The organism is Luteibacter sp. P1_D3 (genome assembly GCF_056406135.1).
Map to the genome: position 1 here is coordinate 114,392 of NZ_JBFUAT010000005.1, position 49,375 is coordinate 163,766.

A 49,375-nucleotide genomic window follows, 5' to 3' on the forward strand; every position below is an offset into this window, starting at 1 on the left:
TTCGGCGAGGGAAATCAGGGAGTCCATCAGGTCTGCCGGTAGGGAATCGGGATAACCCCGGAAATGGGGTCGGATAGGGGCAGCTTAAACCCTGGGGCCGGCTTTGGCAGGGGGCGGGCTGGCGGGTAAGCAAATTGCTACGATGGGCCCGAATCCAGACGGACGGACCAGCATGAGCAAGGGAATCAAGAGGGACTTCGCCCGCCGCGTGGTCGCGGCACCGGCCAAGCGCGCCGAAGCGGTCGTCGGCGAGACGCGCGAGTTGCTGCACAAGAGTGGCGAACTCTCGCCAGGCAAGGCGATGGTCAGCACCGCCATCGCGTTATCGCTCGGCTTCCTTTGCCTCCTGGCGGTGATTGCCTTTCACTACCCGCAGTACCTGACCACGCCCGACCTCCGCCATAAGTACTCGGTCGACGTGCTTCGGCAGGCCTTGCTCGGCGCCCTGCTGGTGGCCGGCGGCCTGTCCCTGGCGAACGTGATCCTGGGCCGTAAGCGCAACCTCAACATCGCCGCCTTCGTCATGGTGGTCGCCGCCGTCGCGCTGGGTGGCTCCCGGGTCCCGGTGGGAGCGTTTCCGGATCACACACCGTACATCGGGCTGGACTGGTTCATTCTCGACCTGCTCGGCTCGACCGTGCTCTTCGTCGTCATCGAGAAGCTCTTTCCGCTCTATCGCGGGCAAAGCGTCTTCCGCTTCGAGTGGCAGACCGACATGAAACACTTCGCGGTGAACCACTTCATCGTGGGTCTCGCGTTGCTGATCGTGAACTTCCTGATCCACCATGCGTTCGGCTGGCTGGTCAGCAGTCAGTTCCAGCGCATGATCGCCAGCATCTGGTTCGTCCCACAGCTGCTGCTGTGCGTCCTCGTCGCCGACATGGCCCAGTACTGGACGCACCGGTCGTATCACGAAGTGCCCTTCCTCTGGCGCTTCCACGCTGTGCATCACAGCGTGAAGACGATGGACTGGCTGGCCGGCTCACGCCAGCACATGCTCGAGCTGATCTTTACCCGGGTCTGCGTGCTGGCACCGCTGTATGTGCTGGGTTTCAGCGAAGCGGTGATGAATGCTTACATCATCGTGGTCGGCTTCCAGGCGGTGTTCAATCACGCCAACGTGCATCTGCCCTGGGGCCCGTTGAAGTACGTCATCGTCACGCCGGACTTCCACCACTGGCACCACGCCTCGGATGACGAGGCCATCGACAAGAACTACGCCGCGCATTGGGCCTTCCTGGATTACCTTTTCGGCACGGCCGTGAAGTCGACGAAGACGTTTCCCGAAAAGTACGGGGTTGTAGGCGACTATATGCCGGATGGTTTCGTGCGGCAGCAGTTGTTTCCGTTTCGGCGGCAGAAGCCCTGATCAGCTGCGGGGGCTGCGAGGGCTGCGTTTACCGGACGTCGCCGCACGAGGTGCGGCGGCCTTCGCTGCTGGTGTGACCTTCGACAACTCCGACCAAGGAACGATCGCGGCGAGCGTGTCGGCCATGAGGTCGCGAGTCATTTCTCGGTCGTAACTTGCCTGCAGGCCCGTCCAGAACTCATCGGACATCTCGAAGAAACGAGAGAGCCGCAAACCGGTGTCCGCCGTGACCGCGCGCTTGCCGGCGATTATCTCCCCAATTCTGGGGGCGGGCACGCCGATCGCCTTGGCCAATCTATATTGACTCAGGCCCAAGGGCTTCAGGAACTCTTCGAGAAGGAATTCCCCCGGATGGGGATATGGGACTTCGCGCATTGCCGCGCTCCTCTTAGTGGTAGTCGACGACGGTGACGTTATGGGCGCCATCGTCGCGCCAGACGAAACAGACGCGGAATTGGTCATTGATACGAATGCTGTGTTGACCATCGAGGGCGCCATGCAAGGGCTTCAGCCGGTTGGCAGGTGGCCGGCGGAGGTCGTTCAAGGTTCTGGCTTCGTCGATGGCCATGAGCTTTCTCATCAGAGTTCGCTCGATCTGAATCCAGCGCCGTATCCGCACACCTTCGAAGAACGCCCGTACTTCCAGATCGCCATACGACATGATCATGACTAGTAACGCCGCTCGATAATAACGAATGGCGATACTATCGACAAGGCGCGTTGGCGAATGCCGGTTAGAGGGCCGACTCAGCGTCGGCATACCGCGTGTCTTTTGTAGGAGCCGTCTTCATCGGCGATGAGCGCTTGGCTTCATCGCTTCGTTGGCTTTCGCCGATGAATCGGCTCCTACAAGAAGCGGGGCTAAAGCAAAGGCGCGGTGGAGGCGCTGCCTTTCTCGATCGGGGTGAAGATGGGTTTTTCCCAGGTTCCCGTCACGTGGTAGCGCTTGCGCGCGGCCTGGTTGAGGCCGTGGCCGAGGATGCCCTGCACGGCAAGGCCGGCGGCGGCACCGACGGGGCCGCCGGCGATAGCGCCGACGATCGGCAGGCTGCTGCCGAGGTGGGGCACCACCAGCACCTCCTGGTCGTAGTCGTGGATCTTGAGTCCAGTGCGGCCGGTGATCGTGATCTCGGCGGCAGGGCCCTTGATCTTGAGGTTCTGCGTGCTCGCATCGCCATTGGCAAAGCGGAAGTCGCCGGTGATGGAGTCGAAACCGAAGCCCTTGCCCACGACATCACCGAAGTCGAGCGAGAGGCGACGCGGTAGCTCGGCGACGGAGACCAGGCCAAAAAGCCGGCCGACGCCGGGCTGCACTTCGAGGATGCGACCGTTGGCGATATCGATCTTGAGCGTACCGTCCATGTTCGCCAGCGCGAGCGCTGACGGGCCGCCCGGCCACACCGCGTCGAGTTTCGCCGACGTGCGTCCGCCCTGGAAGATACCGACGAAACCGAGGGCATCGAGCATGCGTGCCACGTCTTCGGAGGCGAAGTCCATGGTGAGATGCGTACGACTGCGCTTTTCGTCGCCAGTCCAGTCGCCGGTGGCTGTGATCTGGACGTTCTTGGACTGTGCGCGCAGCTGATCGATATGCATGCCTTCGTCGGTCGGCCAGGTTTCCAGACGCGCTTCGCCCAGCTTGGCCTTGCCCAGACGCATGTCCGTCACCTGAAGATGCAGTGGCGGCAGACTGGAAGGAGCGACGCCCGCCTCGTTCGCATCGGGCGGCTTCTTTGCCGTCGCGATCGCGGCCGTCGACGACGCGTCGCCCCCCGCCGCACTGGTTGCCGTCGACGCATTAGCGGCTGCGGCGGCTTTGTCTTCAGCCTTCAACGTCGTCGATGCCACGGTCGCCGCGGCACCGGCGGCGGCCTTACCCTTTTTGGACGCATCGGCGGCATCGTCCGCTGCCGGCCACCACAAGCGGTCCATGCGCGCGGTGATGCCACGGCGACGCATGTCTTCGTTGGGTACGGTGAGCTGGCCGGCCATGGCATCGCTGTCGACCCGAAGCGACAGCTCCTTGGGACCGGGCTTTGCCACGATATGCATGTTGGAAAAATGCTGGCCGAACACCTCGCCGTCGTCGGTGACCAGGTCCAGGCCACTCAGGCCGGGACCGCCGCTACCGCTGGTAGACATGCCGACCACGTATTGCACCCAGCCGGACACATCGAGTTTCGACGCGTGCCCGCCGATCAGGTAACCCTGTGCGGGCATGACACCCGGTACCGTGGCGCCGAGATTGAATGCCGCGGCGATCGGCAGTTTGTCGGTGGGCAGGCGTAGCCGCCCACGCACGATGTCGCCGAGTGCGAGATCCAGACGCGCACCGTCCACGGGCAGGCCCACACGCAGGGACAGGGACTGCGCGAGCGGCGCTGGTTTCTTTACCGGCGTCGGCAGCATCAACTCCACGCCGCGAAGATCCGAATCGACGGTCAGGGCCTGTGAGGTCGCATCGCCCTGCCCCGTTTTTGCAAGCACATAGCCGATGCGGAAGTTGCCGCGGCCCTTGGCCGTGTCGCCTAGCCATGCAAGGTTTTCGTAATCGGCGACCATCTCGTTCACCGTGAAGGCCCCCGTAATCGACGCATCGATGACCTTCGCCGGATCGCCGGTCGCGCCGGCGATGGCGAGATTCAGGGCGGCGGGCTGGCCGTGGAACGAGGTCTTCAGGTTGGACGCCGTGAAGCCCCTCGCATCGAAGCTCATCGGCCCGGTGATCTTGTCCAGGCGCAGCTTCCATTCGTTGGCGACGAGGTCGGCGTCTTTCAGCGTGGCCTTGCCATCCAGTGTCACGTCATGCGCGTTGGCCAGCGGCATGAGCAGGTTGAAGCCGAACTCGCCGGTACCGCCCAGCTTCAGCTTGTCGATCGACTCGCGGCTGTTGCTGGCAATGGGGCTGTTCTTGATGAAATCGAGGAAGCTGTTGCCGGTACCCGCGCCACTCACTTTCAGGTCGAGGATGCCCTCGGCAAAATCGGGAATCGCCGCGGTCGCGGCGCTGACGGCATTGCCAAGCGAGTGACCTTCGCTGGCTTCGATATACATGCCGTTGTCGATGAAGCTGGCCACGGCCGACAGTCCTTCGGCGCGCGGCCAACCCGTGCCGTACTCGAGCACCGTGTCGTTGATGACGGCGCGTCCCTCGAAACGGCCTTCCTGGTTACGGAACGGCCAGTCGCGAAGGTTGCCGCGGACCAGGGCCGAACCGCTTTCGATATGGCCCGAGACCAGGCCACGGTTGAGCCAGTTCTGCGATCCCTCGGACATCGAATGCGGCCAGAAGAGCTTGGCCGCCGGCACGTCGCCCGGCCCGAGGGCGACATACATGTCCACGAACGGACCGGTATCCGCGCCGGGAAGTACGAACTCGCCGCGCGCCTGACCACCAAAACCCTCGCCCTGGAAGTCCAGCGGATCGGCGCCGATATGCCAGTCGTCGCCATCCTTGTAGACCGCGACGTCGCCACCCACCATGGACATCACGAAGGGCTTGCGGAACACGCCGGTGAAATCGAGCGTGGTGGCCTGTCGGGGCAGGCTGAGCGCGAGCGACTGGTCATCGCCGAACACTTCGCCATCGAGTTTCGATACGCCAGGCAGTTTGCCGATCGCGTCGATGCCCAGCCCGGCAAAGGTCGCGTGGACGAAGCGGAGTCCCGCCACGGAATCCCAGTCGGCGCGTACGTCGTTGAAGCGTCCGCGCGGTCGCCCGTCCGCGAGCCAGTGGGCCAGCGACGGAGACACCTGCGGTGCGATGCCGACCCAGGGCAACAGTGGTCCGAGATCGATCCTGCGTGCGACGACCGTGCCATCGCTGCGATCGGCCTGCACGTGGGTCACGAACGCGACGTCCCCGCCATCGGCACCTGCCCAATCGATGCGCTGGCCGTCGGCGGTGCGATGCATGTCGACGATACCGTGCAGGCCGGGCGTACTCACGGTGCGTGCCGGACCTCGTACGGCAAGTCCGTCGAACGCGATGCGCGAGGTGGCGCGGACCACGTGGCCATCGCGCCAGTCGAGCCAGGATTCGAAACCGCCTTTGCCGCCCGCCAGCGCATAGCCACCGGCGTTGACGTCGGCCGTGAGCGCGGCGAGATCCAGGTCGGCGCCCTTGACGTAGACACGGCCACTGGAGCCGTCAGCGGCGAAGCGTCCGGCCGCGGTCAGCAGGCCGCTGACGTTTTCGCGCCGCAAGCTACCACCGACCCGAACCGCCTGGCCCTGAAGGCTGATGCGCAGCTGGTCGGCGATAAGGCCATAACTGCGGTGCGTCGTGTCGTCGGCGATATCCAGGTGGAGATTGCTGAGCCACAGATCCGCGGAAAGATTGCCGAACGACACCTTCTGCGTACCGCCGCCGGCACCGAAGCCATCGATGCTCCAGCGTCCGTCGGTCGCACGATGCAGGCCCATGCGCATGTCGCGCAGACGAAGATTGAGCAGGTGGCGCGAGGGCAGCACGAAGGCACCGAAGTCGAGCTTCACCGCCGCCTGGGGCAGGCGCAGCGCGTCACCGCCTTCGGTCGGCGCGATGGTCACGTCGCGCATCACGAACAACGGGCCGGATGGCCGCCAGAAGCCTTCCAGCGAACCGAAGCGCACCGGCTTGCCGAGCTGCTTGCTCAGCAGCGCCGCGACCCGGTCGGGATAGCGCGCGGCCAGCGGCAGCAGCAGCTGACCAACCGCCATCACCAGCGCAAGCGCCACCAGCACGCTTGCGACCAGACCCAGAAGGAAGAACCGCAGGCGTCGTGCGCGATGGCGCCAGCCGGGACTCACCGGCCTACGTTCCGGCGAGCGCCGGCGTCAGAGCAGTACGACATCGAACTGTTCCTGCGAATAATGCTCTTCCGCCTGGAAGCGGATGCTCTTGGCGATGAACTCCTCGAGCTCGGCGACGGCGGCGGACTCTTCCTCAAGAATACGGCCGACGACCTTGGGGCTCGCCATGACCAACAGCTTCTGGGCGTTGAACTGGCGGACGGCACGCGTGATCTCTCGGAAGATCTCGTAAATCACCGTTTCCGCGGTCTTCAGCGCACCGCGGCCGCTGCATGCGGGACACGGTTCGCAGAGCTGGCGCTCCAGGCTCTCCGTCGTGCGTTTACGGGTCATTTCGACCAGGCCCAGCGCCGACATCGGATAGACCGTGGTCTTGGCGTGGTCCTTCAGCAGGCCCTTCTCCAGCATGCGCAGCACCTGCCGCTTGTGCTCGTCATCCACCATGTCGATGAAGTCGATGATGATGATGCCGCCCAGGTTGCGCAGCCGAAGCTGGCGCGCCGCGGACTGTGCCGCCTCCAGGTTGGTGCGGTAGACCGTTTCTTCGAGGTTGCGGCTGCCGAGGTAGCCACCCGTGTTCACATCGACGGTCGTCATCGCTTCGGTCTGGTCGACAATGAGGTAGCCACCGGACTTCAGCGGCACCTCTTTACGGAGAGCGCGCTGGATCTCGTCCTCTACCCCGTAGAGATCGAAGATTGGCCGCTCACCGGCATAGTGTTCGATGCGGTCGGACAGCACCGGCATGAACTTCTGCACGAATTTGACGGTTTTCTCGTAGGTTTCGCGTGAATCGACACGCACTTTCTCGATGCCGTCGTTCAGCGAATCGCGCAGCGAACGCAGCGGCAGCGAGAGTTCTTCGTAAACACGCTCGCCCATCTTCGCTTTCTGGATGTTCTCCTGGACCACGCGCCATACCTTGCTCAGGTAGGTCACGTCGAAAGCGAGCGACTCCTCGGACTGCCCTTCCGCGTTGGTGCGAACGATGTAGCCCAGCGGGTTCTCGCCAATCAGCGGCGTGATGATGTCCTTCAGTCGCTGACGCTCGGCTTCTTCCTCGATACGCACGGATACGCCCAGCGTCCGCGAATGCGGCAGCAGGACGAGATAGCGCGAAGGGATGGACAGATGCGTGGAAAGACGCGCCCCCTTGCTGCCAATGGGATCCTTGACCACCTGGACCACGATTTCCTGGCCTTCGTGGACGAGCTCGCTGATCGGCGGCACGGGACCGTGGCCGTTGGACTTGCCATCCGTGGGCGCATCGGTGGGCGGCAACGGGGCACGAACGATATCCGAGGCATGCAGGAACGCCGCGCGATCGAGACCGATCTCGACGAACACCGCCTGCATGCCGGGCATGACGCGCTGCACGCGACCCTTGTACACGTTGCCGACGTAGCCGCGCTTCGATGCGCGCTCGACGTGGACCTCCTGCAACATGCCATTTTCGACAACGGCCACTCGCGTCTCACGCGGCGTGACATTGATCAGGATTTCCTCGCTCACACCAGCCCCTATCCTTAAGTCATCGCGCTTTATAGCCCGCGCGTCGATAACATGTCACTGACTCCTGAGGAGCCGGGAAGTTTCGTGGAGCGGCAGGCCCATGACGCCCGAATAGCTGCCGGAAAGGTGTTCGATGAAGGCCGCTGCGCGACCCTGGATGGCATAGGCCCCGGCTTTGCCGAAGCATTCGCCGCTGGCGACATAGTCGTCGATCTGGGCCGCGTCGAGGGGGGCGAATCGCACGATCGATTCCGAAAGTGTATGACGCTCTCCTTTTTCATCGATCAGCCAGACCGCTGAAACGACACGGTGCTCGCGACCGGACAGGCGGCACAGCATCGACACGGCGGCCGCTGCGTCGCGAGGCTTGCCGAATACTTCGTCACCCAGGATCACCTCGGTGTCGGCGCCAATCACCCGGGCACCGCTTTCGTTCGAGACCATCGCGTAACCCGCGCGCGCCTTATCCAGCGCCACCCGTGCGACGTAAGCGTCGGGAGCTTCCCCTGGTTGCCGGATCTCTTCGATATCGACGTCGAGCACCCGGGGGCTTTCGCCGATCTGGGCAAGGAGTTCCCGCCGGCGCGGCGATTGCGAAGCCAGGTAGAGCACGGCGTGTCCTTCAGGCGCGGTGGTAAGGATGGCCGGCCACCAGGGTGGTGGCGCGATACAACTGCTCGGCCAGCACGAGACGGACAAGCATGTGCGGTAGGGTCAGCGGGCCAAGCGACCAGCGCTGGTCGGCCCGGGCGAGCACCTCCGGTGCGTGGCCGTCGGGCCCACCGATGAGGAATGCGATATCGCGACCGCCCATTCGCCACTGTTCGAGTTGCTGGGCGAGATCTTCGCTGGACCAGGTCTTGCCGCGTCCATCGAGCGCCACGACGTGGATATCGCGAGGCAGCGCCGCCAGGATGGCCGCGCCTTCGTCGAGCGTGGCGCGTACATCGTCGCGACCCTTGCCCCGCGTGCCAGGCTTGATCTCGATCAGCTCCAGCGGGAGCTCGTGCGAAAGCCGCTTGCGGTACTCGGCGAAGCCTTCAGCCACCCAGGCCGGCATGCGTTCGCCGACGGCGATGAGTCGAGCCCGCACCGCGGGCTCAGTCGTTGGCGGCTTCGAAGCCGTCGTCGCCCACGGTCCACAGGCGCTCGAGGCCGTAGAACTCGCGGATGCGGGGCATCATCACGTGGACGATGATGTCGCCCAGGTCGACCAATACCCATTCGGCTTCGGTCTGGCCTTCGACGCCGAGCGGCATCACGCCCGCCTCTTTGGCGAACTTGATGACTTCGTCGGCAATCGACTTGACGTGACGGGCGGAAGTGCCCGACGCGATGAAAAGAATATCGGCGATGGAGGTCTTGCCACGAACGTCGATTTCGCGAACGTCCTTGGCCTTGAGGTCTTCGAGCGCGGCGACGACGCGCTGGCGCAGGAGCTCGTTGTTGTCGGCAGACTTGCCCTTGGCCTTGCGGGATGCGGTCGAACTCAAGATGCGAAAACCTCATGCGGCGGAATGCCGGCTTCGAGGGCAGTATAACCCCCGCCGCCGCGGGGCGCGTCAAATGCCTGGACAGGTATTTCCGGCCCCCGCCCGGTAGGAGCCGATTTATCGGCGATCAGCGCCCGAGGGCCCGGTAAGGCGCCAGCAAGGCCTCATCCTGGAAACAGGCCGACGGCAGCAGGAACCGTGGTTCATACCCGGCCGCGAACGCTTCACGGATCGCCGTCGCGGCGATATCCAGCGGGGTGATGGCGATGTCGATCACCGTCCCGGCAGGCCCATGGACCCGCTCCGAACGGCGTCCGGCGATGAAATCGGCCAGCTCCGGCGGCGGGACATGGGTCACGCCGGGCCGGTTCAGCACACCGACGTGGGCAAACGCGAAGAGCTCCCGCCACAGGTGCCAGGATGCCAGCCCGGCAAACGCATCGGCTCCGACCAGCAATACCAGCGGCCGCTCCGGCCCGACGTCCGCACGCAGCGATGCCAGGGTGTCGACCGAATAAGAGGGGCCGTCGCGATCCAGCTCACGGGTGTCGATGGTGAGCCGGTCCTGGCCGGCGAGCGCCGCCCGAAGCAGGGCGACACGACCGGCCGCATCGGCGACGGGTGCCGGTCGGTGGGGTGGCGTGCGCGCGGGCACCAGGCGGACCTCGGCGTCGAGCGCCTCGGCGGCCTCCCAGGCGGCACGCAGGTGCCCGTGATGGATCGGATCGAAGGTGCCCCCTAGGATCGCGAGCGGACGCACAGGGCTCATCCGAACGCTACCGCGGCCCGGGGTTCGGCGATGGCGGCGATCAGGCGCTCGGCCTCGAGCCAGGGATTGCCCTGCTCGCGCCCCTTGGCCATGCGATCGATCCGGGCCGCACGCGCCAGGCAGGCCAGCCAGTGTTCACGGGGCGCACGGCGCAGGGCTTTGCGAAACAGCTGCTCGCGCGCCGGCCAGAGCCGCTCCACCTTGGCCTGCGCCGCGAAATCGCGCGCGTTGGCCAGGCGCAGGGCCAGCTGCAATTGATTGACCAGCCAGCCCATCAAGGCGATGAGCTCGTCGCCCTCGGAGCGCAGACCCGCCAGGATACGCAGGGCACGACCACCCTCCCCGGCAAACGCGGCGTCGGTCAGCTTGAACGCGTCGAAGCGAGCACTGTCGGCGACGAGGCCTTCGAGCGTCGCCGCATCCAGACGCTGGTCGCCTGCCAGGACCACGAGCTTGTCGATCTCCTGGGCGGCAGCCAGCAGATTGCCTTCGACCCGCTCGGCCAGCATGGCCACAGCATCGGGACTGGCCTTGACCCCCCGTGAGGTGAGGCGCGCGCCGATCCACTGGCTCCACTCATTCGGACGCGGGGCGTTGAACACGACCTGGATGCCGCCGGCATCGACGTTCCTGGTCCACACCGCCTCGTGCTTGGTGCTCCACTCCGTGGCGGTGATCAGCAGGGTCGTATCGGGTGGCGGATTGGCGACGAATTCGCTGATCGCGCTACTCCCGTCCTTGCCCGCCCGGCCACCGGCCAGACGCAGATCGAGCAGACGCTGGGTGGCGAACAGGGAAAGGCCGGCCGACGACCGGGCGAGATCGTCCCAGTCGAAGCGGCTGTCCGCTTCGAGCACTTCGCGTTCGCTGTACCCCAGTCGGCGCGCCATCGCCCGGACGGCATCCGCCGCTTCGAGCACAAGCAGTTCCTCACCGGCCAACAGATACACCGGCGCCATCCGATCACCGGCGAGATGCTTCTGCCACTGCCCGGGACTCATCGGCACCGTCGGGCTTCCTCAGGTGCCGCTGGGCGCGGGCGCCGGCGTCGCCGCGGCGGCGGGATGCGCGCCGGCGGCCTCGAGACGGAACAGGATCGACTGGACCATGTCGCCGATCAGGCTGCGCTGCAGCTCCTCGGTCTGGCTGGCCGTGCCGATGGTGTTGGTGGCGTCGTAGCTGAATTCACGGGACATATCGACCGACTGCGAGGGCACGATGACCGTGCCATCACCCGCCCGCACGTTGAAATCGACGTGGTAGCGGACCGCGTACTCGGTCACTCGCGCCGTACCGCTCACCGTCAGCGAGTCGGTACGGAACGTGTTCGCCGTGACCGTCAGGTCGGCCGCGTCTACCGAGGCGTGGTCGACGATCTCCGCATTCGAATTCGACAGCGCGCGGCTCAACTCGCGCTGCAGCATCCCACCTGCCGCCACCGTCAGGTGGATTTTCTTCATGCCCGGCGGGAGCGCCGCGRTCTGCCGCAGATGAAAACCGCAGCCACTGACCAGCGCGACGGCGGCGAGGACCAGGGCGGTACGCAGGGAACGGGAGAGGATCGGGCTCATGATTATCCTGCGACGATGTTGACGATCTTGCCGGGCACGACGATCACCTTGCGCACGGTCTGGCCTTCGAGCATGCGCGCCACGGTGGGCTCGGCGCGCGCCATGGCCTCGGCATCTTCCTTCGAAGCCGAGGCGGGCACCTCGATGGTAGCGCGAAGTTTGCCGTTGACCTGCACCGCGTAGGTCAGCGAATCGCGGACCAGGGCCGTCGGGTCCACCACCGGCCAGCCGGCATCCTCGACCAGGGTCTCGCCGTGACCGAGCACCTGCCACAACGCATGAGCGATGTGCGGGGTAAACGGATTGATCAGCTGGACCACGGCGGTGAACGCCTCCTGGCGCAGGGCGGCGCCCTGCGCACTGGCGTCATCGAACTTCGCCAGGGCGTTCAACAGCTCCATCAGCGCGGCGATAGCCGTATTGAACGACTGGCGCCGACCGATATCGTCGGTGACCTTCTGAATGGTCTCGTGCAGCTGGCGGCGAAGCGCCTTGCGCGCGCCGTCCGCGGCGGCATTTTCACCCTGCGCCGTGGCGGCCACCTCGGCATGCGCGGCGACATCGCGCCACAGCCGGCGCAGGAAGCGGGCCATGCCTTCCACACCCGCTTCGTTCCACTCGAGCGACTGGTCCGGCGGCGCAGCGAACATCGAGAACAGGCGCACCGTGTCGGCGCCGTACTTGTCGACCATGGACTGAGGGTCGACGCCGTTGTTCTTGGACTTGGCCATCTTCTCGATGCCACCGATCTCCACCGGCTCGCCATCGCTGCGAAGCACGGCGCCGACGATGCGCGCGCGCTCGTCGCGCTGCACGTCCACGTCGGCCGGATTGAACCAGGTGAGCGAACCATTGGCTTCCTTCCGGAAGTAGGTTTCGGCGATCACCATGCCCTGGCAGAGCAGGTTCGTCGCCGGCTCGTCGCTGTTCACCAGCCCTTCGTCACGCATGAGCTTGTGATAGAAGCGGAAGTAGAGCAGATGCAGGATGGCGTGCTCGATACCACCGATGTACTGGTCGACCGGCGTCCAGTAGTTGGCCCGCTCGTCCACCTGCGCTTTCGCGCCGGGGCTGGTGTAACGCGCGTAGTACCAGCTCGACTCCATGAAGGTGTCGAAGGTATCGGTTTCACGCTCGGCGGGACCGCCACACGACGGGCACGTGGTCTTGCGCCACTCGGGATCGGCCTTGATCGGCGACTGCACGCCGAAGAACGCGACGTCTTCGGGCAGCACGACCGGCAACTGGTCCTCGGGCACCGGCACGGCGTCGCACTTGGGACAGTAGATCACGGGGATCGGGCAGCCCCAGTAGCGCTGGCGGCTCACGCCCCAGTCGCGGATGCGCCAGTTGACCCGACGCTCGCCGCGCCCGGCGGCAATCAGCGCCAGCGAGATCGCGTCGAACGCGGCCTTGAACTCGAGGCCGTCGAACGCACCCGAATTGATCAGCGTGCCGTATTCCGTGTACGCGCCGGCGGTCTGGATGTTCGATTCGAAGGTCTTGATGGTCTCGACCGCCGCGGACGACTGGTAGGCGTCGGAGGAACCGCCTTCCAGGGCGTTCTGCAGCGTGTCACCGCCCTCGGCCGCGAGATCGCGGCGCAGTTCCGCGACGGCATCGACCACACCGCGATCGACGACGACCATCTTGATCGGCAAGGAGTACTTCTGGGCGAATTCCCAGTCGCGCTGGTCGTGACCCGGCACGGCCATGACGGCTCCCGTGCCGTAGCCCATCAGCACGAAGTTGGCGACCCACACGGGCACTTTTTCGCCGGTGAGCGGATGCGTGGCATCGACGCCCGTGTAATAGCCGCGCTTTTCCTGCGTCTCGAGTTCGGCTTCGGACACCCCGCCTGCCTTGCAGCTCTCGATGAACGCGGCAAGGCCCGGATTACCCGCGGCGGCGCGCGTGGCGATGGGATGCTCGGCCGCGACCGCCACGTACGAGACACCCATCAAGGTGTCCGGCCGCGTGGTGAACACGGTCAGCGGCTGGGCTTCACCGTCCACGTCGAACTGGATTTCCAGGCCTTCGGAACGACCCAGCCAGTTGCGCTGCATGGTCTTGACCGCATCGGGCCAGCCGGGAAGCGTATCCAGGCCGTCGAGCAGCTCCTGCGCATAAGCCGTAATCTTGAGGAACCACTGTGGGATCTCGCGCTTTTCGACCAGCGCACCGGAGCGCCAGCCGCGGCCGTCGATCACCTGCTCGTTGGCCAGCACGGTCTGGTCGACCGGATCCCAGTTGACGACACTGTTCTTGCGGTACACCAGGCCCTTCTTCATCAGCCGGGTGAACATCTGCTGTTCCCACTGGTAGTACTCGGGACGGCAGGTGGTGACCTCACGGGTCCAGTCGTAGGCGAAACCCATGCGCTTGAGCTGGTCGCGCATGTGCTCGATGTTCTTGTACGTCCACTTCGCCGGCGCCGTGTTGTTCTTGATCGCGGCGTTTTCGGCGGGCAGGCCGAACGCGTCCCAACCCATCGGCTGCAAGACGTTCTTGCCCTGCTGGCGTTGGAAACGGCTGATTACGTCGCCGATCGTGTAGTTGCGGACGTGCCCCATGTGCAGGGCGCCCGAGGGATACGGCAGCATCGAGAGGCAGTAATACTTCGGCTTGCTCGCGTCCTCGGTCACTTCGAACGCGCGGGTGGCGTTCCAGAAGCGCTGGGCGGCGGTCTCGACGGCGTCGGGGGCGTAACCGCCCTGTTCGCGCGTGCCCTGGTCTTGGGTGTCCTGCATGGTGTTGGGTACCGGTGGGATGCTCACAATCGCGGGAGACTATCCCACGAGAGCGGTTCAGGCAAAGCGAAAGGCCACCAGGCAGGTGGAATGGTTTATTGGCAGGTGGACTGGCCGGCGGCAACGGCGCGGACGGCGGCGGCGACCTGATCGGCGACCTGTCCGATGGCCCGCTGGTGGGCCTCGACCAGGCTGTCGTAGCTCGATCCGGCCGGCTCGCTGGCCCGCGAGGCGCAGGCCGCACCGGCCGTCTCACCGGAGCGGACCGACCAGCTGGCCTCCAGGGTGGCGCTGCCGCCCACTTCGGAGTCGAAACGGCGGACATCGAGCTGCACCCGGACGACCTTGTCGCCCTTGGCGTGCGGCAGGCCGTGCACGTCGTGCGTGCCCAGTCGGGTCGACAGGTCGGCCACGAGCGCACCCCGGATCTCGTCGCCGAGCGGTGAGGCCCAGCGTTCGCCATCCACTACGGAGACGCCGGTGGCGCCGTGGCGCAGCACCAGCGCGGGCTGATCCACCTGCGCCGGCACGCCGACGGCCTGCACGTCGATGACGAAGGGCGCGGCGACGGAGGCCATCGGTGCCGAGGACGGCACCAGGGTGTGGAAGTGCGTGGGCGCCGAGGAGCAGGCGCCGAGCGCCAGGATCAGGCTGGCGGTGCCGACATGGCGAAGTGTCTGGATCATGGCTGTACGTCCTTGCCCTGCTTCGGGGTCGCCGGCGTCGAGACCGGCGGCGCGGCGTCGGCGCCACGGCCGCGCAGCAACGCCTCGGGGTGACGACCGAGGTAATCGGTGAAAGCGCGAACCGAGCGAATCGTGCGCTGCAGTTCCTCGAGGGTGTTGCCGATGTTCTGCTGGAGCGGCGAATCCTCCGACAGCGCATCGTTGGCCGTGCCGACCGTCTTGTTCACCCCCTGCAGGGTGCGCTTGGCTTGGGGCAGCAGTTCGGTGTTGACCTGCTTCAATGTGCCATTGAGCTCATGCAGGCTGCCGTCGAGGTTCTTGCCGATCGAATCGAACGGGATCTTCTCGATCTTGTCGACGATGCTGGCCACCTGTTCCTGGATGTGATCGAAATCGCCCGGCGTGGTCGGGATCTCGAACGGACGGGCATTCGGATTGAACTCGACCTTCTTCGCCTTCGGATCGAAATCCAGCGCGATGTAGAGCTGACCGGTGAGCAGGTTGCCGTTGCGCGCCTGGGCGCGCAGGCCGTGGGCCACCAGGCCGCTCATGATTTTCGGCATCTCCGAGTCGCCGTCACCGCCGGAAAGCTTGGCCAGCTTGTCATGGGCCTGGCCCAGACGGTCCGGATAGACCACGGCACCGACAATGACCGGGAAGGTTTGCGTCTTCGCGTCGTAGTCGAGGTTCACCGAGACCACGCGGCCGAACTTCACGCCAAGGAACTCCACCGGAGCATCCACCGCGAGGCCGCGCAACGAGTGCTCGAAGCGCATGCGGATGTAACGCGGCTTGCCGTCCGGCGGCGCGATCGCCGTGCCCTGGTCGTTGAACAGGGTGAACTCGTTCATTTCCGGGGCGGCGGTTTCGTCGTGCGGCCCGGGCGGATCCTGGAACGCGACGCCGCCGGCGATCACCGTGGCGAGCGACTGTGTATTGAGCTTGAGACCGTCCGCGCCCAGCGAAACGTCGACGCCACTGGCATTCCAGAAACGCGCGTCCTTGCTGACGAAGCGATCGTTCGGGCCGTCGACGAAGAGCTGCAGGGACACGCCCTTGCCATCCTTGTCCAGCTCGTACGACACGATGCGGCCGACCTGGATACGCCGGTAATACACAGGCGAGCCGATATCGAGCGAACCCAGGTCGCTGGCGTGCAGCACGAAGCGACGGCCCGGTGCGCCATGGGTCACGGCGGGCGGGGTTTCCAGGCCCGTGAAGTCGTTCTGGTCGTCCTGGGAATCACCGGCATCCGCACCGATGAAGGCGCCGGACAGCAGGGTATCGATGCCGGAGACGCCACTGGCGCCGATGCGCGGACGCACGACCCAATAGCGCGTGCCCTTGGTCGCGAACGCGGCGGCGTCCTTTTCGAGGTCGATCACCACGGAAATGTGCGTGCGGTCCTTGGACAGGCGCATGGTGGTGACCTTGCCGATCACCACGTTCTTGTACTTGACCTGGGTCTTGTTGGCCTCGATGCCTTCGGCCGTCAGGAAGGTGACCGTGATCTTCGGTCCCGCCGAGGTGAAGTGCGTCACCATCAGGGAAATACCCACCAGCGCGGCGATGATCGGCACCAGCCAGATCAGCGAGAAGCCGAGCTTCGACTTGCGCACCTCCGGTTGTGGCAGGTCGTCGTCCTGCACCGGCGTGGTTCCTTGGTTGGTGTCGCTCATTGCGATTTCCTGTTATCCCAGATCAGACGGGGATCGAAGCTCATGGCTGAAAGCATCGTCAGTACGACGACTACGCCGAAATAGACCACGCCGGGCAAGGGCTCGACGCGGCTGAGAATCTGAAAGTGCACCAGGGCGGAGAGGATCGCCACGACGAACACATCGAGCATGGACCAGTAGCCGATCAGTTCGACGAACCGGTAGAGCCTCGCGCGCTGCTTCGAGACCATGCCGCTCGATCGCTGCACCGAGACCAGCAGGATGGTCATGATGATGAATTTCAGCATGGGCACGACAATGCTCGCCGTGAAGACGATGACCGCCAGGCCCGGCGAGCCGGCCCGCCACAGCTCGAAGATGCCGCTGAGGATGGTGTTGTCGTCCTTCGAGGACAGGCTCTGCGTGCGCATGATTGGGAACACGTTGGCCGGGATGTAGAACATCGCCGCGGCCAGGAGCAACGCCCATGATCGCGCGATGCTGCGCTGCTTGCGCACGTGCAGCGGGCTATGGCAACGCGGGCAATGCGCGTGCGGATCCTCGCTGTACGCCGTGACCAGACGGCAGACATGGCACGACATCATGCCGAGTTCGGAGGCCCGCGGAGGCGCGCTCATGCTTTCGCGTCCCCGGTGACATCCCACAGATGGCGAGGGTCGTGACTGGAGAACACCGTGATGAGCACGGTAAGGAAACCGAAGGCCCAGATACCCGGCCCGGGTACGACATCGAAATACGTGTGCGCCTTGACCACGGCCACCAGGGTGCCAAGCATGAACACCTCGATCATGCTCCAGGGCTTGACCCGCACCAGCGCCGTCATGGCCTCGGCGAAACCGGGGGCGCGGCGCCCGTCGCGGGCGAACCAGAGCACCCAGGCGAAGATCACCAGCTGGCTGAGCGGGAAGAAGAACAGGGTCAGGGCCGTCAAGACGGCGACGATCTGCGCACCATCGTTCCACATGGCGATCACGGCACCCCAGAGTGTCGTGTCCTCGGCCATGCCGGACAGCTTCAGGGTCACGATGGGCGAGACGTTGGCAATCACGAAGACGATCAGCGCGGCGACGATCAGGGCGAACTGCCCGTCCACCCCAATCCACTGGTGCCGCTCAAGGACGGCGCCACAGACCGTGCAGTCGGCCACCTGCCCACGCGACAGCTTCCGCTTCTGGTAGACGGAGTCGCAGTGCTCGCAAATGATCAGGTTCTGGGCGTGGTGCATGCCGTCCCGGCGGTTCAAGGCCACGGTGGCCTGCCCGCCTATGATCGCAAATCCGCGTAAACGGCGCATGACGAGAGACGTAGGATCAGTCCTAAAACGGTGTACGGGCTTGATATGCTCCGCCTCTTCCCCGATTTATGGGGCATCGAATCAGCGTCCCAGGAGCCCCACGTGACCAGCGCCCAGACCCGTAGTGAGCACATCTTCGACGCGACCACGGCCGCTTTCGAGGACGAGGTCATCAAGGCCTCGCTGGAGACCCCGGTCCTGGTGGATCTCTGGGCCGAATGGTGCGGCCCGTGCAAGTCGCTCGGACCGATCCTCGAGAAGCTCGCCGCCGAGTACAACGGCAGCTTCCGCCTGGCGAAAATCGACGTGGACGCCGAGCAGCAGCTGGCGGCCATGTTCGGTGTGCGCAGCATCCCGACGGTGATCCTGATCAGCGGCGGCCAGGTGGTGGACGGCTTCGCAGGCGCCCTGCCCGAAGGCCAGATTCGCGAGTTCCTGACCAAGCATGGCGTCCAGCCTGGCGAGGCCGCCAACGACGAGACTGTGGAAGCCGTCACCCCGGAGACGGCCGAAGAGGCCATCAACCGGCTCCAGCAGGCGATCGCCGCCGAGCCGGAGCGTGCAGAACTGAAACTGGACCTCGCGCTGGCCCTGATGCGTGCCGGAAACGTGGCCTCGGCCCAGTCCGAGCTCGACGCCCTGCCCGCCAATCTCGCCACCGATGCCCGCGCCGTCCGCCTGCGTAGTCAGCTCGAGCTCGCCCGTGCCCTGGCCGGCGCGCCCTCTCTGGAAGCCCTGCAGGCGCGCGTGCAATCGGATGACGCCGACTGGGAGGCCCGCGACCTGCTTGGCGTGCGCCTGCTGATCGAAGGCGAGGCCGCCGCCGGTCTGGACCAGTTCCTGGACATCCTCAAGCGCCAGCGCGACTGGAACGAGGGACAGGCGAAGAAGCGGCTGCTCGCGGCGTTCATGACGCTCGACGATGCGGCGCTGGTCAGTCAGTACCGCCGGAAGATGGCGTCGCTGGTTTTTTGAAGCCGGGCGTTCCTGCAAGCACCCATCGCCGATTCACTCGCTGGGTAGGAGCCGATTTATCGGCGATTCCGCACAGCTCTGCCTCACCGCCCCTTCTTGCGGCGCACGTAAAGCTGCTTGCGCACCGACGCCACCAGCTCGCCGGACGCCGTGCGCACATCGGTGTCGAACCAGCGAAGGCACTTCTCGCCGTTGGCCGTCGCCGCGCGAAGTTCGTCCAGCACGACCTCCTCGATGTGAAACTCCGCGAACACATCCTCGCGACCCGGCGAAACGAAGCGAATCTCGCCCGCCTGATCCCAGACGATGTAATCGTCGCCCAGGCTCTTCAACGTCATGATCATCCAGAACGGATCGGTCATCGAAAACAGGCTGCCGCCGAAATGCGTCCGCACGTAATTACGGTTGTACCAGGCGAGTTTCAGCCGCACCCGCGCACGACGATAGTCGTCGTCGAGTCGCAGCACGCGGACCCCTGCGAAAAGGAACGGGGGCCACCAGTTGAGGACGCGCCGCAGGGTACTTGCTTTCATGACGAGGGATTCGGGATCGGGGAGCCAGTCATCCTAGTGGCGCCCGGGCGGCGAACGAAGACCCCCGTTTTAAACGAAGGGTGACCAATGGCAGGGGGCCACCCGGGTCCGCGCGCCTACCATCATTCGCACCTACCCGCCGCGGGAATCCGAGCCATGCGCCTTACGCTCCGCCGTGCCACCCTGCCCACCGCCCTCGCCGTGGCGATGGCTTTCTCAGCTTCCTCCGCTATCGCCCAGGATCTTCCCGCGCCAGTCGACCAGCCCTACCAGGGCACACTCGGCCTCAACGTCGACCTCACCGACGCACCGAAGAACATCTACCACGTACGCGAGACCATCCCCGTCGCGTCCGGACCACTGACGTTGTTCTATCCGAAATGGATCCCGGGCGAACACTCGCCATCGGGTCCCATCCAGAACGTCGCCGGCCTGACGATTTCCGCGAACGGCAAGCCGCTCGCATGGCGCCGCGATCTCAAGGAGATGTTCGCCCTGCACGTGGATGTGCCCGCCGGCGTCGACACGCTCGACGTGGCCTTCGAATTCCTTGCACCGCGCGAGTCGGGCGGGTTCTCTTCCAGCCCCTCGTCCACGCCGAACTTCGTCGCCCTCGAGTTCAACCAGGTGGCGTTCTATCCGGCGGGTTATTACACCAGCCGCATCATGATCCAGCCGACCGTGAAGCTGCCCGCGGGCTGGAAATTCGCCAGCGCATTGGAAACCGACACGCCCGACAGTGCATCGCCGAGCTTCAAGGCGGTCAGCTTCGAGAACCTCGTCGATTCACCGCTGATCGCCGGTCGCCACTTCAATCGCGTCGACCTGGCACCGGGTGCATCGACCGCGGTGCATCTGAATATCGTCGGCGACAGCGCGGCCAGCGTCAAAGCCACCGACAAGCAGATCGCGGGACAACGCGCGCTGATCGTGCAGGCCAACAAGCTGTTCGGCGCACATCACTACAGCCACTACGACTTCCTGTTGATCAATTCCGATCACACGCAACACTTCGGCCTGGAACATCACCAGTCCAGCGACGATCGCCTGTTCGCCAACTTCCTCACCGACAACGACGTCAACCTCGCTGCGGGCACCCTGCTGCCGCACGAGTACGTGCATTCGTGGAACGGCAAGTTCCGCCGCCCCGCCGACCTGTGGACGCCGACCTTTACCGAGACAATGCAGGACGACCTGCTCTGGGTCTATGAAGGCCTGACCGATTATTGGTGTGGCGTGCTCGCCGCGCGCTCGGGTATCTGGACGACGGACCAGTGGCGGGATTCGCTGGCCAGTATCTCGGCCGGCATGTCCAACCGCACGGGCCGTTCATGGCGTTCGCTGCAGGACACCGCCGACGCCGCACCGCTCACGTACGCCGGCGGTGGTGGCTGGTCCAACTACCGCCGCGGCACGGACTTCTATCCCGAAGGCCAGTTGCTCTGGCTCGATGTCGACACGAAGATCCGCGATCTCTCCGGTGGCAAGCATTCGCTCGACGATTTCGCGCGTGCGTTTTACGGCATGGACAATGGCGAGTACGGCACGAAGACCTATACCTTCGACGATGTCGTCAGTACGCTCAACAGCGTCCAGGCCTACGACTGGGCGAGCTTCCTGCGCCAGCGGCTCGACGCCACCGGCAACACCCTGCCCGAGCACGGCATCGAGAATGGTGGCTGGAAGGTGGTCTTCGACGACAAGCCCAGTGGCTTCGACAAGACCGCCGAGACCCTGCGCAAGTCGATCAACCTCGCTTACTCACTCGGCGTGCAAGTGTCCGAGAAGGGCGTGATCCAGGACGTGCAGTGGGATGGCACGGCGGCGAAGGCCGGGCTCGTGCCGGGGCTGACGATCGTTGCCGTCAACGGCAAGGACTTCTCCGGGCAGACACTGAAGGATGCGGTGACGGACGCGAAGTCGACCACCACGCCGATCGAGTTCCTGGTCAAGAACATCGACGAGTTCAGCACCGTGAAGGTCGACTATCACGGCGGCCTGAAGTATCCGCACCTGGTGCGCGGTGAGGGCAAGGACCTGATCGGTCTGATCGCCACGCCGAAGAAGTGATGTGGCGGCCGGCGTGACGCATGTCGCGCCGGCATCCACTGGCCCTCGGAGAGGGCCTGACGATTCGATCGGCCCTCGTCCTCACACCGAAAATGCATAGTTCGATCAGTCGATGACGTCGATTGACAGGGCCGGAGGCCCGGGAGCACGCTGCAAGTCAAGGAGAAAGAAGGTCGAACTCGACTTTCGTTCATGGAGGAACACGACATGGGACACGCGTATTTTTGCGCCAAGTGCGACAAGGTCGTCAGCAGCTCCGAGGATGCCAGACGCCTCGCCACGAAACTGGGCGTCACGTTATGGCTTCCCATCGACAAGGTCGAGGCCACCTTTCCTGAGGGTGCAATCGCTTGCAAGCAGGCCATCGATACAGCGGAAATGCTTATCTGCCAGCCCCCCATCGGCAACGATTGCTCATGGGAGTTGGGCTATGCGGCAGGTCTGGGCAAACCAATCTACGTACTCGGCAGCCTGCCAGCCGACGACTGGATGACCAAGATCGACGCACGCTTTGTCGCGCCGGATACGTTGCTCGATTCACGTATCGAAGGGTCGGAATGAACGGCGGTAGCCGCCGTCGCGTCGCGGCGATCGATTGCGGAACCCATTCCATCCAGCTGCTCATCGCTGACCTTAGCGCGGACCGCTCGGGCCAACGGGTCGAGTTGCGGGAACTGGCTCGCGTGTCGGAAATCGTCCGTTTGGGACGCGATATTCACCGAACCCCCGTCCTTGCTGCCGATGTCGCCGATCACGCACACCGAACGCTGGTCGACTTTGCAAACATCATTGGCTCCCATGACGTCCAGCACACCCGAATGTGCCTGACGTGGATATCGCGTAGCGGCTGTCACCTGGGTCCTGTCGTCGAACTGGCCGCGTCGCTGGGGCTGAATCCAGAAACGATCAGCGGACAGCTCGAGGCCGAACTCGCCTACATCGGCGCGACCAGCGAGCTACCTCAAGGAAAGCGCTATCTCGTGGCGGACATCGGCGGCGGTTCGACACAACTCGCCATGGGCGCGGCTACAGCGGCAGATAGCGTGTCGCTGGACCTCGGCTGCGTGAGGCTCACAGAGGAATTCCTGCAGGGGGACACCCCCTCGCACGAGCAACAAGCATGCGCGCGGCGATTCATCTCGCACCGACTCGTGTCAGCGTTCGAACGGTTGCCTGCGCTCAACGAGGTCGAGCTGGTGGGCTTGTCGGAAGCCGTTTTCACCGTGGCAGCGGTGTCGCTCGGTGCCCGGCCCGGGCACCATGCCCGTCTGACCCGATCACAAGTCGAGAGCGTCGCGAATCGGATCCTGTCGATGTCACCGTCAGAGCGAGCGCAACTAGCCGCCGTCAACCCGAAAATACTCCCCGTCATGCCGGCCTGTGCCCTGATCGTCGATGAGATCGTCAAGTTCGTGCAGGCGCCGCTCACGGTCAGCAGGGCGGATATCCTCAACGGTATTGCTCGTTCACTCGGATGAAGCAGCCGGCGCAGCAGCGCACTGCGCCGGCCTGCCCTCAGGTGTTCTCGCGGTTCGTCTCGAACAGGAACCACACGCGGCGCTCGCCCTGGTCGATCCAGTTCTCGATCAGGCTGGCCGTGGCGACATCGGAGTACTCGTCGCATAGCGAGTGAGTCTCTCGCAGGAAACCGACCAGACGCTGGTTGTCTTCACGCAGTTCGGCAAGCATATCCTGCGGTGTGACGAAATCCGCGTCGTTGTCGGACAGGCGCTGCAGGCGCGCGATGTGGCCGATCGAACGTACGGTGGTCCCACCGATCTTGCGTACGCGCTCGGCGAGATCGTCGGTCATGCTGAAAATCTGCTCGCCCTGCTCATCGAGCAACAGATGCAGGTCGCGGAACCGCGGGCCCGACATATGCCAATGGAAATTCTTGGTCTTCAGGTAAAGCGCGAACGTATCGGCGAGCAGGGCGTTGAGTTCGGCCGAGATATCGCGGGTGGCATCGGCACCGAGGCCGGTAGGCGTGTGCAGGTCGGCCTTGCGCTTGGCTTTGGTCGCTTCAGGATTCTTCATTGCGGCGCTCCACGGAGGGGCCCATGAGTATGCGCCGGCCTTTGTTACGGAGATTGGAAATTCCGCTCAGGACAGCGGCAGCGTCACCACCACGCGCAGGCCCGGCCCGGATGTCGCATCGAGCAGCTGGACCCTCGCCGCATGCAGCTCGGCCGCGCGCTGGACGATGGAAAGGCCCAGGCCGAATCCCTCACCCTGCGTGTCCAGGCCCCGCTGGAAACGGGTGAACATGGAAGCGCGACGTTCGGGCGGAATCCCCGGACCGTCGTCGACCACTTCGATCACGACCTCGTCCTCGTCACGGCTGATCGAAAGCTCGACGTGACCGCCCGCGGGCACGTGCCGGAAGGCGTTCTCCAGCAGGTTGCGCAGCAAGGCACCGAGCGCGACGCCGTAGCCTTCGATGTGCAGGTTCACCGGCAGCTCGCGGATGCTGAGCTCGACGCCGCCATGGCCGATCAGYGGCGCCAGTTCCTCGATGACTTCGAGCGCCAGTTCCGCGAGATCCACGCGGCTACGTGCGCCCGAAGCCGCGCCGACCTCCAGTCGCGCCAGTGCCAGCAATTGCTCGGTACGCCGGGCGAGCGAGACCAGGCATTCCCGCGCCGCCTCGAGGGCGGCCTGGGCTTCGTGCGGCTGGGCCGACGACATCGCGTTCTCGAGGTTGATCATCGTCGACGCCAGCGGCGTGCGCAGCTCATGGGCCACATCGGCACTGAAGCGCCGTTCGCGCTCGAGGGCACTTTCCAGGCGGCCGATCTGGCCATTGAGCGCGTCGACAACCGGCTTCAGTTCGGTCGGTGCGTTGTCGAGCCGGATCGGTTCGCGGCTACCTGGCTCGCGACGCGAAAGCGCGCGCGCAAGGATCTCCAGTGGGCGCAGCCCGCGGCGGATCGCCAGGCCCACCAGCAGCGCCAGCAGGGGTAGCCCAAGGAAGGTCGGCAAGCCGTGCTCGACCCACAGCGCGCGAGTGATCTCGTGGCGGCTGTCGTAGCGCTCCCCGGAGCGGATCGTGATGCCTTCGTCTTCCATGATCAGGGTGAACACGCGCCAGGTGTGCCTGCCGCTGACGACATCTTCGAATTCGCCGTCGGCCGCGGGCGTGTTCGGCAGCATGGCGAGGTTTTCCGTTGCCAGGAGCAAGCTGCCATCGCGATCGAAYACCTCGAAGCCCACCTCGGACTCGTAGGTTCGACCCTGCACCGTCAGCTCCTGCGGATGGTTCGACATGCTCGGTACCAGCAGGCGCGCGGCACGCTGGCTGCGCAACTGGTCCACGCCAATCCGGCCCACCAGGACTTCGAGCGTACGTGCCGCCTGGGCGAGCCGGCCGTCGGACAGTTCGTCGACTTCTTCCAGCGTGCGCTTGGCGCTGAGCATGCCCAGCGGCAGCAGCACCGCCGCGAGCACGATGATGATGAGGACCAGCAGGTGCGAACGCAGGCTGAGGGGCTTCACCGCGGCTCCCGCGGCAACATGTAGCCGAAGCCGCGTACGGTCTGGATCGCGTCGTGGCTGAGCTTGCGCCGCAGGGCATGCACGAGGACCTCGAGGGCACTGCTGCTCATCGCCGCGTCCGGGCCGTACAGGGAGGTTTCGAGCGCCTCGCGCCGGACGATGCGGCCGGCGCGCTCCATCAGCGCCTGGAGCAACGCGAACTCACGGCGGGTCAGGTCGACCTTCTCGCCGTGCCAGATCACCTCCCAGGTGCCCAGGTCGAGGCTCAAGGCGCCAGCGTCCAGTCGGTTGATCGCTTCCCCTCTGACACGCCGGGCCAGCGAGCGGATGCGAGCGGCCAGTTCGTCCAGATGGAAGGGCTTGACCAGGTAGTCGTCGGCCCCAGCGTCGAGCACGCGGATGCGCGAATCCAGGGCTTCGCGGGCGGACATGACGATCACGGGCGTCGTCACGCGAGACTGCCGCGCCTCGACGAGCACGTCCATGCCGTCCTTGCCGGGCAGGCCGAGGTCGAGCAGCACCAGGTCGGCCTCGTGGTTGCGCATGGCCGCCAGCGCCTCGTTGCCGTCGCGGAACCAGCTGATCGTATAGGCCAGCCGCTCGAGCGCCCTGCGGATGGCGTCGCCGAGCTGGGCGTCGTCTTCGACGAGGATGATGTGCAAGAGAGCGACCCCAAGGCGGACACGGCTGATAGTATCCCCGCCCCGAGCTTAGTGCCGCCTGAGAAACCCCGGTCAACCGGCCTCGAAGCGGGCTATCTCGTCCAGTCGCTCGCGGGCCCTGTGCGCCGCCCTGCCTTCAGGGGAGCGCGCCAGGCGCGACACCGCGACGTAAACGCCGAGGCAGACGACGGCGGTGGCCAGCTGGAAGCCGACGAATCCCGGGCGGGTAGCGACGATGTCCACCCCGAGCAGAGCGAACGCCCAGACGATCAGGGCGACCCACATGAAGCAGCCGACGATGCCGAACCAGCGGCCCTCGCGGATGCGCCAGGCGCGCAGGCTGGCCACCCGTCGCTGCAACTCCAGTACGGGTGCTCCTTCGTTCACCCGGCTGACCAGGAACAGGTTGCGCGCCGCGGCCACGATCATCGCTATGGCGTAAAGGTGCAGCAGCAAGCCGGTCACCACCAGGTTCGGCATGTCACGGTGATCGATCCAGAACGAACCCGCCCCGACCGCAAACGCCAGGCCCGCGACCATCTGGATCGTCTGGCCAATGACGAGCGGGCGCAGCTCGGCACGAACACCGCCAACGCCACGCGCGGGTGCCGCAGTTTCCAGTCGGGACACCCGATGGTCCAGGACCTGCCAGGCGGCTTTCAGTTCATCGAGTTCCATCGCGTTCTCCCGTGGCGGATGGTGTACCGGTCATATCCCGGCGGAGGCGTTGTTTCAGCCGCGCGAGGCGGGTTCCAACGTTGGATTCGCTGATGCCCAGCACGGCGGCGATCTCCGCATGGGGCTGCTCATCGAGGTAGAGCAGGATCAGGGCGCGATCGAGCGGCTCCAGGGTATCGATCGCGCGGGCCAGCTGAGCGAGACGCTCGTCCGGTTCGTCGATCGCCGTGCCGCCGCCCAGCGTGTCGATGACCGAGGCATCCAGTGGCTGCGTGCGCTCACGTCGGCGCCGTGCATACGAGAGCCCTACGTTCAGGGCGACGCGATACATCCAGGTGGAAAACGGACGTCCCGCGTCGTAACCACCGAACGATCGCCAGACCTGCAAAAGAATTTCCTGGGCAAGGTCGCGCCGATCCTCCTCGCCCCGGGCGTAAACGGCCGCGACCTTGAAGACGATCTTGCGGTGTGTCTGCAGCAGCGCTTCGAACGCGCGACGTCTCTCGGCCTCGGCCATGAACCCTCCTCTTTTCCCCATGATTCGCGACGGCGCGGAAAAAATCACACAATGGCCGGATTCTCCTGCCGGATGGGTCCATGCCTGCCACGCTCCCCGCACGCTTCCTCCTCGCCCTGATCGCGTTGGCGCCCGTCGCGACCCAGGCGAAAGACACCTGGATCACGCCTGCCGAGGCGTCCTCCTTCCACACTACGCCCTCCTACGCCGACACCCAGGCCTTCCTGCAACGGCTCGCCCAGGCGACGCCGGACACGATCCGCCTGGCGACCTTCGGCACGACGCCGGAAGGCCGGCCGATGACCGTGGTGATCGCGGCGAAGGATGGCGACCTCACGCCGGAGAAGGCCCGCGCCGCCGGCAAGCCCATCGTGCTGCTGCAGGCGGGTATCCATCCCGGCGAGATCGAAGGCAAGGACGCCGGCCTGATGCTGCTGCGCGACTTCGCCGTGACCGGCCGCCTGCCCCACCTGCTCGATCACGCCGTGCTGGTCTACATCCCGGTCTACAGCGTCGATGGCCACGAGAACTCGAACCCGTACAACCGCATCAACCAGAACGGTCCGGATGCGATGGGCTTTCGAGGTCAGTCGCAGTACCTCAACCTCAACCGCGATTACGTCAAGGCCGACGCGCCGGAGACGCGTGCGTGGCTGGCACTGTGGAACACGTGGAAGCCCGACCTGTTGATCGACATCCACACCACCGATGGCGCGGACTACCAGTACGACCTCACCTGGTACGCGGAGGATGCACACAAGCTGCCGCCGTCGATCGCGAGCTGGCAGCGAGCGGCGTATGACGGCGATGCCATACCTGCTTACGAGAAGCTCGGCCACCTGGCCGCGCCGTATCTCGAGTTCCGCGATGGGCGCGACATCACCAAGGGCATCGAGAATTTCGGCTCGGGACCGCGCTTTTCCACGGGCTACGCGGCCATCCGCAATCGTGCCGGCCTGCTGATCGAAACGCACATGCTCAAGTCGTACGAGGTACGCGTCCGCGCGACCTACGATGTCGTGCGCGCCGTGCTCGCGCACGTGAACAAGGATCCCGCTGCCCTGCTCCAGGCGTCGAAGGACGCCGATAGCTGGACGGCCGCGCTTTCCATGAAGCCCGGCGCCTCGCTGCCGGTGACGTTCAAGCAGGACCCCACATCGACGCCATTCACGCTCAAGGGTTACGCGTTCACGCAGACCAAGAGCGATGTCTCCGGCGACATCTGGGTGCAGTACGACCCGAAAACGAAGAAGAACTACCCGATCCAGAACTGGAACGACCTGCTTCCCGACGTGTCGGCGCCGCTTCCGGCGGCCTGGGCGATCCCGCCGCAGTGGACCGATGCGATCGCGCGGCTCGACGCGCACGGCATCCCGTATACCCGCACGACCGCCCCGGCGCGCGTGCAGGCGGAACGCGATGACATGACCGAGCCCAGGTGGGCGGACAAGCCCTTCGAAAGCCACCACATGATCAAGGACGTGCACATCGCGTCGTCGAAGCAGGACGTCGACCTTCCCGCCGGCACCGTGATCGTGCGCGCGGACAATGCCGATGCGGTGCTCGCCCTGAACCTGCTCGATGCACGGGCACCGGATTCGCTGCTTCGCTGGGGCTACTTCAACGCCGTCTTCGAACAGAAAGAGTACGGCGAGCCGCGCGTGCTCGAAGCGCTGGCGCGGACGATGATAGCCGCGAACCCCGCACTGAAAACGGAGTTCGAGGCCAAGCTGAAGAGCGATGCCGTTTTCGCCGCCAGCCCGCGTGCACGACTCACCTTTTTCTACGAACGCAGCCCGTGGTACACGGTGCAGAAGGTGGGCGTGTATCCGGTCGTGCGATTGGACGCCGCGGCACTGTCAACGGTTCACTGATGTTGTAGGAGCCGATTCATCGGCGATCCCGCGGTAGCGAGGCAGGGTTATCCAACGACCTCGAAAGGTCGCATCATCTCGTTGGCTTCGTGCTCGGCGAGATGGCAATGCCAGGCGTAGCGTCCTGCATAGCCATCGAACGTCGCGACGATACGCGTGACCATCCCCGGATACGCCTGCACCACGTCTTTCCAGCCGCGTTCGTGCGCCGGCGGCTCCTGCGCCGGCCCGACATAGCGAAGGGTCTTCTTCTCCATGTACTCGTCCACGTCGTAAGGACGGCGATCGAGGATCTGGAAGCGCACCAGGTGCAGGTGGATCGGATGGGTATCCTCGGTGAGGTTCACCAGGCTCCACATCTCCGTGCTGCCCAGCTTCACCGTCTCCGTGACCGGATCGTGCCAGCGCTTGCCGTTGAGCAACATCAGCATCGGCGTGGCGACACAATCGCTGTATTCGTCGAGCGTCAGCTCGCGGGTTTTCGAGGCACTGGCTTCGGTCACCCGGGGCAGCTCGCGCAGGACATCCGGCAAGCGACTGTCGTCGCGCACATTGCCCTGCCCTACGGCGAAACGCATCAGCGGCAGTGCGTCGTTCATCAGTTCCACCATGCCGCCACGCAAGACCGCAAAGTCGACGACGAGGTCGGCCCGCTCACCCGGCGCGAGGAAGATGGACGTCACCTTCGCCGGTGCGGCCAGCAGCCCCTGGTCCGAGCCGATCGCATGGAATGGCCGCCCGTCTTTGAAACGCAGGTGATAGAACCGGCCGTTCGCGGCGTTCAACACACGCAGCCGATACCGTCGCGGCTGGACGTCGGCACGCGGCAGGATCGTTCCGTTGACCAGGGTAAGGTTGCCGAACACTTCCGGCACCCAGGGCGCCGAGGCATCGCCCGAGTCCGGGTAATACAGACGGCCGTCCGTGCGTAGCAAGCGATCGGCCAGCACCAGCGGCAGTTCCTGGTCGCCGGATGGCAGGCCCAGCGACAACTCGTGCTCGTCGCGCAACAGGTAAAGACCCATCAGCCCGGCGTACATGTTCAGCCGGTTAATACCCATGGCGTGGTCGTGATACCAGAGCGTGGCCGCATCCTGCGCATTCGGATAATGGTGTTGGCGCGACTTGCCGGGGACGTACCAGTCCTCCGGATAACCATCGTCTTTGCGCGGCACCTTGGCACCGTGCAGATGCACGATGGCGCGCACTTCCGGCTGGTCGGCCTCGGCACCGCAGATGGCGTGATCCACAGGCAGAAAATGCTTCGTCGGCAGCGCGTTTTCCCAACGCACATCGAACGCCTGCCCTGTGCGGGCTTCGATGGTGGGCCCGGGATAGTGCCCGCCATAGGTCCACAGTTCGGTCGGCGGCAGGTCGCGGTGCAGCTTCTGCGCGGTCTGCGCCATGCGCACGTCGAGCGTCTTGCCGGCGACAGGGCGTAGCGTGGGCGGGATCGGCAGCGGATCGACGAAGGGCGCTAGCTTGCCCGGATCGACCAGGCCCGGCAGGTGCGTCGTATCGCCCATGGGATGCATGCACAGGTCGTTGCCCACCTTGCCCGCGGGAGCGGCCTGCATGCCGTGCATGTCATGCGCGAGGAGCCGCGACGGGATCCAACCCGCCGCGGCCATCCACCCTGCCGTCTTCAGGAAACGACGGCGATCAACCATGCCCACCGTTCCCGAACGGCCACTGCGGACGCTTCGGCTGACCGGTCGACTCGTCGAGGATCAGCTTGCGATCGAACAGGCGCGGGAAGAAGAAGTCGAACATGCTGTCGATGCGGCCAGCGCTGGCATCCGTGGAACCACCACCGAGACGCTTGCCGTTCAACCAGTTGTCTTCGATGAAACGGGTGATCGAGCTCTGGTCGGTCACGCTGTGATCGACCATGTTCTCGCGTGCCCACGGCGACACCACCAGCAGCGGCAAGCGCGGACCGAAGCCGCAACGGCCCTGTGCCGGCGTCTTGCCGTCCAGGCCCGGAAGCGTCACGCGTCCCTTGCACAGGCCGGCGCCGTCGAGCGCATCCGTCGTGCCGGTCGAGCCGTTGGTGTGCGGCGGTTCCTGGTGGTCGTACCAGCCATCGGAATCGTCGTAGGCGATGACGACGGCGGTGTCCTTCCACTCGCTGCTCTGCTGCAGCGCGTTGATCACGTGGACGACGAATGCCTGCTCGTCGATCGGATCGGAATAGCCCGCATGACCGTCCTGGTACGCCGGCGCCTTGAGGAAGCTCACCGACGGGAGGTTGTCGGTGTCGAGGGCATCGTAGAAGTCCTGGATGTCGTATTGATGATTGGCCGCGTCGGTCTTGCCGATCGCGGCGATCGACGACGGGCGCGCGTGTGTCAGGTTCGCCGTGGACGGGTAGTACTGGAACGGCGCGTGGTGCGGGCTGTAGTCGTTCGAGGTGGTGTTGGTCACATTCGACAGCGTACGACGCGTGCAGCCCGTGCTGCCGTCCGGATTGGTGCGGGTCAGGTCGAAGCCACCCTGGAACCAGCCCCAGGTGACGTTCTGCGCGTTGAGCAGGTCACCGACGTTGCGGCCACCCATCGTCGCCTGGCTCGCCGTCGGTGAGGAGCAGACATCGCCGATCGGGTCCGGATCACCGATCATGGTCAGGCCGCCGTGGCCATCGTCGGTTTCTGCGCCGGTGCCGTTGAGCGTATCGATCACACCGGCGGTCTGGCCGGCGATCAGGTTCACCGCGCCCGGCGAAGACGGACCGAAGCCCGTGCCGTAGTGGTTGTCGCTCATGGCGAAGTTCTGCGCGTAGTTCCAGTACGCGGTGACGGTGTTGCCGTCGTAGTAGCCCATGACCTGACCCTTGCCTTCCTGGGCGGCATCGCCGCCCGGCAGGGTTTCACCGTGGCCGGTGTACAGCGGGAACAGGTCCATCCGGCCGCCGTCGAAGGCACGCTGCTCCGAGGTGTAGCCGTGGTCCTGGTCGGCCGTGGCCGCCTGGGCGCGGGCGAGGCGGAACGGATTGATCGCCGCGTCCGCATTGCCGGCATTGGCGGCGTTGGGATTCCTGGTCAGCAGCTTATGCGACAGGCCGTTCACCGGCGGGGTGAAGGGCCGCGGATAGAACGACGGTTCGCCCTTGCCATTTTCGGCAAACGGATAGGTGCCGAAGTAATGATCAAAGGAGACGTTCTCCTGGAAGATCACGACCAGGTGCTTGATCGGTGTGGCGGTGCGCGGATCGCTGCCGTGACCGCCGTGGCCGAAGCCCAAGGCCGTGGTTGCCGCGGCGGCAGGGGCGGAAGCCACCTGCTGGGCGGCGACGATCGACGCGGCGGAGAGGGTGAGCACGCAGGCAATGCCTGCGGCCAGTAACTTGCGCATGACTAGGCTCCTCGAAGGATGTGGCGGCCGGACTGCAAGGTTCCGCATCCCCTGTCATGCGGTCCGACCAGCGTAAGAACACCGCATGACAGTCGGGGGACAAAATCCGCAAGAGCTTGCGAAATTTCTCAATCCATGACCTTCGTCACGGTCGGCCCTCGTGGCCGTTCGCAGCGGCTATGCTCGGAACCCACCGGTGCCCGGGGGCACCGCTTCACCTGGACAGAGGGACACCCATGACCAAGCAGTACCTGAAGCCGCTCGCACTGGCGCTCGGCGTCGCGCTCGCCGGCACGGCATGCAGCCAGCACAACGATGCCGATACCGCCGTGCCGGGCGGCAACCAGCCTGCCGCGACCGGCAGCGCCGCCCCGGCGCCGGCCACCACGGCCGCCGCCGCGCCTGCCGCGCCCACGTTCAACGTGGCCGACATCGACACCACCATTGACGCCTGCGACGACTTCAACGGCTTCGTCAACGCGAAGTGGGTCGCCGCCAACCCGATTCCGAACGACCGGACCCGCTGGGGCGCCTTCGACCAGCTCGCCGAAAGCAGCCTGAACACCCAGCACGACATCGTCGACGCCATGGACAAGGGCGCGCCCAACGCCAAGGCCGGTTCGATCGAGCAGAAGATCGGCCTGCTTTACCGCTCGGGCATGAACGAGCCCGCCATCGAGAAGGCCGGCATCGAGCCGCTCAAGCCGGAACTGGCCAAGATCGACGCGCTTAAGAACGGCGACGACGTTGCCAGCTTCCTCGACCAGAGCTTCGCCGACGGCGACAACTACGTCTTCCAGTTCGGCTCGGGTGCCGATTTCAAGAACGCGAAGATCCAGATCGGCTACGCCAACCAGGACGGCCTGGGTCTGCCGACCAAGGACTACTACACCGACCCCAAGCAGGCTGATAACCGCAAGGCCTACGTCGATTACATCATCAAGACCCTGACCCTTGCCGGTGTGTCCGATGCCGACGCCAAGACCCAGGCCGATGCGGTGATGAAGTTCGAAACGCAGCTGGCTGCCGCCTCGCTGGCACCGGTCGAGCTGCGCGCCCCGGAAAACCAGTACCACTTCGTCACCGTCGCCGAAGCGGACAAGATCACCCCGCACTTCAACTGGGAAAAGTTCTTCGCCGCCCAGAACGTGACGATCGACAAGGGCTTCTCGCTGTCCCAGCCGAAGTTCTTCAAGGAGTTCGACAAGATGCTGGCGGCAACGCCGGTCAGCACCTGGCAGGCCTACCTGCGCTTCCACGCGATCGACGGCGCGTCGCCCTACCTGTCCAAGGCGTTCCAGGACAACAAGTTCGACTTCTACGGCAAGACCCTCGCCGGGCAGCCGGAACAGAAGCCGCGCTGGAAGCGCGTCCTCGGCACGGTCAACGCGTCGATGGGCGAAGCCCTCGGCCAGCTGTATGTCGCCAAGGTGTTCAAGCCGGAAGCAAAGCAGCGCGCCAACGAACTGGTCGACAACGTGCGTAACGCCCTCAAGGCGCGCATCGAGAACCTCGACTGGATGAGTGCCGAAACCAAGGAAAAGGCGATCCAGAAGTGGAACGCCTTCCTGCCGAAGATCGGCTATCCGGACAAGTGGCGTGACTGGTCGGGCCTGGAAGTCAGCGGCGACGACTACTACACGAACGTGCAGGCTGCCAGCAAGTTCAACTATCACTACGACATCGCCAAGATCGGCAAGCCGACCGACCGCCTCGACTGGGGCATGACCCCGCAGACGGTGAACGCGTATTACAACCCGACCGACAACACGATCAACTTCCCGGCCGCGATCCTGCAGCCGCCGTTCTTCGATGCCAATGGTGACGACGCGATCAACTACGGCGGCATCGGCGCCGTGATCGGTCACGAAGCCAGCCACGGCTTCGACGACGAAGGCAGCCAGTTCGATGGCGAGGGCAACAACAAGAACTGGTGGACGGCGGCCGACAAGAAGAAGTTCGAAGAGCGCACGGGCAAACTGGTCGCCCAGTTCAACGAATACGCGCCGATCAAGGACAAGCCTGAGCTGCACGTCAACGGCAAGCTGACCCTCGGCGAGAATATCGCCGACCTGGGCGGCACGGCCGTGGCGTACGACGCTCTCCAGGAAGCCCTGAAGAAGAATCCGCAGGAAGCCAACGCCAAGATCGATGGCTACACGCAGGACCAGCGTTTCTTCCTCAACTGGGCCCGCGTGTGGCGCGGCAGCGTTCGCCAGAAGCAGGCGGAGCTTTACCTCAACGTCGACCCGCACGCACCGGCGTCGCTGCGCGCGATCGGCGCGCCGTCCAACATGGCCTCCTTCGCTACGGCGTTCCAGTGCAAGCCGGATGCGAAGATGGTCCGCTCGGGCGACAAGCTGGTGAAGATCTGGTAATCGCTTGATCTGCTTCATGTAGGAGCCGATTCATCGGCGAAAAACCAACGAAGCGCTGACGCCGCAAGGCTGATAGCGAAGGCGCCGCACTCAAATGCGGCGCCTTTTTTTGTGGGACCCGATTTGTGGGAGCCGGCTATGCCAGTGATGGCGCCGCGGCAACCTGGCTATCGCCGATGAATCGGCTCCTACCTTGTCGTGCTGCATCGGTGCAGGTGTGTGGCCACGCGTTTCGCCGTCGTTCGCGCGCAGCCGTCATCGCAGGCAATCGCCAGATTGTTCCGCCCATACGGGGCATACCGCGCCGGATCGGTGGGACCGAAGATGCCGACGACGGTGGCCGCCGTCGCCGCCGCAAGATGCATCACGCCACAGTCGGCACTGATGTACGTGCCCGCGGCTTCGATGAACGCCGCGAGCTTGCGCGGATCGCTGGTGTAGTAGGTCGGGTATCCGCCGCCCAGCCGGGACTGGCCGTCTGCGGAAACCAACTCGATGACGCACGCCTGGCCAGTGCGCGCGAGCAATTCGTTCGTGAACTCGCTCCACCAATCGGCAGGCAGGCGCTTGGAACCCGTCGCATTCGGAAAGATGGCCATGACCGGTAGACCGCGTTCGTTCGTACCGCGGAGTACCCGTGCCAAGGCGTCCCGACCCGCACGACCCTCCGCGTCCGTCAGGCGAACATCGAGCAAGGGGACATCGGCTTCGACCGGTACACCGAGTGCCCAGCGCAGGGCCTGGACGGGACGGGCCGCCAGGTGGGTGGCGAGACCGTCGGTGGGCATCGCATCCGTCCGTAACTGGAACCTCGCCTTGGCCATCCCGCTGGCGATACGCCCCGACGACGAGCCCGCTGCCGCGTCGATCACCAGATCGTAGCGGCGCGAGCGCAGCTTGCGCAGCGCACCGATCGTCGCAAAAGGTCGCCTCGCCGCACGACGGTCGAGGGTCGTGCATTCACCGACGATATCGAAGCCACGAAACACCGCGTGCGCAGCTGGTCCGGCGGAGAGCAAGTCGACTTCGGCACCGGGGAAACGACGTTCAATCTCGACCAGCAGGGATGTCAGCAGCAGCGTGTTGCCCAGCCGATGATTGGGGCGGCAAACGAGGATGCGTTGGATACCAAAGGCAGGAAGCTCACCAGCAGCCACCAGGTTTTTGGCTGGTGAGATCAGGTGACGGGCCAGCCAGGATGCGAGATGTCGACGCCAGCGCGCCACGTTTCCGTGCATGGGTGAATGAGCAGGCGCGCGCGGCGAGGGTTGGCGCAACGATGCGACAGGAGACATGGAGGGATCTCGAGAAGTCCGTCGCCAACGGTGCCGGAGTTACCTTATGCCTTGCTGTCCGCTGGATGACGATTTCAAGCGAGGTCTCGCGGCACCATGTAGCCAAAGCCGCGGATGGTCCGGATAGCGTCGGGACTGAGCTTGCGTCGCAGGGAATGAACCAGGACTTCCAACGCGTTGGGACTGACGTCCGAATCCATGCCGTAAACCGAACCTTCGATCGACTCGCGACGGACGATCTTGCCGTGCCGTTCCATCAGCATGCGAAGCAGTGCGAACTCACGACGAGTCAGCTCGACGCGGCGCTCCTGGTACGTCACCTCGAGGGTGCTCAGATTGAGCGAGAGCGCGCCGGCTTCCAGTTGGTTGTCCGCGAGGCCCTGTGCCCGCCGGGCGAGCGAGCGAATACGTGCGGCGAGTTCATCGAGATGAAACGGCTTGGTCATGTAGTCGTCTGCACCGGCATCCAGCCCACGCACGCGTGATTCAACACTGTCTCGCGCCGTCATGACGAGGATCGGTGTCTTGACCTTCAGTCGTCGCGCCTCGGTGATCACATCGATACCGTCCTTCTCCGGCAAGCCAAGGTCGAGCAGGACGAGATCGACGGACTGGTTGCGCAGCGCCTCGAGCCCTTCCACGCCCGAGCGCAGCCAGGTCACCGTATAGGCGAGGTGCTCGAGTGCGCGCTTGATGGCTGCGCCGAGGCGGATGTCGTCCTCGACCACGATGATGTTCACGTTCCAGTCCTCCATGCCAAGCCAAAGCGTTGGGTATCGCATCCGTGCGTCCGGACCTGTCTACGAAAACGGCAACCCGGTGTCATTATTCGAGGGGTGGCCTTAGGCCTTGCTGAGTACCTGCCCGTAAGCCGACCCTCAGTCGCGACCGGCAGTCTGTGGTCGGACCCTGTGGAAGCCATCATGAGCCTTTTTGTCGAAGGACTGCACAACCACCTGGTGGGGCCTTTCACATTCGACGTACCGGCGGGTGGGTGCCTCGCGGTCACCGGCGCATCCGGCACCGGAAAGACGCTTCTGCTGCGCATGATTGCGGACCTGGACCCTCATGAAGGCCGGGTCACGTTCGCCGGGATCGACCGGGCCACGCTCCCCGCGCCCGCATGGCGACGCCTGACCGCGCTGATTCCTGCCCGCAGCGGCTGGTGGGCCGACACGATCGGGGAGCACTTCGCGCCCGAGCGCGAGGTCGAAAAACGCGCACTTGCAGCCGACCTGCTTCTGCCGGGCTCCCTGTTCGACCGTCCGATCGAAGAAGCCTCGACCGGCGAACGGCAGCGCCTGGCCCTGATCCGCGCGCTGCTTGCCGAACCACGCCTCCTGTTGCTCGACGAGCCCACGGCGTCTCTCGACCCGGTGTCCACGCAGGCCGTTGAATCGATGATCGCGCGCCGACGCGCCTCCGGCACCACGGTCGTCTGGGTTACCCACGATGCCGCCCAGGCCAGCCGAGTCAGCGACCTTGCCCTGCAGATGCTCCCCGGTGGAGTACTGGCCGCATGACGCCCCTGACCCTGCACGCCGGCGACATCGCAATCGCAGCCATCCTTCTGGTCGTCGACGCCGCGCTCTCAATCGGCCTTCGTCTGCGCTTCCACCGCGCACTGGCCATCGCCTCGCTGCGCATGGTGGTCCAGCTCGTCGCGGTGGGTTACCTGCTTCGTTATGTCTTCGCCGGCCATTCGCCCTGGCTCACCGCCGCCCTGGTGCTGGCCATGTCCCTGGTCGCCGTCCGCGAGGTCGCTGTCCGGCCGACCCGACGCCTGGTCGGCGGCAACGCCATCGTCGCCCTGCCGAACGTGCTGGGCGTCGTCCTGCTCACCGCCTGCTTCGCCCTGATGACCGCAATCCGCCCGCATCCCTGGTACGACGCCCGCTACGCCATCCCGCTGGTCGGCATCCTGCTTGGCAGCATCCTCAATGCGGCGAGCATCGCGCTCGCGGGAGTCCTCGACAACGTGCGCCAGCAGCGCGATGCGATCGAGGCCCAACTGATGCTCGGCGCGACCTTTCGCGCGGCGACGGCACCCCTCCTGCGTCGCGCCATCCGCGCCGCGATGGTGCCGGTGATCAACCAGATGGCTGCGGCAGGCGTCATCACCTTGCCGGGCACCATGACCGGTCAGATGCTTGCCGGGGCGGACCCGGTCGAAGCCGTGAAGTACCAGATTCTCCTGCTGATCCTGCTGACAGGGGCCAGTTGTCTCGCGGCCGTCGGTACCGCCTATGGCGCCGTGGCGCGACTCCGCGACGATCGTGACCGCCTGAGGCTGGACCACCTGAGCTGAAACTTCGTCTTAGATTGCGAATCATTCTCATTACCCTTACGATATGGCTCACACCGGGTTAACACCCGCGCAGCGCCTCGACCATCAGGGCACCAACGCTACCCGTCCCCCGCGAGCCACAGGCCCGCGTCGGGCGAGTTCGTGCCCGATTCGGCCTGCGGACCACTTTGTTCATTGCCTCGCAAGGGAATCACCATGGCCTTCATCAAGAGCCGCAAGCACGCCGCTCCTGCCGCGCGCACCGTCGGTGCCGCCGTCCTCCTGACCTTCGCCCATGCCGCCGTCGCCAGCGATACCGTCGACGCGCCACCGCAGCAGACCAAGACCAGCGACGTCCAGGCACTTCCCGGCATGCAGGTGGATGCGGACCGTTCCAGTGATTTCCGCGTGGACAAAGTGTCCTCGCCCAAGTTCACCCAGTCCCTGCTCGACACCACTCAGACGATCCAGGTGATCGGCAAGGAACTCATCAAACAGCAGGGCGCGACCACCCTGACCGAGGCCCTGCGCAACAGCCCGGGCGTCGGCACGTTCTATGTCGGCGAGAACGGCTCGACCAGCACGGGTGACGCGATCTACATGCGCGGCTTCGACACGTCGAGCAGCATCTTCGTCGATGGCGTGCGCGATGTCGGCACGGTGTCGCGCGACGTGTTCAACATCGAGCAGGTCGAAGTCACCAAGGGTCCGGACGGCACCGAGTACGGCCGTACCGCGCCGACCGGCGCGATCAACCTGGTGACCAAGCAGCCGGTGCTGGGTAACGGGGAATCCGGCTCGCTGCAGGGCGGCAGCGGCCAGCGCCGGCGCGGCACCGCCGACATCAACCAGCAGCTCGATGCCACCACGGCGGTCCGCCTCAACGTGATCGACCAGAAGAGCAACGTCTACGGTCGCGACAAGATCGAGAACAACCGTTGGGGCTTCGCACCGTCGCTTGCCTTCGGCCTGGGCACGCCGACCCGCGTGTACATCGATTACCTGCACATCAAGCAGAACAACGTGCCCGACGGCGGTGTGCCAACCATCGGCCTGCCCGGCTACAGCAGTCCGGACAAGCGCGCCTTCCTCAACGATGCCGCGAAGGTCGATCCGAACAATTACTACGGCACGGATCAGGACCACGACCATGTCACGCAGGACATGCTCACCGTCATCCTGGAGCACGATTTCAGCGACAAGGTGGCCTTGCACAACACCGCGCGCTGGGGTCGCACCACGCAGGATTACCTGCTGACGTCCTTCCTCGGCGCCACGGCCAACCTACTCACGCCGAACCCGGCCGACCCGTCCACGTGGACGCTCACGCGCAGCAATCCGACCTTCAAGCACCAGTCCAACCGCATCGCCACGAACCAGACCAACGTGACGGCAACGATCGAGTCCGGTGGGTTCACGCAGGACATCAGCGCCGGTATCGAGCTGACCTCGGAAGAAGCACGCGCGATCGGCATGGGTCCGCTCAACGGCAGCACGTGGCCGGCCGCCAACCTGTATCACCCGGATTCCAACGTCTCCAACCTGGTTTACGGCGAGACCGGTGCGCTCAGCAATGGCAAGACGAACACGGCGGGCGCGTACTTCTTCGACACGCTGAAGTTCGGCGAGCACTGGCAGGTGAATGCCGGCGTGCGCCTCGATCATTACAAGACCGACTTTTCCAGCCTCGTCGCCTGCGGCGCGCGTAACGGTCCGGTCTGCGGCAGGCTTCCCACGGGCAGCATCGTGCAGGGCGTGGATACCAGCACCAGCGACAACCTGAAGAACTACAAGATCGGCGTGCTGTACAAGCCGACGGCAAACGGCAGCATCTACGTCAACTTCGCGCAGTCGCAGCAGCCTCCGGGCGGTAACACGCTCACCCTCTCGACCGCCACGAACAGCGCGGACAACCCCAACTTCGACCCGCAGAAGGCGCGTACCGCCGAGATCGGCACGAAGTGGGATCTGCTCGGCTCGAAGCTGCTGCTCACCGGCGCGCTGTACAGCACCACGGTGACCAACGACGTGGTCCAGGATCCGACCGACCTGCTCTACTACCAGGTCGGCAAGAAGCGTGTGCAGGGCGTGGAAATCAACGCCGTCGGCAAGCTGACCGACGATCTCGCCATCAGCGCCGGCTTCACCACCATGAATGCCACGGTCAAGAACGGCCCCGGCGTCACCGCCAACGGCTCGGACGACCTGGCTTATACGCCGAAGAAGGCGTTCACCTCGTGGGTCACCTATCACCTGCCGTTCGACCTCACCATCGGTGGTGGCGGCCGTTACTCCGGTGCGCTCGAGCGCGGGACCGATGGCGCCGTGGGTACACCGGCATACACCCGTGCCTACTGGGTGTTCGACGCCATGGCCAGCTACCCGATCAACCGCAACTTCGACCTGCAGCTCAACGTGTACAACCTGTTCGACAAGGACTACGTGGCCGCGATCAACAAGAGTGGCTATCGTTACACCCCGTCCACGCCGCGTTCGGCCATGCTGACCGCGAACGTCCGCTTCTGATCGACTGATCCGATCGACTCAAGGAACACCGCCATGCTGCTGCACATCCCCGAGGTCCTGAGCAAGGAACAGGTCGCCGGGATGCGCCGCGCCATGGAGGCTGCCGAATGGACCGACGGTCGCCAGACCGTCGGTCCGCAGGGCGCGAAGGTAAAACGCAACCTGCAACTGCCCGATGCGTCGCCGCTACGCCGCGAATTGGGCGATCTCGTGGTGGCGGCACTGGCCCGCCACCCGCTGTATCACGCGGCCGCCCTGCCCCTGCGCACGCTGTCGCCCCGCTTCAATCGCTATGAAGGCGGCGGCGAGTACGGCTTTCATATCGACGGTGCCGTCATGGCCACCGGCGACCGTGATGTCCAGGTACGCAGCGATATCTCCTGCACGCTCTTCCTCAGCGAGCCCGAGGAATACGACGGTGGCGAACTCATCGTGAGCGATACCTACGGCGAGCATGAAGTGAAACTGCCCGCCGGCGACGCCATCGTCTATCCCTCCTCCAGCCTGCACAAGGTCACACCCGTGACCCGGGGTGCACGCATCGCGTCGTTCTTCTGGGTACAGAGCCTCGTGCGCGACGACAGTGCGCGACGGATGTTGCTGGAGCTGGATACGGCCATCCGCAACCTCTCCGCCAGTGGCGCCGATCAGGCGTCGATCCTGCAATTGACGGGGGTCTACCACAACCTGTTGCGCCGTTGGGCGGAAACCTGAGGCAAAACAAAGGTAGGCAGGGGCGCCCTCGGGGGCGGATAATTGGCGCCCCCTGATGTCCTTGGCTCCCCACCGCATGTTCCAACCTGGTCAACGCTGGATCTCCACCGCCGAACCCGAGCTCGGCCTCGGCACCATTCTTCGCGTCGAAGGACGCGGCGTGCAGGTCCTGTTCGCCAAGGCGGGCGTGCTGCGCCCCTACGCCACCGACAGCGCACCGCTGATCCGCGCGGAGTTCCGTGCCGGCCAGCGCGTCTCGGGCAAGGGCCTCGCCTTCCTCGTCGAGCGCATCGAAGAGCGCGAAGGCCTCTTCGTGTATCGCGGCGAAGGGCGTGAACTGGAAGAAGGCCAGCTCGACGACGAGCAGGCGTTGTCGCAGGCGGATGACCGGCTGATCGGCGGCCGCACCGAAAGCAACGAGAGCTTCGACCTGCGCCTGGAAGCCCTGCGCCGTCGCGCCGACGCGCGCCGCTCCGCTGCCTGGGGCCTCGAATCAGCCCGCATCGGCCTGGTTCCGCATCAGCTGCGGGTCGCCGGCATCGCTGCCGCGCGCCGTCCTCCACGCGTGCTGCTTGCCGACGAAGTGGGCCTGGGCAAGACCATCGAAGCCGGCATGATCCTGGCGCGCCAGCTTGCCGCAGGCCGCGCCGGTCGTGTCCTCGTGCTGCTGCCGGAAACCCTGGTGTACCAGTGGTTCGTGGAACTGCTGCGCCGCTTCAACCTGTCGTTCGCCATTTTCGACGAAGAGCGCTGCGAAGCCATCGAGCAGTCCAACGACGGGCGCAACCCGTTCGAGGACGACCAGTTGGTGATCGCCGACTTCGCCTTCCTCGAATCCGCGCCGAAGCGCGCACGCCAGCTGATCGAGGCCGGCTGGGACCTGATGGTCGTCGACGAAGCGCATCACCTCGAGTGGACCCCCGAAGCCGCCAGCCCGCGCTATCGCCTCGTGGAAGAACTGGCCACGGCGACGCCAGGCGTCATCCTGCTCACCGCCACACCGGAACAGCTGGGCCGCGCCGGGCACTTCGCCCGCCTGCGCCTGCTGGATCCCCAGCGCTACAGCGACCTTGACGCCTACCTTGCCGAATCCGCCGAGTACGGCGAACTGTCGGAAGTCGCCAACGCGCTGGCCGATGGCAAGCCGCTCTCCGCCGCGCACCGCACCCTGCTCACCACGCGCTTCAAGGGCGATCGCGAACTCGCCAGCCTGCTGATGCGCGACGACGCGCACGCCGAACTGCTCGCTGCCCTCATCGATCGCCATGGCACGGGGCGCGCGATGTTCCGCAACCGTCGTGCCGGCATCGGTGGATTCCCACGCCGTACGCCGGAGATCCTGGCGATCGACCCGGAGACCCTGGATGCCGGCCGCCGCGATGCCCTGCTCGCCGAATTCCGTGCGGACATCCAGAACACCGCGGCCCACCTCGAGTTCGACTACAACGACGATCCGCGTCTCGAGGCCCTGATCGACCTGCTCGATGCGCACCCGGCCGACAAGTTCCTGCTCATCTGCCGCAGCCAGGCCAAGGTGCTCGCGATCGAAGACGCGCTGCGCACGAAGAGCGGCGTGGGCGTGGCCCGTTTCCACGAAGGCCTCGGTATCGTCCAGCGCGACCGCAACGCGGCATTCTTCGCCCAGCCGGACGGCGCACGCCTGCTGCTATGTTCCGAGATCGGTTCGGAAGGCCGCAACTTCCAGTTCGCTCATCGACTGGTGATGTGGGACCTGCCGCTGGATCCGGATCTCCTGGAACAGCGCATCGGTCGTCTCGACCGCATCGGCCAGCGCCACGATATCGTCGTGCACGTGCCGGTGGTCGAGCAGAGCGCCCAGCACGTATTGGCCCGCTGGTACGACGAAGGCCTCGACGCGTTCCGCTCGAGCCCGGCCGATGGCCGCGAGCTGCTGCGCCGCTTCGGCGAACTGCTCGCCAGCCTTGCCGACGAACATGCGCGCGAGGACGATTCCCGCGACCAGGAACTCGATGCGCTCATCGCGGAAACCCGTGGCGTGCACGAAGAACTCTCGGCCCTGATCCACGCGGGACGCGACCACCTGCTCGAACTGGCGGCCAGTCGCGATCCGCACGCCGACGACCTTGCCTCCAGTTTCGCCCGTGAGGACCAGGATCCGTCACGCGATGCCTTCATCCAGCGCCTGTTCGAAACCTATGGCGTGCATACGGAAGAACTCGCGCCGGATATCGTCCTGCTCGACCCGCAGTACCTCTCCACCGATGGCCTGCCGGGCTTTGCCGATGGCCCGCTTTCGGTGACCTTCTCGCGCGATGTCGCGCTGGCCCGCGAGGACCTGCCGCTGCTGCGCATGGACCATCCGATGGTCTATGCGGCGGTGGACCTGCTCGTCAGCGGCGAAACCGGCAATGCGGCCTTCCTCGTCGACGACGCCCTGCCCGTGCGCACCGCGCTGCTGCAGACGGTCTACGTGCTCGAGATCATCGCCGACCGCGCGCTCGATGCCGGCCGCTTCCTGCCGACGACGCCGCTGGTCGTCGCCGTGGATACCAAGCTGTCGGAACGTCCGGGCTTCCGGCCGAGCGATATCGCCCTGCGTCGCGCGACGGATCGCAATATCGAAGTGGCGCGCTTCCGCAAGTTCCTCTCCAAGCTCGTCCCGCCGATGCTCGAGCATGCGCTCGATCTGGCCGAGGGGCGCGCGGAACTGCTCAAGTTCGAAGCGATCGACGCGGCGAAACTCGAGCTGGATGCCGAACACGCACGCCTCGTCGCCCTGCGCGCCGTCAATCCCTCCATCGCCGCCGCGGAAGTGGATGCCATCGCCGCCGAACGCGACGCCCTGCTCGCGGCGATTCCGAACGCGCGACTGCGCCTGGATGCCGTGCGCTTCGTGGTCAGCCCGGACTTCCTCTCGCTGCGCTGAGACTCAGTAATCGCGGCGTGGTGGCGGTCGAACGCCCCACGCCCAGAGCAGGATCAATCCCGCGAACAGCCCACCCAGGTGGGCGAAATGCGCCACGCCCGCCAACGTGCCGGTCACGCCGAACACAAGCTCGGCGAGGCCGTACAGCGTGACGAACAACCACGCCGGGATGCCGACCGGAATCGGGATCATCATCAGCTTCTCCCGCGGGAAAAGCATCGCGAACGCGCCCAGTAACCCGAAGATCGCACCGGACGCGCCGACCGTCGGGAAGACGCGATCGGGCTCGAAGAAATACACGATGGCGAGCTGGGCGAAGGCCGCGACGACCAGGCAGGTGAAGTAGTAGATGATGAAGCGTCGCTGGCCCATCACCCGCTCGATGAGGCCACCGAACATGTACAGCGCGTACATGTTCAGCACGATGTGCGGAATCGAACCGTGCAGAAAACCGTAGGTGATCAACTGCCAGGGCCTGAACCCGATACCGGCGATGTCGCCGTTAGCCATCTCCATCGCAACGTCATGGCCGACAGGCCACAACGCGAACCATTTCGTGAGCGCGTACGTGGTTTCATCCTGCAGCAACTGCTGCAGGATGAAGGCGAGCACATTGGCGATGAGCAGGTAACGCGTCACCGGAGGCAGCTTGGTCGGCATCGTCGTTACCTGTCTCAGCCGGCCAACGGTGTCGGCTGCAGGATCTCGATCCAGTACTGGTCCGGATCGCGGATAAAGGCGATGTGGCGCATGCGGCCATCGCTGAGCCGCTTCTGGAAGGTGACGCCGAGGGCTTCGAAACGAGCACAGGCCGCATTGACGTCGGGCACGCTCACGCACAGGTGACCGAAACCTCGCGGCTCGCTGTTGCCATTGTGGTACGCGAAGTCGGCGTCCTTCTCGGTACCGTGGTTGTGGGTCAGCTCGAGCACACCGGGCTGCGAGAGCGCCCACTGCTTGCGAGCCGCGTCATCGTCCGGAATGACACCCTGATCGGCGACCAGTACGAGGTAGACGATGGTGAACGCGGCCTCTGCGTAGACGTGCTTGTAGACCGGCGTGAACCCGAGCACGCGCGTATAGAAGTCCAGCGACACGTCGAGATCGCGCACGCGGATCATGGTGTGGTTGAACACGAAGCCGTGGGTCGCGGCATCCGGCGTGGCGGTCACACCGGGCAGCGAGGTGAGGTCGGCGAGGGACATGGGGGATTTCCTTGGGGCAAGAGCCCAAGGGTGGCTGCCACGGGCCGGCAATTCAAGCAAAAGAGCTCAACGCCKCCGTGGCCCCACCGAAAGTAGAAACAACACCACGGCCAGCGCCCCATAAGCCGCCACGAACTGCCAAACCACCCCGCGCGCACCCGCATCGAGCAACCAGGGCAGATAAACCGGGCCGATCGGCTCCACCGAGTGAATGATGCCGAACGCCGTGAGCACAGCGCCAATCGCCACGATGCCCGAGGCCTTGCGCACGTCCCCGTCGATCATCGCCACGACGAAGCTGGCCCACACCATCGAGGTGATGATGAAGCCGTTGCCGAGGATGAAGATCACCGCCATCGCGGAGATACCGTGGCTGGCATCGCCATAAAGCACGGCAAAGTGCGTCGGATCGACGATGGACGGATCGCCGAGCTTGATCGCTAGCATCCGTGCGATCGCCGGGAAGAAGCTGAAGACGACCGCGCTCGCGTAACGCAGCGGCGTGGCCTCGAAGGCCTGCGTGGTGATGCTGATCGAGATGAACACGAGAATCGGTGCGAGGACGGCGACCGGCAGCAACTCGACCAGGTTCGCCAGGTAACCCAGGACGCCGCCCAGGCCTATGACGAGGCCCGTCACCAGCGTGTAGCCCGTCCGTGCGCCCATGGCCTTGTACGCTGGCTGCCCGATATATGGCGTCGTCTGCGCGACGCCGCCGCACAAGCCGGCGATCAGGGTGGCCAGGGCTTCCACCAGCAGGATGTCGCGGGTCGGATAGTCGTCACCCGCGGCGCGCGCACTCTCGGCGACGTTGATGCCGCCCACCACCATCAGCAGACCGAACGGCAGGATCAGCGGCAGGTACGGCACGGTAGCCGGCAGGCCATCGAGAAAGCCGAGGCTGGGGAGCGGGAAGCCAAGGCGCCACTGCCACGCGCCGGGCGGGTGATACCCGCTACCGAGGAAGCCCGACGGGCCCAACCCGTAGTACAGGACGACACCAACGATGAAGGCCCCAAGCACACCCGGCAGTCCGAACGGCAGCCGGCGCTTCGCCACCAACGCATAAAGCACGACACCGAGTCCGGCGAAGCCCACCACCGGCACGCGCAGGATCTCCACCAGCGGCAGGAAGCCCATCAGCACCAGCGCGATCCCAGCGATCGAACCGAGCAATCCGGCGCGCGGCACGGAACGCTGCACCCAGGCACCGAAGAAGGACAGGACGAACTTCAGCACGCCCATGACGACCAGCGAGGCCATGCCGAGGTGCCAGGTCGCCTCCCCCGCCGCGATCGGATCCATGCCTGCCTGGCGATAGCCGGCAAACGCGGGGCCGAGGACCAGCAAGGCCATGCCGATGGTGGTCGGCGCGTCGATGCCGAGCGGCATCGACGTGACGTCCTCGCGGCCGGTCCGTGCCGCCAGCCGGCGCGCCATCCAGGTGTAGGCGAGGTTGCCGAGGAGGACGCCCAGCGCCGTGCCTGGGAACATGCGGCGAAACACGAGGTCCGCGGGCATGCCGAAGATGCCGATAAGAGCGGTGGCCATAAAGGCCAGCAGGGAAAGGTTGTCGACGACGAGGCCGAGCACGCCGTTGAGATCGCCGCCGCCGAAGCGACGACGCGGAGCCAGGTTGGCGGCCATCAGAAAGACACCTCGGCGGACTGGGTGACACGAAGGACGGACTGGTCGCCGGTCCTGACCTTCCACGCGGTGCGAATTGCATCGATCGCCGACTGCCGTGCCACGCTGTCGGCGTAAAGGAGCACGACGATCTTCGAGCGCAGGCGCTCGGGCTGGGACTGCCTGGCCCCTTGCCACTGGCCGTAGGCATCGACGACGGTGAGTCCGTCCGGGAAGCGCGGCGTCACCTCCTTGTCGAGGAAGGCGCGCCAGTCGGCCTCGCTGACACCGTCGGTGTGTCCGGCCATGCCCAGGCCGAAATACAACTCGGTGCGCACCCAGCCCGTCGTAGTGGCCGGATGGGCAGCATCACCCGACAACGTCGGCGACACGACCGGCGTATGCGCCGCGCAGCCGGCGCAGGCCAGCAGCACGCCGAGGAAGATCCCTGCCATCGCTTTCATGCAAACCCCTTTGGACGTCCGTACGGCTGGACGCCTTGAGCCTACAGGGCTCACGGGAGAACGGGAATGGTGGAGGGCGAGGCAACCTGGTTTTCGCCGATAAATCGGCTCCCACAGGGGGCATAAAAAAAGAGCCCGGCTTTCGCCGGGCTCCTTTATCGAACTACCGATCTTTAACGGATTACTGCTGAACCTGCAGTTCCGTACGACGGTTGCGAGCGCGGCCTTCGGCCGTGTCGTTCGTGTCGATCGGGTTGTTCTCGCCGTGACCGATCGGGCCTTCCAGACGGTCGGCACCGATGCCGTGAGCCGTGAGGTAGTCGAACACGATCTTAGCGCGACGCTCGGACAGACCCTGGTTGTACGCGTCCTTACCGACGCTATCCGTGTAACCGGCAACCGTGACCTTGACGGTCGGGTAGCGCTGCAGCGTGTCGACAGCCTGGTCGAGGACGCCCAGCGATTCGCTGGTCGGCTCCTGCAGGGTCGGGCCGATGTTCGTCTCGCCCTTCTTCGGACGATCGAACTTGAAGTTGACGCCGCGCAGGTCGATGACGACCTTCTGCGGGCAACCATCCGGACCGACGATCGTGCCAGCCGGCGTGGCCGGGCACTTGTCGTCGCAATCGTTCACGCCATCGCCATCGCTGTCGAGGGTGGAGCAATCCGGAGCGGCCGGAGCGACAGCAGCGACCGGAGCCGGAGCTGCCGGCGGCTCGCCGAAGCGCGAGACGATCGAGAAGCCGAGGAACCAGTCACCGTAGCCGTTCTCGCTACGAATGGTCTTGTCGTCCCAGTCGTAACGGTAGCCGGCTTCCACGCGGAAGTCCGAGCTGTCGGTGAGGGTCTTGGAGACGCCGACGCCGAGCTCTGCAGCCGGCGACCAGCCCTTGTCCGACGGATTGTGGTGGTAAGCACCCATCACACCGGCGAGCAGGTACGGACGCCACGCGTCCCACGCACCAGCGTAGAAGCGAGCGGCAACACCGTAGTCGTTGTTCGACCAGTGGCCCGAGCCATCATTGTCGCGCTTGGTGCGGTCGGCAAAGATGTCGATCGACGCATTGCTCGAAATGAACTTACCAACGCCCAGACCGTAGTAGGCCTGACGCGAATTGGTGTTGCGGTCGGTGTCGTTGTAGTAACCGCCAACCGTCGGGGCGATGTACCAGCGGCCGTCATAGCCGTTACCCGCGTCAGCGGATTCCTGCGCGTGAACGGCACCCACGCCGCCCAGGGCCAAGCCGATCAGCAAAAACAAGCCCTTACGTTTCATCGGTGTCTCCTCATTATTGGTATTCGCGTCCGCGCTCCACCCCAGACGGAAATCGCGCGTAGAAACTCTTTTCGAATCCGGGGACTTCGGCCGTCCCTCGCTTTAAACCCCTTCAACGGGCGGCGGCAGTTTAGCAAAAATCAAACAATTGAACACGTGCTAAAAACCGCCGTTCATACTTGAGTCACAGCCATTATCAAGCCGTGAAGAGTGTCATGAACTCGTGAATGGGCATGGCATCAAGCGTTTCCGGCGAAGAAGTGACCGCGAGAACCTTCTCCACCCGCTCCACAGGCCACTCGGCGCGCAGGGCGGCCTCGAATTTCTTGAGCAGTACAGGGATGCCTTCGGCACGCCTCTTGCGGTGGCCGATGGGGAAATCGATCGAAACCTTTTCGGTTTTCGACCCATCCTTGAAGAAAACCTGGACCGAATTGCCGATGTAGCGCTTTTCCGGGTCGAAGTAATCCTTAGTGAATTGCGGATTCTCCACCACGGTCATTTTGTCGCGCAGGGCGTCGATACGCGGATCCGAGGCGATCGCGTCGTTGTAATCGTCCGCCGTCAGGCGGCCAAAAATCAGCGGGACCGCGACCATGTACTGGATGCAGTGGTCACGGT

43 protein-coding genes and 1 pseudogene (1 of these 44 only partly in view) are annotated in these 49,375 nt (G+C 65.1%); 12 read left to right on the plus strand and 32 right to left on the minus strand.

Annotation, left to right across the window (positions count from 1 at the left end):
- On the minus strand, positions 1 to 27 hold the start of the coding sequence (gene tldD / locus AC1DYM_RS05645) for a metalloprotease TldD (RefSeq protein WP_477336791.1). The gene continues 1,413 nt to the left of window position 1, outside the view; the window shows 27 of its 1,440 coding nt (coding positions 1-27); it begins with the start codon at positions 25 to 27; its stop codon lies off the left edge, out of view.
- 145 nt (positions 28 to 172) lie between these two features.
- Between tldD and AC1DYM_RS05650 the strand changes: the two genes are divergently transcribed.
- Positions 173 to 1,369: a sterol desaturase family protein gene (locus AC1DYM_RS05650; protein WP_477336792.1), complete on the plus strand. Its 1,197-nt coding sequence runs from the start codon at positions 173 to 175 to the stop codon at positions 1,367 to 1,369.
- On the opposite strand, the gene AC1DYM_RS05655 is transcribed toward AC1DYM_RS05650, so the two are convergent.
- The 15 genes from AC1DYM_RS05655 to AC1DYM_RS05725 all read right to left on the minus strand — a co-directional run bounded on the left by AC1DYM_RS05655 (position 1,370) and on the right by AC1DYM_RS05725 (position 17,917).
- Positions 1,370 to 1,744: a HigA family addiction module antitoxin gene (locus tag AC1DYM_RS05655; protein WP_477336794.1), complete on the minus strand. Its 375-nt coding sequence runs from the start codon at positions 1,742 to 1,744 to the stop codon at positions 1,370 to 1,372. It abuts the gene before it with no gap.
- Positions 1,745 to 1,757: 13 nt separating this feature from the next.
- Positions 1,758 to 2,129 (minus strand): type II toxin-antitoxin system RelE/ParE family toxin, encoded by a 372-nt coding sequence (locus tag AC1DYM_RS05660; RefSeq protein ID WP_477336796.1) that lies wholly within the window; start codon positions 2,127 to 2,129, stop codon positions 1,758 to 1,760.
- Positions 2,130 to 2,230: 101 nt separating this feature from the next.
- Positions 2,231 to 6,160 (minus strand): YhdP family protein, encoded by a 3,930-nt coding sequence (locus tag AC1DYM_RS05665; RefSeq protein WP_477336798.1) that lies wholly within the window; start codon positions 6,158 to 6,160, stop codon positions 2,231 to 2,233.
- A 27-nt stretch (positions 6,161 to 6,187) separates the two neighbouring features.
- Positions 6,188 to 7,675, minus strand: coding sequence for a ribonuclease G (gene rng, locus AC1DYM_RS05670; protein ID WP_046968902.1), 1,488 nt, complete (start codon positions 7,673 to 7,675; stop codon positions 6,188 to 6,190).
- 54 nt (positions 7,676 to 7,729) lie between these two features.
- The gene (locus AC1DYM_RS05675; protein WP_477336801.1) at positions 7,730 to 8,287 is read right to left on the minus strand and encodes a Maf family protein; all 558 of its coding nucleotides are present in this window, start codon (positions 8,285 to 8,287) and stop codon (positions 7,730 to 7,732) included.
- Between the two features lie 10 nt (positions 8,288 to 8,297).
- Positions 8,298 to 8,768 (minus strand): 23S rRNA (pseudouridine(1915)-N(3))-methyltransferase RlmH, encoded by a 471-nt coding sequence (gene rlmH / locus AC1DYM_RS05680; RefSeq protein WP_477336803.1) that lies wholly within the window; start codon positions 8,766 to 8,768, stop codon positions 8,298 to 8,300.
- Positions 8,769 to 8,775: 7 nt separating this feature from the next.
- Entirely contained in the window at positions 8,776 to 9,168 is a 393-nt protein-coding gene (gene rsfS / locus AC1DYM_RS05685) for a ribosome silencing factor (RefSeq protein WP_075019287.1), read from the minus strand.
- Positions 9,169 to 9,295: 127 nt separating this feature from the next.
- Positions 9,296 to 9,937: a nicotinate-nucleotide adenylyltransferase gene (gene nadD, locus AC1DYM_RS05690; RefSeq protein WP_477336806.1), complete on the minus strand. Its 642-nt coding sequence runs from the start codon at positions 9,935 to 9,937 to the stop codon at positions 9,296 to 9,298.
- A complete protein-coding gene (holA, locus tag AC1DYM_RS05695) occupies positions 9,934 to 10,938 on the minus strand; it encodes a DNA polymerase III subunit delta (protein WP_477336807.1) in 1,005 nt (334 codons plus the stop codon). The genes nadD and holA overlap by 4 nt, the downstream gene beginning before the upstream one ends.
- 18 nt (positions 10,939 to 10,956) lie before the next feature.
- The gene (locus AC1DYM_RS05700) at positions 10,957 to 11,508 is read right to left on the minus strand and encodes an LPS-assembly lipoprotein LptE (RefSeq protein ID WP_477336809.1); all 552 of its coding nucleotides are present in this window, start codon (positions 11,506 to 11,508) and stop codon (positions 10,957 to 10,959) included.
- A 2-nt stretch (positions 11,509 to 11,510) separates the two neighbouring features.
- A complete protein-coding gene (gene leuS, locus AC1DYM_RS05705) occupies positions 11,511 to 14,258 on the minus strand; it encodes a leucine--tRNA ligase (protein WP_477336811.1) in 2,748 nt (915 codons plus the stop codon).
- A gap of 95 nt (positions 14,259 to 14,353) precedes the next feature.
- On the minus strand, positions 14,354 to 14,944 hold the full coding sequence (locus AC1DYM_RS05710) for a PqiC family protein (protein ID WP_477336813.1): 591 nt from the start codon (positions 14,942 to 14,944) through the stop codon (positions 14,354 to 14,356).
- Positions 14,941 to 16,623 (minus strand): PqiB family protein, encoded by a 1,683-nt coding sequence (locus AC1DYM_RS05715; RefSeq protein ID WP_477336815.1) that lies wholly within the window; start codon positions 16,621 to 16,623, stop codon positions 14,941 to 14,943. The genes AC1DYM_RS05710 and AC1DYM_RS05715 overlap by 4 nt, the downstream gene beginning before the upstream one ends.
- Positions 16,620 to 17,240 (minus strand): paraquat-inducible protein A, encoded by a 621-nt coding sequence (locus AC1DYM_RS05720; RefSeq protein ID WP_477336817.1) that lies wholly within the window; start codon positions 17,238 to 17,240, stop codon positions 16,620 to 16,622. Before AC1DYM_RS05720 ends, AC1DYM_RS05715 begins: the two co-directional genes overlap by 4 nt.
- Entirely contained in the window at positions 17,237 to 17,917 is a 681-nt protein-coding gene (locus AC1DYM_RS05725; RefSeq protein ID WP_477336819.1) for a paraquat-inducible protein A, read from the minus strand. The genes AC1DYM_RS05720 and AC1DYM_RS05725 overlap by 4 nt, the downstream gene beginning before the upstream one ends.
- A 102-nt stretch (positions 17,918 to 18,019) precedes the next feature.
- On the opposite strand from AC1DYM_RS05725, the gene trxA reads away from it, so the two are divergent.
- On the plus strand, positions 18,020 to 18,892 hold the full coding sequence (gene trxA, locus AC1DYM_RS05730) for a thioredoxin (protein ID WP_477336821.1): 873 nt from the start codon (positions 18,020 to 18,022) through the stop codon (positions 18,890 to 18,892).
- An 83-nt stretch (positions 18,893 to 18,975) separates the two neighbouring features.
- Here trxA and AC1DYM_RS05735 read toward each other — a convergent pair whose 3' ends face one another.
- On the minus strand, positions 18,976 to 19,425 hold the full coding sequence (locus AC1DYM_RS05735) for a DUF4442 domain-containing protein (protein WP_477336823.1): 450 nt from the start codon (positions 19,423 to 19,425) through the stop codon (positions 18,976 to 18,978).
- A gap of 156 nt (positions 19,426 to 19,581) precedes the next feature.
- Between AC1DYM_RS05735 and AC1DYM_RS05740 the strand changes: the two genes are divergently transcribed.
- From AC1DYM_RS05740 to AC1DYM_RS05750, 3 genes are all read left to right on the plus strand, one after another.
- A complete protein-coding gene (locus AC1DYM_RS05740) occupies positions 19,582 to 21,495 on the plus strand; it encodes a M61 family metallopeptidase (RefSeq protein ID WP_477336825.1) in 1,914 nt (637 codons plus the stop codon).
- A gap of 207 nt (positions 21,496 to 21,702) precedes the next feature.
- Entirely contained in the window at positions 21,703 to 22,056 is a 354-nt protein-coding gene (locus AC1DYM_RS05745; protein ID WP_477336827.1) for a hypothetical protein, read from the plus strand.
- Positions 22,053 to 22,973, plus strand: coding sequence for a Ppx/GppA phosphatase family protein (locus AC1DYM_RS05750; RefSeq protein WP_477336829.1), 921 nt, complete (start codon positions 22,053 to 22,055; stop codon positions 22,971 to 22,973). The genes AC1DYM_RS05745 and AC1DYM_RS05750 overlap by 4 nt, the downstream gene beginning before the upstream one ends.
- 37 nt (positions 22,974 to 23,010) lie before the next feature.
- On the opposite strand, the gene AC1DYM_RS05755 is transcribed toward AC1DYM_RS05750, so the two are convergent.
- The 5 genes from AC1DYM_RS05755 to AC1DYM_RS05775 form a co-directional block, all read right to left on the minus strand.
- Positions 23,011 to 23,532 (minus strand): Dps family protein, encoded by a 522-nt coding sequence (locus AC1DYM_RS05755; RefSeq protein ID WP_477336831.1) that lies wholly within the window; start codon positions 23,530 to 23,532, stop codon positions 23,011 to 23,013.
- Positions 23,533 to 23,598: 66 nt separating this feature from the next.
- Positions 23,599 to 24,990, minus strand: coding sequence for a sensor histidine kinase (locus AC1DYM_RS05760; protein ID WP_477336833.1), 1,392 nt, complete (start codon positions 24,988 to 24,990; stop codon positions 23,599 to 23,601).
- Positions 24,987 to 25,652: a response regulator gene (locus AC1DYM_RS05765; protein WP_477336835.1), complete on the minus strand. Its 666-nt coding sequence runs from the start codon at positions 25,650 to 25,652 to the stop codon at positions 24,987 to 24,989. Before AC1DYM_RS05765 ends, AC1DYM_RS05760 begins: the two co-directional genes overlap by 4 nt.
- Before the next feature lie 72 nt (positions 25,653 to 25,724).
- Positions 25,725 to 26,330 (minus strand): hypothetical protein, encoded by a 606-nt coding sequence (locus AC1DYM_RS05770; RefSeq protein WP_477336837.1) that lies wholly within the window; start codon positions 26,328 to 26,330, stop codon positions 25,725 to 25,727.
- Positions 26,317 to 26,847, minus strand: a complete 531-nt coding sequence (locus tag AC1DYM_RS05775) for an RNA polymerase sigma factor (RefSeq protein ID WP_477336839.1) — start codon at positions 26,845 to 26,847, stop codon at positions 26,317 to 26,319. The genes AC1DYM_RS05770 and AC1DYM_RS05775 overlap by 14 nt, the downstream gene beginning before the upstream one ends.
- Before the next feature lie 80 nt (positions 26,848 to 26,927).
- Between AC1DYM_RS05775 and AC1DYM_RS05780 the strand changes: the two genes are divergently transcribed.
- Entirely contained in the window at positions 26,928 to 28,721 is a 1,794-nt protein-coding gene (locus tag AC1DYM_RS05780; protein WP_477336841.1) for a M14 family metallopeptidase, read from the plus strand.
- Positions 28,722 to 28,768: 47 nt separating this feature from the next.
- Here the strand turns inward: AC1DYM_RS05780 and AC1DYM_RS05785 are convergent, their stop codons facing one another.
- Both AC1DYM_RS05785 and AC1DYM_RS05790 read right to left on the minus strand, forming a co-directional pair.
- Entirely contained in the window at positions 28,769 to 30,391 is a 1,623-nt protein-coding gene (locus tag AC1DYM_RS05785) for a multicopper oxidase family protein (RefSeq protein WP_477336843.1), read from the minus strand.
- Entirely contained in the window at positions 30,384 to 32,075 is a 1,692-nt protein-coding gene (locus AC1DYM_RS05790; protein WP_477336845.1) for a phospholipase C, read from the minus strand. The genes AC1DYM_RS05785 and AC1DYM_RS05790 overlap by 8 nt, the downstream gene beginning before the upstream one ends.
- A gap of 236 nt (positions 32,076 to 32,311) precedes the next feature.
- On the opposite strand from AC1DYM_RS05790, the gene AC1DYM_RS05795 reads away from it, so the two are divergent.
- On the plus strand, positions 32,312 to 34,453 hold the full coding sequence (locus AC1DYM_RS05795; RefSeq protein WP_477336847.1) for a M13 family metallopeptidase: 2,142 nt from the start codon (positions 32,312 to 32,314) through the stop codon (positions 34,451 to 34,453).
- Between the two features lie 188 nt (positions 34,454 to 34,641).
- Here AC1DYM_RS05795 and AC1DYM_RS05800 read toward each other — a convergent pair whose 3' ends face one another.
- Together AC1DYM_RS05800 and AC1DYM_RS05805 are read right to left on the minus strand one after the other, a co-directional pair.
- A complete protein-coding gene (locus AC1DYM_RS05800) occupies positions 34,642 to 35,748 on the minus strand; it encodes a glycosyltransferase family 9 protein (RefSeq protein WP_477336849.1) in 1,107 nt (368 codons plus the stop codon).
- A 74-nt stretch (positions 35,749 to 35,822) separates the two neighbouring features.
- The gene (locus AC1DYM_RS05805) at positions 35,823 to 36,488 is read right to left on the minus strand and encodes a response regulator (protein ID WP_477336872.1); all 666 of its coding nucleotides are present in this window, start codon (positions 36,486 to 36,488) and stop codon (positions 35,823 to 35,825) included.
- Between the two features lie 183 nt (positions 36,489 to 36,671).
- Here AC1DYM_RS05805 and AC1DYM_RS05810 point away from each other — a divergent pair, with 183 nt between their 5' ends.
- From AC1DYM_RS05810 to rapA, 5 genes are all read left to right on the plus strand, one after another.
- Positions 36,672 to 37,271 (plus strand): ABC transporter ATP-binding protein, encoded by a 600-nt coding sequence (locus AC1DYM_RS05810; protein ID WP_477336851.1) that lies wholly within the window; start codon positions 36,672 to 36,674, stop codon positions 37,269 to 37,271.
- Positions 37,268 to 38,056: an ABC transporter permease gene (locus tag AC1DYM_RS05815; protein ID WP_477336853.1), complete on the plus strand. Its 789-nt coding sequence runs from the start codon at positions 37,268 to 37,270 to the stop codon at positions 38,054 to 38,056. The genes AC1DYM_RS05810 and AC1DYM_RS05815 overlap by 4 nt, the downstream gene beginning before the upstream one ends.
- A 195-nt stretch (positions 38,057 to 38,251) precedes the next feature.
- Entirely contained in the window at positions 38,252 to 40,561 is a 2,310-nt protein-coding gene (locus AC1DYM_RS05820; protein WP_477336855.1) for a catecholate siderophore receptor Fiu, read from the plus strand.
- 33 nt (positions 40,562 to 40,594) lie between these two features.
- Positions 40,595 to 41,275: a Fe2+-dependent dioxygenase gene (locus tag AC1DYM_RS05825; protein WP_477336857.1), complete on the plus strand. Its 681-nt coding sequence runs from the start codon at positions 40,595 to 40,597 to the stop codon at positions 41,273 to 41,275.
- A gap of 76 nt (positions 41,276 to 41,351) precedes the next feature.
- Complete coding sequence (gene rapA, locus AC1DYM_RS05830) at positions 41,352 to 44,183, plus strand: RNA polymerase-associated protein RapA (protein ID WP_477336859.1); 2,832 nt, start codon at positions 41,352 to 41,354, stop codon at positions 44,181 to 44,183.
- A 3-nt stretch (positions 44,184 to 44,186) separates the two neighbouring features.
- Here rapA and AC1DYM_RS05835 read toward each other — a convergent pair whose 3' ends face one another.
- From AC1DYM_RS05835 to prpD, 6 genes and pseudogenes are all read right to left on the minus strand, one after another.
- Complete coding sequence (locus tag AC1DYM_RS05835) at positions 44,187 to 44,843, minus strand: rhomboid family intramembrane serine protease (RefSeq protein ID WP_477336861.1); 657 nt, start codon at positions 44,841 to 44,843, stop codon at positions 44,187 to 44,189.
- Positions 44,844 to 44,857: 14 nt separating this feature from the next.
- Entirely contained in the window at positions 44,858 to 45,388 is a 531-nt protein-coding gene (gene gloA, locus AC1DYM_RS05840) for a lactoylglutathione lyase (RefSeq protein ID WP_477336863.1), read from the minus strand.
- Between the two features lie 66 nt (positions 45,389 to 45,454).
- A complete protein-coding gene (locus tag AC1DYM_RS05845; protein WP_477336865.1) occupies positions 45,455 to 47,035 on the minus strand; it encodes a hypothetical protein in 1,581 nt (526 codons plus the stop codon).
- Positions 47,035 to 47,478: a DUF3574 domain-containing protein gene (locus AC1DYM_RS05850; RefSeq protein ID WP_477336867.1), complete on the minus strand. Its 444-nt coding sequence runs from the start codon at positions 47,476 to 47,478 to the stop codon at positions 47,035 to 47,037. Before AC1DYM_RS05850 ends, AC1DYM_RS05845 begins: the two co-directional genes overlap by 1 nt.
- A gap of 181 nt (positions 47,479 to 47,659) precedes the next feature.
- Complete coding sequence (locus AC1DYM_RS05855) at positions 47,660 to 48,754, minus strand: OmpA family protein (RefSeq protein WP_046966226.1); 1,095 nt, start codon at positions 48,752 to 48,754, stop codon at positions 47,660 to 47,662.
- A 196-nt stretch (positions 48,755 to 48,950) separates the two neighbouring features.
- Positions 48,951 to 49,375, minus strand: a pseudogene (prpD, locus tag AC1DYM_RS05860) (2-methylcitrate dehydratase); the annotation flags it as partial.

What these genes read in the sequence shown, in the direction of transcription:
- AC1DYM_RS05835 (WP_477336861.1), bottom strand. Translation starts at nt 44,843, where the DNA reads ATGCCGACCAAGCTGCCTCCGGTGACGCGTTACCTGCTCATCGCCAAT.
- holA (WP_477336807.1), bottom strand. Translation starts at nt 10,938, where the DNA reads ATGAGTCCCGGGCAGTGGCAGAAGCATCTCGCCGGTGATCGGATGGCG.
- AC1DYM_RS05855 (WP_046966226.1), bottom strand. Translation starts at nt 48,754, where the DNA reads ATGAAACGTAAGGGCTTGTTTTTGCTGATCGGCTTGGCCCTGGGCGGC.
- AC1DYM_RS05740 (WP_477336825.1), top strand. Translation starts at nt 19,582, where the DNA reads ATGCGCCTTACGCTCCGCCGTGCCACCCTGCCCACCGCCCTCGCCGTG.
- AC1DYM_RS05850 (WP_477336867.1), bottom strand. Translation starts at nt 47,478, where the DNA reads ATGAAAGCGATGGCAGGGATCTTCCTCGGCGTGCTGCTGGCCTGCGCC.
- AC1DYM_RS05825 (WP_477336857.1), top strand. Translation starts at nt 40,595, where the DNA reads ATGCTGCTGCACATCCCCGAGGTCCTGAGCAAGGAACAGGTCGCCGGG.
- AC1DYM_RS05715 (WP_477336815.1), bottom strand. Translation starts at nt 16,623, where the DNA reads ATGAGCGACACCAACCAAGGAACCACGCCGGTGCAGGACGACGACCTG.
- AC1DYM_RS05655 (WP_477336794.1), bottom strand. Translation starts at nt 1,744, where the DNA reads ATGCGCGAAGTCCCATATCCCCATCCGGGGGAATTCCTTCTCGAAGAG.
- AC1DYM_RS05745 (WP_477336827.1), top strand. Translation starts at nt 21,703, where the DNA reads ATGGGACACGCGTATTTTTGCGCCAAGTGCGACAAGGTCGTCAGCAGC.
- gloA (WP_477336863.1), bottom strand. Translation starts at nt 45,388, where the DNA reads ATGTCCCTCGCCGACCTCACCTCGCTGCCCGGTGTGACCGCCACGCCG.
- rapA (WP_477336859.1), top strand. Translation starts at nt 41,352, where the DNA reads ATGTTCCAACCTGGTCAACGCTGGATCTCCACCGCCGAACCCGAGCTC.
- AC1DYM_RS05800 (WP_477336849.1), bottom strand. Translation starts at nt 35,748, where the DNA reads ATGTCTCCTGTCGCATCGTTGCGCCAACCCTCGCCGCGCGCGCCTGCT.
- AC1DYM_RS05725 (WP_477336819.1), bottom strand. Translation starts at nt 17,917, where the DNA reads ATGCGCCGTTTACGCGGATTTGCGATCATAGGCGGGCAGGCCACCGTG.
- AC1DYM_RS05775 (WP_477336839.1), bottom strand. Translation starts at nt 26,847, where the DNA reads ATGGCCGAGGCCGAGAGACGTCGCGCGTTCGAAGCGCTGCTGCAGACA.
- AC1DYM_RS05780 (WP_477336841.1), top strand. Translation starts at nt 26,928, where the DNA reads ATGCCTGCCACGCTCCCCGCACGCTTCCTCCTCGCCCTGATCGCGTTG.
- AC1DYM_RS05660 (WP_477336796.1), bottom strand. Translation starts at nt 2,129, where the DNA reads ATGCCGACGCTGAGTCGGCCCTCTAACCGGCATTCGCCAACGCGCCTT.
- nadD (WP_477336806.1), bottom strand. Translation starts at nt 9,937, where the DNA reads ATGAGCCCTGTGCGTCCGCTCGCGATCCTAGGGGGCACCTTCGATCCG.
- AC1DYM_RS05735 (WP_477336823.1), bottom strand. Translation starts at nt 19,425, where the DNA reads ATGAAAGCAAGTACCCTGCGGCGCGTCCTCAACTGGTGGCCCCCGTTC.
- AC1DYM_RS05770 (WP_477336837.1), bottom strand. Translation starts at nt 26,330, where the DNA reads ATGGAACTCGATGAACTGAAAGCCGCCTGGCAGGTCCTGGACCATCGG.
- AC1DYM_RS05790 (WP_477336845.1), bottom strand. Translation starts at nt 32,075, where the DNA reads ATGCGCAAGTTACTGGCCGCAGGCATTGCCTGCGTGCTCACCCTCTCC.
- AC1DYM_RS05755 (WP_477336831.1), bottom strand. Translation starts at nt 23,532, where the DNA reads ATGAAGAATCCTGAAGCGACCAAAGCCAAGCGCAAGGCCGACCTGCAC.
- leuS (WP_477336811.1), bottom strand. Translation starts at nt 14,258, where the DNA reads ATGCAGGACACCCAAGACCAGGGCACGCGCGAACAGGGCGGTTACGCC.
- AC1DYM_RS05820 (WP_477336855.1), top strand. Translation starts at nt 38,252, where the DNA reads ATGGCCTTCATCAAGAGCCGCAAGCACGCCGCTCCTGCCGCGCGCACC.
- AC1DYM_RS05785 (WP_477336843.1), bottom strand. Translation starts at nt 30,391, where the DNA reads ATGGTTGATCGCCGTCGTTTCCTGAAGACGGCAGGGTGGATGGCCGCG.
- AC1DYM_RS05710 (WP_477336813.1), bottom strand. Translation starts at nt 14,944, where the DNA reads ATGATCCAGACACTTCGCCATGTCGGCACCGCCAGCCTGATCCTGGCG.
- AC1DYM_RS05750 (WP_477336829.1), top strand. Translation starts at nt 22,053, where the DNA reads ATGAACGGCGGTAGCCGCCGTCGCGTCGCGGCGATCGATTGCGGAACC.
- AC1DYM_RS05810 (WP_477336851.1), top strand. Translation starts at nt 36,672, where the DNA reads ATGAGCCTTTTTGTCGAAGGACTGCACAACCACCTGGTGGGGCCTTTC.
- AC1DYM_RS05815 (WP_477336853.1), top strand. Translation starts at nt 37,268, where the DNA reads ATGACGCCCCTGACCCTGCACGCCGGCGACATCGCAATCGCAGCCATC.
- AC1DYM_RS05795 (WP_477336847.1), top strand. Translation starts at nt 32,312, where the DNA reads ATGACCAAGCAGTACCTGAAGCCGCTCGCACTGGCGCTCGGCGTCGCG.
- AC1DYM_RS05650 (WP_477336792.1), top strand. Translation starts at nt 173, where the DNA reads ATGAGCAAGGGAATCAAGAGGGACTTCGCCCGCCGCGTGGTCGCGGCA.
- AC1DYM_RS05720 (WP_477336817.1), bottom strand. Translation starts at nt 17,240, where the DNA reads ATGAGCGCGCCTCCGCGGGCCTCCGAACTCGGCATGATGTCGTGCCAT.